The sequence below is a fragment of the Streptomyces sp. A012304 genome (assembly GCF_026008495.1).
GTDB lineage: Bacteria > Actinomycetota > Actinomycetes > Streptomycetales > Streptomycetaceae > Streptomyces.
Window position 1 is genome coordinate 22583 of record NZ_BQUN01000095.1, and the last position, 57671, is coordinate 80253.

The window sequence follows — 57671 nt, forward strand, 5'->3', positions numbered from 1 at the left end:
GGCGCCCGGACACAAGGACCCGCCGCCGAGCGCCGCAGCCGCGGCGACACCCGTCCGCCCCGTGGCCACCGCCGAGGTCGGCGGACGTGCGCCACCCCACCGCCCGCCGCAGGCCTGAGCGCCCCACCTGCGTCACGGGCCCGGGCGGCGAGCCGCGCCGAGCCCGGCGGCGTCCGGGCCGAATCCCTTCGCCCAGCCCGGCGGCATCCGGCCCGAACCCCTTCGCCGAGGGCGGCGGGCGTGTGCCGGCCGCCCCACGCGCGCGGGACCGAGGGCCGCCCCCCGCCCGTCGGAAGGCCGTATTCGCGCGGCGGCTGTGAAGGAACGCCCCTCCGGCGCACGAACGCCCTGCCGGCTTCGGCCCGTGGCCTCGCTGGAAGGTTGTGCCGCGTGGACATCGGCATCACGACGCCCACATCCCATCGCGATGTACAGCGCGGTGGTCCGCAAGCCGTGATCCCCGGCGCGCGCCGGACGACGCCGAACGGATTCCGCGGAAATTGACGATCCTTCAATCCACCTGCGTAGACGTCCCTTTTCCAGGCCTGTCGGCAGGGTTCCGCATCACAATGCGGCAGCAGCACCTCACCCCAAGTGGTTGTTCACTTGACTACCGGCGGTCACTCACGGTTGGCTCCGAGCCAGCGACAGCCTCCCGCCGGTGCACACCCTCGTCGTTCCGGCGGCGCTCGCCCCGTCCTCCTGCTCTGCCGCACAGCGAGGTGCAGCCCCCCATGAACACTCCCCTCCCCGCTTCCCGGTCGCGCGGTTCCTCCAGATCCGTGCCGCTCGCCGCGCTGACCGCGGTCTGCTGTCTGCTGCTCGCCGGCTGCTCCGGCGCCGCCGCGTCCGGCTCGGACGCGGACACGGCGGGCCGCTCGGGCGACCGGATGAAGGTCGCCCTGGTCACGCACGGCGGGAAGGGCGACACCTTCTGGGAGCTGGTGCGCAAGGGCGCCGACGCGGCGGCCGCCAAGGACGGTGTCGAGCTGACCTACGCGAGCGACGCCGACGCCGCCGGGCAGGCCCAGCTGGTGCGGGACGCGATCCGCGACCAGGTCGACGGGATCGCGGTGACCCTGGCCAAGCCGCAGGCGATGAAGAGCGCGGTGGCCGAGGCCAGGGCGGCCGGCATACCCGTGGTCGGCCTCAACTCCGGTATCGACGCCTGGCGCCCGCTCGGCGTCATGGAGTACTTCGGCCAGGACGACAGCGTCGCCGGCCGTGCCGTCGGCGACCGGCTCGACGGCCTCGGCGCGCGGCACGCCCTGTGTGTCATCCACGAGCGGGGCAACGTCGCCCTGGAGGCGCGCTGCGCGGGCGTGAAGAAGTCGTTCGCCGGCGACACCGACATGCTCTACGTCGATGGAACCGACATGGACGCGACGACCACCGCCGTGACGGACCGCCTCCGGCAGGACCCCGACATCGACGAGGTCGTCACCAACGGCGCCCAGTACGCGCTCGCCGCGGTGCGGGCCGTCGACACGGCGGGCAGCAAGGCCGAGGTCGCCACCTTCGACCTCAGCGCGGACCTGGTCGACGCGGTCCGCGACGGCCGCGTGCAGTTCGCGGTGGACCAGCAGCCGTATCTCCAGGGCTACCTCGCCGTGGACGGGCTCTGGCTGCACCGGACCAACGGCAATATCAGCGGCGGTGGTGTGGCCCCCGTCCTCACGGGCCCGGCCTTCGTCACGAAGGCCAACGTCGCCGAGGTGGCGCGTTTCGCCGCCGACGGAACCCGCTGAACGGGCGGCCGACCGCTCTCCGTTCCTCCCCCGATCCCTCCGCTCCCCCGCCCCCACTCCCCGCTGATCGCCCTAGGACGACCATGTCTCCACGGACAGGTGGCCGGCGCCGCCGTCTCGGCTCCATACGTCTCTCCCTGATCCTCCTGGCGCTGGTGCCCGGCGTCACCCTCACCGCCATGTGGGGCGTGACGACGATCCAGATGTTCTCGGAGGGGCTGCGGCTGCGCGAGCAGACCGAACTGAGCCGCTCGACCGGCGCCATGGGGACCGAGGCGACACTCGCGTTGCAGCAGGAGCGCAGCCTGTCGGCCGTATGGCTGGCCGACCCCCGCGGTTCCCGGGCCCCGCTGGAGGCGCAGCGGAAGGTGACGGACGCGGCCGTCGCCCGGCTGGTCTCCCGGGCGGACGACATCCAGCAGGCGCCCGCCCGCGTCCGCGACCGGCTGTACTCGGTCGTGGCCTCCGTGGGCAGCCTGGAGTACTACCGGGGCCAGGTGGACGACCCCGTGCACATCACCGCCGCGCAGGCGCTGGACCAGTACACCTCGATCATCGACGACCAGATCCACGCCTTCCACGAGCTGTCCCAGGTCGACGACGGCGACCTCACCTCGCAGGCCGGCCCGCTCGTCGGCCTGGAGCACACCGCCGAACTGGTCTCCGAGGAGGACCTGCACCTCACCCTGGCCGGGCCCGAGGGGCGGATGGACCAGAAGGAGTGGGCCGAGTTCGCGCAGACGGTGAACACCCGCCGCTGGCTCGTGCAGGACCAGGTCCTCCCCTCGCTCACCGGCGACGCGAGGACACAGACGGAAGAGATCCTGAACAGCCGGGAGTGGCATGCCCTGGAGGCCGTGGAGGACAAGGTGCTCGCGGCCCGGGCGAACCAGCGGGAGAACGGCGACATCCCGCTGCCGGACGTGCAGAAGGAGTGGCGGGCCGCGCTCATCGAGGTCTCCGACCAGTACTCGGTCCTCATCCGCGAGCAGACCGCGGGGCTCCTCCAGCGCAGCGCGGACGAGGCGCGCGACCTGCTGGTCAAGGCCGGGGCGCTGAGCGCCGGCGGGCTGGTCGCCCTGCTGCTGTGCGTCGGCATGTCCTGGCGGATCACCCGCTCGCTCTCCCGGCGGCTGCGCGGGTTGCGGATGGCGACGCTGAGCCTCGCGCACGAACGGCTCCCGGACGTGGTCGCCCGGCTCGACCGGGGCGAGACCGTCGACGTGGACTCGGCGACCCCGCCGCTGGACTACGGCGGCGACGAACTCGGCCAGGTGGCGCAGGCGTTCAACACGGCACAGCGCACCGCCGTGCACACCGCGGTGGAACTCGCCGACACCCGGCGCGGCTTCCAGAAGGTCATCCTGGGCATCGCCCGGCAGAGCCAGAACCTGGTCAACCTCCAGCTGAGCAAGCTCGACGCGCTGGAGCGCCGGCACCAGGACCCGGAGGTCCTCAAGGGCCTGTACGAACTGGACTCCGCCGCCAGTCAGTTGCGCCGGTACGAGGAGAACCTCGTCATCATCAGCGGCGGCCGGCCCGGACGCCGGTGGTCGGAGCCGGTGTCGCTGATCGACATCCTGCGCAGCGCCGTCGGTGAGGTCGCCGAGTACCAGCGGGTGGAGGTGCACGCCGACGAGGAGGTGGCGATCGCGCCGCCCGCCGTGGCGGACGTGATCCATCTGCTGGCCGAGCTGATCGACAACGCGACCTCCTACTCGCCGGCGCCGAACCCGGTCGGGGTGCGGGCCGCGATGGTGGCCAAGGGCCTGGCGATCGAGGTCGAGGACCGGGGCCTGGGCATGTCCGAGGAGGACTACGCCTCGTTCAACGCGCAGTTGGCGGTGGAGCCGAAGTTCGACGTGGTGGCGCTCGCCGACGACCTGCGGCTGGGCATGTTCGTGATCGCCCGGCTGGCCACCCGGCACGGCATCGCCGTGACGCTGCGCTCCTCGCCGTACGGCGGGACCACGGCGATCGTGCTGGTCCCGCACGACGTCGTGGTCCGCGAAACATCCGACGCAGCGCTCGCGGCGCTCCCGGCGGTCCCGCAGGAGGGCCCGCCGGACGACACGGCCGTCCCGCCGCAGCCCTCGTCGGCCGCGGAGGGCGGCGGCACGTCCGGCGCCGAGGCCGATGGCACATCCCTCGCGGAGGCCGGCGGTCCTTCCCTCGCGAAGGCCCGAGGTATGTCCCTCGCGGCCCCGGAGCACAGCAGGCCGGACGAGGCGCGGCACGCGGGCGTCGGCGACGACACCTGCGGGGCCGGGCCGGGAGCGCCGGCCGGCGCGGGTGTCCGGGCGCGCGGGGCGACGGCGGCGACGGCCACGGCGGCACCCGCCCGCCCCGACGGCCTCGCCCCGCTGCCCCGCCGGATCCCGCAGACCAGCCTCGCCGACGAGCTGCGCGAGGAGCCCGCGCCGACCGAGGAGGACGGTTTCCCCGACGACTTCACTGCGGAGCGCGCGGCCTCTTCCCTCGCCGGTTTCCAGCGCGGCACGCTGCGGGCACGCGACGACGACGCCGACGAGCCGCCGTCCGCCCCCGAGGAGACGGCCGCCGCGCCCGCCCCCGGCCCGCGGGTCACCGCCGCGGGCTCCGCCCAGACCCCGACACCGCCCGCCGACCGCTCATGAAGGACACCGCCATGACACACTCCGTCCCCGCCACGAACACCCAGCTCGACCAGTTGCTCACCGGTCTGGTGGACCGGGTCGCCGACGTGCACCAGGCCGTCGTGCTCTCCGAGGACGGGCTGGTGGTGAGCAAGTCCACCGGGTTCCCGCGCGAGGACGCCGAACGGCTCGCGGCGACCGCGTCCGGGCTGATGAGCCTCAGCAAGGGCGTCAGCATGGACTTCCGCGGCGGCCCGGTGCGCCAGGCGCTCATCGAGATGGCGCGCAGCTACCTGATCCTCACCTCGGCCGGACCCGGCGCCCATCTCGTCGTGCTGACCGGCTCCAACGCGGACGTCGGCGTGGTGGCGTACCAGATGAACATGCTGGTGAAGAAGATCGGTGAGCACCTCAGCGCGGCGCCGCGGACCGGTGGCGGTCCCGCCGTGCGCACCCACGGCGGGTGAGGTGACCGGAGACGACGAAGCCGGCCGGCTCGTCCGGCCCTTCACCCTCACCGGCGGGCGGACCCGGCCCAGCCGCGCCGACTTCACGCTCATCACGACGGTGACCGCGGTGGACCCGCCGCCCGAGCGGGCCGCGCGGCCGCAGCCGGAGCACATCCGGATCCTGCGGCTGTGCGCCCGGCCGGTCGCCGTGGCGGAGGTCGCGGCCCGGCTGGACCTACCGGTGAGCGTGGTCGTCATCATGCTCTGCGACCTGCTGGAGGCGGGCCTGATCACGGCCCGGCCGCCGCGTTCCGTCGCCGGGGCCCCGGATCTGGAGCTGCTGCAGAAAGTGAGGGACGGCCTTGGCCGCATCTGATGCCACCGCCGCCGGGACGCTCGCGGCGCCCGACGCGGTGAAGATCCTCGTCGCCGGCGGCTTCGGGGTCGGCAAGACCACCATGGTCGGATCGGTCAGTGAGATCCCGCCGCTGCGCACGGAGGAGCCGCTGACCGTGGCCGGGCTGGGCGTCGACGACCTGAGGGGCATCGAGGAGAAGCGGTCCACGACCGTGGCCCTCGACTTCGGGCGGATCACCATCGGCGACGATCTGGTGCTGTACCTCTTCGGCACCCCGGGGCAGCAGCGGTTCTGGTTCATGTGGAACGACCTGGCCGTCGGCGCGCTGGGGGCGGTGGTGCTGATCGACGTGCGCAGGCCGGAGTCGAGTTTCGCCGCGATCGACTTCTTCGAGCGGCGGGGCATCCCCTTCGTCGTCGCCGTCAACGGCTTCCACGGGCGACACCCCTATCCGGCGGAGGAGATCAGGGAGTCGCTGGCGCTGCCGACGGACGTTCCCGTGCTGCTGTGCGACGCGCGGGAGCGGGAGTCGTGCCGGGACGTGCTGATCGCGCTGATCGACCGGCTGATCGCGGACGTCGTGGCCTGAGTCCGGTCAGCGGGCCCCCGCGGCGCGCAGGACGGCGGCCGTGCCCGGGTGCGGTCCGGCCAGCGCCCACTCCAGCGGCGTGCGGCCACTGCCGTGGTCCTCGCGGAGGTTGGGGTCGGCGCCGTGGTCGAGGAGGGCGCGGACGGTCTCGGTGTGGCCCCAGCAGGCGGCCGCGCACAGGGGTGTGCCCTCGGCGCCGGGGCCGGCGCTCTCGGCGTCGGGCGGGGCCCCGGCGGCGAGCAGCCTGCGGGCCAGGGCGGCCGAGCCGTTGACACTGGCCGTGTACAGCGGGGTGGTGCCGTCGCGGTCGGCCGCCGCGGGGTCGGCGCCGGTGCGCAGCAGCGCGTCGACGCGGGGCGCGTCGTCGCACAGCACCGCGCCGATCAGGCCCTGGGTGAGTTTCTTCTGCCGGCGTCTGTTCACAGGGCGGGACTCCGACCGGGCCGCCGGCGCGGCTCGTTCACCATTGCGCGAGCGCCGGCAGCAGTTCGGCCGCCGCGGTCACGTCCCCGGTCAGGGGGCGGTCGTCGAGTCCGGCGGGCAGTGCGGCGTCGGCCAGGGTGTAGGCGGGGGTCGGCGGCGGCGCCGGGTGCAGGCGCAACGCCCTCACGGCGGTGACGAGTTCGCAGGCGAGGACGGTGACGTAGGCGTCCGTCGCGCGCAGGGTCTGCCGGGCGGCCTGCCCGGCGAAGCTGGCGGCCTCCTCCAGGCCGTGGGAGAGGACGGCGTGGCCGGTGGAGGCGGGCGCGGCGCACGCGCGCAGCTCCGCGAGCGCCGAGTTGGCGGTGTACTCCAGGATCATCGTGCCCGAGCTGCTCGCCGGGCCCGCGGCGAGGAACGCGGGCAGGCCGGTCAGCGCGGGGTCGCCGAGCGCCGTCAGCCGGGCGACGGACAGCTGGGCGGTCTGCAGCAGGGCGAGGTTAGCGGCCTCCAGGGCGAGCCCGAGGGGTGCGGCGAAGAAGCCGCCGTGGTGGTAGGCCGCGGTGCCGTCGGGGGCGACGAGGGGGTTCTCCGAGGGACAGTTGATCTCGACCTCGACGACCTCGCGCAGCCGTTCGGAGGCGTCGAGGGCACAGCCGTGGACCTGGGGGAAGGCACGGAAGCCGTAGGGGTCCTGGATCCGGCGGCCGGGCCCGGACGGCCGGTCCGGCAGCCCGAGCAGCCGCCGCACCTCACCGGCCGCGCGGGCGGCTCCCGGGTAGGGCCGCAGGGCGTGCACGTCGGCGGCGTAGGCCTCCGACGAACCGGAGACCCCGGCCAGCGACAGCGCGGCCACCACGTGCGTGGCCCGCAGGAGCCCGTCGAGCCGCTCCCGGCCGATCGCGGCCTGCGCGAGCACCAGAGCGTTGCTGCTGAGCAGCGCGAGCGCGTCACCGGGGAGGAGGGTGACGGGGGCGGGAAGACGCCCGGAGGAGACGTCGGGGCGCGGCCTCGACACCGGTGCGGGCTCCATCCGCCGACGGCGAGGACCGCTCCCCCGGGCGCCGGCCGGCGGCTCCACCGGGGTGACGGCCCCGTGCCCGGGCTCCTCGTCCGCCCGGTGCGGGCAGGAGGCGTCCCACGGCGGAACCGACCGCCCGTCGGTGGGGTCATCCGGGTGCGGCCCGCGCGAGGCGCCCGCCGGCCGCCCCTGCCGCAGGCCCGCCCACTGCTCGGGCGAGGCGTGCGTCGGCTCCCCGGGCCGTGGCTCGGTGCGCGGCCCGGCCGCGGCGTCCGTGAACCGCCCCGCCCCGGCACCGTCGGGCTCCTCGGAGGAGACGCCGTCCGGAGGGACTGACGGCACGTCGGTGGGCGGCCCGGGTGAGGTGTCCGGCGAGGGGACGGCGTCCCGCTGACCCGGTACGGCGTCCGGCAGGTGCCCGGCCGCAGGGGCGGCCCGCGGTCCGGGCCCGGCCTCGTTCTCCGGTGCGGGTGGGGACAGCCAGGGGCGTTCGCCGATCAGGGTCAGGCCGGTCTGGGCCAGGGCCGTCAGGTCGCCGGTGCCTATCCCGCCGTACTCGTGGACGGCCGGGTGGACGCCGAGGCGGAGGGCCTCGGCGAGGGCGTCGATGAAGGCGGGCTGGATGCCGGAGCCGCCGGCGAGGAGCTGGTTGGCGCGGATCGCGAGCATCGCGCGGATCTGACGGGCGGGCAGCGGGGCGCCCGCGCCGCCCGCGTGGCTGCGCAGCAGCCGCAGGCCGTGGCCGGTCTCGTCGTCCTCGTCGACGGTGACCGAGCGGTGTGCGCCGACGCCGGTGCCACGGCCGTAGAGCCGGCCGGCGGCGGCCAGCCGCTGGGCGGCGTGCCAGGAACGTAGGGCCCGCTCCCGGGCCCCGGGGTCCACGGCGGGCACGGCCGCGCCGTCGGCGAGCGCGATCAGCTCGCCGACGGTGAGGGTCGTTCCGTCCAGGACGACCCGGCCGGCCTCCGGGACGGGAGGCACCTGGGCCGCTCCCGGTGCTGTGGTGTCCAAGCCGCGAACGTCAGCCCAGGCCGACCGACTTCAGCCAGGCCTTGGCCACGTCCAGCGGGTCCTTGCTCTCCAGCTGCACCTGGTAGTCCAGGTCGAGCAGCGTCTTGGTGTCGAGCTTGGCGGAGACGGCGTTGAGCGCGGCGACGCCCTCCTGGGAGAGGCCGCTCTTGTAGACCAGCGGCGTCACGTTGGCGAAGCCGAAGAGGTTCTTCGGGTCCTGGAGGACGACGAACTTCTCCTTGGTGATGGTCGGGTCCGTGGTGAAGATGTCCGCTGCCTGCACGGTGTTCTTCTTCAGCGCGGCCTGGGTCAGCGGACCGCCCGCGTCCAGCGCCTTGAAGGTCTTGAACTTCAGCCCGTAGACCTCCTCCAGGCCGACCATGCCCTGGTGACGGGTCTGGAATTCGGGCGAGCCGCCGAGGACCAGCTCGGGCGCGATGTCCTTGAGGTCGGCGAGGGTGGACTCCCCGGTCAGGTTGTACTTCTTCGCGGTCTCCGCGTTGACCGTGACGGAGTCCTTGTCCTCGGCCGGCGACGACTCCAGCAGCGTCAGCTTGGAGTCGAGCTTGGTCTTCACGGCGGCGTTCACGGCCGCGAGCGAGGTCTGCGCGGCCTTCGGGTCCAGGTAGGCCAGCAGCGAGCCGTTGTACTCCGGCAGAACGGTGATGGAACCGTTCTTGAGCAGGCCGTACGTGGTCTCGCGGCTGCCGATGTTGGGCTTGTAGGACACCTTGATGCCCTTGGCCTTGAGGGCCTCGCCGTAGATGTCGGCGAGCAGAATGCTCTCGGCGAAGTTGTTGGATCCGACCACGACGGTCCCGCTGTCCGCCTTGTCCTCGGCGAGCGGGTCGGTGGTGTCGTCGGACGAGGAACATCCCGCCAGCAGGACCGTCATCGCGGCGAGCACGACGGCCGTCGCGCCGGGGTGGTTCCTGAAGGGCCTGCTGCGGTGGGCGTTGGAAGTCACGTTTCCCGTTCCGGGCTCTGGGGGGTCAACGGCGGAAACCTCTGGCCTGATCCAATCCACCCGCTTCTTGATCAGTCAAGTATCACCGGGTTACCGATTGGCTTCGATTGCTGGCCAGTTGTGGTCCAGATCGGACTGCGCTTCGTAATGGATTCTTGACTTGGGGCCACGCCTCGCCCGCAGGAAGAAGCGATACTGTCACCGCAGTTGACGTCGGCCACAGCGGCGCGCATGTGTGCAATACCCCCATGAAGGAGGCCCGGTGTCCACGAAACCTGTGGACGCGCCCCGCTCGGCATCCCCGTCCGCACGCCGGGGGCTGCGGGGTTTCGCCGACCGGTGGCCCTTCCAGCGCAAGCTCAACGTCCTGGTCGGCATCCCGCTGACGGTGATCGCGCTGCTGCTGAGCTACCTCATCGTCGACCTGGTGAACGAGTCGAACCGCGCCGAGTCGGCGGCCCGGCTGGTGCGTGACAGCACGCAGGTCGCCCAGTTGGTGGCCGCGGTGCAGACCGAGCACCAGCAGGCGATCCTGCTCTCCGTGCGCCACGAGGCGTCCTTCGACGGGGGCACGCCCTCCAGCACCGCCTACCGGGTGGCCCAGCTCGACGTGGACGCGCAACTGCGCAAGGTGCGCGAGATCTTCGGCGACCGGCTGCCGGCCACCGAGGCGCAGGCCCTGAGGGAGATCGAGGGTCTCGCCGGTCTGCGGGACACCATCGAGGCGGGCTACCTGCCCGCCGACAACATCGACCCGGCGTACGCGGGAGCCGCCGACGGCCTCATCGACGGGCTGGGCCTCGACCGCAACTCCGCCCTCGCCACCACCTTCACCGGCAACCTGCTCGACTCGCTGCTGCGCGCCGACGCCGCGCACGGCGCCTTCGAGACCGGCGTCTTCTCGGCGCGCACGGGTGACAGCAACGCCCTCATCGAGTTCACCGGCGCGGTCGGCTCCTACGATGTGTACACCTACCAGACCGAACGTTTCGCCCGGTTCGCCACCGAGGCACAGACCGACGAGCTCAACGGCATCGAGCACAACCCCGCGATGGCGACGATCGGCCAGCACTACGCCGAACTGGCCGTCGACCCCAGCGCGTTGCAGGTCGAGTCCACCGCCGAGCTCCGCACCACCTTCCGGCAGGCGCTCGACTCGTACCACCACTACAACGAACAGGCCGAGACCCGGCTGCAGATCACCGCCTCACTCATCGGCCAGATCGCGGACCGGGCCGACGACGCCGCCACCAGCGCCCGCTGGCGCGCCTGGCTGCTGCTCAGCCTGGCACTGCTCGGCTTCGCCGCCTGGATCACCTTCGCCGTGCTGGTGCGCCGCTCCGTGATCCGCCCGGTGCTGGCGCTGACCGGTGCCGCGCAGGAGGTCGCGGACGTCGCCGGACGCGAGCTGGCCCGGGTGGCGGACGACGACGCCGAGGAGAGCGGTCCGCCACGGCTGCGCGAGCTGCCGGTCACCGCGGACGACGAGATCGGTGAACTCGCCGACGCCTTCAACAACGTGCAGACGACCGCTGCCGCGCTGCTGGAGCGCCAGGTGCTCAGCCGCCGCAACGTCGCCGAGATGTTCGGCAACGTCGGACGCCGCGTCAGCAACCTGACGACACGCCAGCTCGCCCTGATCGACGCGGTGGAGCGCGGCGAGACCGACCCGGAGCTGCTCGAGCGCCTCTACTCCATCGACCACATCGCGGTCCGTCTGCGGCGCAACGCCGACAGCCTGATGCTGCTGGCCGGGATCCGCGAGACCGTCCTGGACGCCGATCCGGCCGCGCTCACCAACGTGGTCCGTGCCGCGCTCGGCCAGATCGAGGGCTTCCAGCGGGTACGGCTGCACGCCGGGACCGAGGCCATGGTCGAGCCCGACATCATCGGCGACCTCACGCTGATGGTCGCCGAACTCGTGGAGAACGCCGTGTCGTTCTCGCCCGAGGGCAGTCCCGTCGAGGTGGCGGTCGACTCCGATGACGGCGGAGCGACGATCACCATCGCCGACCACGGCCTCGGCATGAGCGCCGAGCGCCTCGCGGAGGAGAACGCCCGTCTGGTGCGCCGCGAACGCCTCGACCTCGTCCCGACGAAGGTGCTCGGCCTGTTCGTGGTCGGTGCGCTGGCGCGCCGCTGGGACATCGCCGTCACCCTCTCCCGCACTCCGGGCGGCGGTGTGACGGCGGAGGTGTCGATCCCGTCCGCGCTGCTGCTGACGCTCGGCGCGGTGGGCGTACCGGCGGCCGTCCCGTCCTCGTCGGCGGCCGAGGCGCCGTCGTCGGCGGGCAGCCCGACCGGTCCCTCCGCGTCGACCTCCACCCCCTCCTGGGCGTTGGACGACGACCGGAGGCCGAGCCCCCTGCCGCGCCGTGTCCCCCGCCGCGACACGGCCCCGGCCGAGGACACGGCGCCTTCGTCCACCGACGGAGCGAAGGACGCCGTGCCCGCGCCGCAGGACGCCTCAGCCGCCGGGCAGGACCGCGTGCCCGCGACGCCGGAGCACGCGCACGCGCGGCAGAACGGCGCGCACCCGCGGCAGGACGCCGTGGCCGCCGCTCGGGGCGCCGCACACGCGGCGCAGGACGCCCCGCGCGCGTCCACCGCCCTCAGCCGTACGGCCGAGGGCGGGGCGGACGACCGTACGACGGAGCCCGCGGCCCACGGCGACACGGCGGAACGCCCCGCACCCGGCGGTCCGGCAGGGTCCTCGGCGCACGCCCGTGCGACCGGGTCCGACGCCCGGCACGAGCACCGCGGGGCGCGCGCCGAGGAGCCCACGGACCACGCCGAACGGGCGCGGCACACGGCGCCGGCACGCACCGGCGACGTCGCGGGACACCCGGCCGACGGCACGGCGCCCACGGCCGACGCCCCGCCCCCGGAGCGCGCCCGCGGCACCGACGCCGTCCGCCCGGCCGGCTCGGTGGAGCCGGCCGCCGGACAGGTCACCGCCGGTGGTGCGCGGCCGTTGCGGCGGCGGGTGCGGGGGGCGACCCTGCGCACGACCGCCGACGCCGCCCAGCACACGGCGCGCCAGGCCGTGCGGCCCGCAGACGCGGACGCCGTGCGCAGCGCGCTGGAGGAGTTCGAGGCGGCCGTGGAACGCGCCCACCGCGACACCGGCGGCGGTACCGGGGAGCACCCCCGCCCCGTCGTCCCGCACGCCGCCGACGACAATGACCCCGAGAACGACGACCACCGGAATCCCACGCACCACCAGAACCACCTTCCGGAAGGAGCCGAGCAGTGAGCACGTCGACAGGTGGGACTCCCACCGGAGACGCCACGCCGACCGACCTGCGGGCCGCGGCAGCCGACTTCACCTGGCTGCTCAACCGTTTCGCCACCGAGACCGCGGGGGTGGTGGACGCCATCGCGGTGTCCTCCGACGGCCTGCTGATCGCCGTGTCGGAACTGCGTGAGCACGCCGACTCCGAGCGGTTGGCCGCGATCGTCTCCGGCATCACGAGCCTCGCCGCGGGTGCCTCCGGCAACTACGGACTGGGCGGCCTGAACAAGGTCATCATCGATCTGGAGGGCGGCCATGTGCTGGTCTCCGCGATCGGCAGCGGCGCCGTGCTCGGCGTGGTCACCGACAAGGAGGCCAAGCTGGGCAACATCGCCTACGAGATGACCGTGTTCGCCAACCGCGCCGGTGCCGCGCTCAGCCCGCAGCTCGTGCTGGAGCTGAAGAACAGCGTCGGCGCCGGCAGGTCGCGCTGACCGGCTGTCACCGCACAGACCGCCGGTCCAGAGAGGAAGCGAACCAGCGATGGCGGACGGCCGTACTCCGCGCGGCGCCGGTGAGGACGGCGTCGTACCGGTCGGTCCCGCGCCCGCCGTACGGCCCTTCCTGGTCACCGCCGGCCGGGTGGCGGGCGCGGGCGAGGCCGCGTCCGGCCGGCCGATGCCCGTCGAGACCCAGCTGGTGGCCACGGCCGCCGGGCTCGACGCGCTCGACCGGCTCTCCTTCGAGCAGCACGACATCGTCGCCGCCTGCCGGGTTCCGCAGTCGATCGCGGAGATCGCGGCCCGGCTGCGGCTGCACCTGAACGTCGTGCGGGTCCTCGCCGAGGACCTGCGCGCGGCGGGGCAGCTGTCGGTGCACGTGCCCGACTCGGGCGCCACCCATGACGCGTCCGTCCTGCGCCGGCTCATCGATGGCCTCCGCGCCATCCCCGACTCCCGGGGGGTACTCCGTGACTCCGACTGAACCGCTCGCCCGGCACTCCGGCGGGCAGGCCCTGGTACGGCCGCCGCTGCCGGTGAAGCTGGTGATCGCGGGCGGCTTCGGCGTGGGCAAGACCACCGCCGTCGGCGCGATCTCCGAGATCGAGCCGCTGACCACCGAGGCGGCGATCACCGAGGTCGCGGCCGGGGTGGACGACCTGACCCACACCCCGCGCAAGACCACGACCACGGTGGCGATGGACTTCGGGTGCATCACCATCGACCCGACGCTGAAGCTGTACCTGTTCGGCACGCCCGGGCAGGAGCGGTTCGGGTTCATGTGGGACGACATCGTGGAGGGCGCGGTCGGCGGGCTCGTCATCGTCGACACCCGGCGTCTCGACGACTGCTACGCCGCCGTCGACTACTTCGAGCACAGGCGGATCCCGTTCGCGGTCGCCGTCAACGCCTTCGACGGCCACGTCGAGCACACGCTGGACGAGGTCCGCTGGGCCCTCGACGTGGCCGAGGGCGTCCCGGTGCTGGTCTTCGACGCCCGCGAGCGCGGTTCGGTACGGGACGCGCTGCTGGTGGTCCTGGAACAGGCGCTGGCCCGGTCGGAGCGGTGAGGGACGGGGAACACCCCGCCCGCGTCACGTCGTGCGGCATCGACGCCGTCGCCGTACGCCCGACCGCCGCGGAGCGCCTGACGGCGCCGGCGCGATCCGCCCGGCGGTCCGGTCATACAAGTGCGCGCCTTCTCCCGTCGTACGGCTGAACAGGAAAGCCTTACGGCGAAGGGGACACGATGGCAAAGCGATCCGCGAAGCTGGCGGCCACCGGGCTGGCGCTCGGCGCGGCCCTCTCCCTGCTCGGGACGGCGCAGAGCGCGCCCGCCGCCGCGCAGGGCGTGAGCACCACCGCACAGGCGATCCCGGCCGCACCGGGCGGCGCCCAGGCCGCGCCCGCCGCCACCGCCGACTACGCGGCGACCGTGCAGGTGAACAGCAACCTGCGCGCGGCCCCGTACACCAACAGCCGCATCTGGGGCACCACGACGGAGGAGTCCGAGGCCGGCATCGCGTGCTACACCCGCGCCCAGCGCGTCACCGCGGGCGGGTACACCACGGACGTCTGGTACTTCGGGCAGGTCATCGACTACCGCGCGGGCCACACCTACAACCACGTGTGGGTATGGGGCGGCAACGTCAACGTCGGCGCCGACCCGGCCCCCGGCATCCCCGCCTGCTGACCGCCGCTAGCCGCCGCTCCTGCGCACCCCGGGTGACACCGTCACCCGGGCGACCGCCCAGAAAAGCCCCAGCGTCGCCAGGGCCATCGCGGCGGTCAGGGTGGCGCCGCCCACGACCTTCTCGTAGTCGCGCTGGTAGAGGCCGTCGATGATGTAGCGGCCGACGCCGCCGAGGCTGACGTACGCGGCGATGGTGGCGGTGGAGACGATCTGGATGGCCGCCGAGCGCAGACCGCCGAGGATCAGCGGGAGCGCCACGGGCAGTTCGACCCGCAGCAGGATGCCGGCCTCGCGCATGCCCATGCCGCGGGCGGCGTCCACGGGTGAGGGGTCGACGGAGCGGACGGCCTCGTAGGTCGTCACCAGGATCGGCGGGACGGCCAGGACGACCAGCGGGATCATCACCGGCACGAGCCCGAAGCCCAGCAGGACGAACATCAGCACCAGCAGACCGAAGCTGGGCAGCGCCCGCGCCGCCGTGGCGATCAGCGCGAGCGTGTTGCCGCCGCGTCCGGTGTGGCCGGTCAGCAGGCCCACGGGCAGGCCGATGACGGCGGCGATGGCGAGCGCGGTCAGCGAGTACTGGGCGTGTTCGAGCAGCCGGGTGGGGATGCCGTCGTAGCCGTGCCAGCGGGCGCTGTCGCTGAAGAAGGCGCTGACGAAGCGGAGCACGTTCATCGGACGGCGTCCTCCAGGGCGACCGCGGTCGGTTCGGGCCGGGCCTGGGCGCCGGCCGTGCGGCCACCGCGCGGCATCCAGGGCGTCAGCAGCACGCGCAGGCCGATGAGCAGGGCGTCCACGACGATGGCCAGGACGGCCGTGCCGATCACGGACAGCCACACCAGACGCGGCTGGTTGTAGATCATGCCGTCGTGGAGCAGATTGCCGAGCGCGCCCTGGTTGCCGATGAGCGTGCCGACGCTGACGAGGGAGATGCTCGACGCCGTCGCCACCCGCAACCCGGCGATGATCGCGGGCGCCGCGATCGGCAGCTGCACCTGGACGTAGCGCCGCAGCGGCCCGAAGCCCATGGCGGTGGCGGCGTCGAGGGTCTCCTGCGGCACCGAGCGCACGCCGTCCACGATCGCCGGGACGAACACCACCAGGCTGTAGACGGCCAGCGGGATCATCACGGTGATCTCGCTCTGGCCGGTGTAGTCGATGAGGACGACGAAGAAGGCGAGCGAGGGGATCGCGTACAGCACGGTCGTCACCCACAGCACGGGCGGGTACAGCCAGCGCAGCCGCACGCACAGCTGGGCGACGGGCAGCGCGACGACCAGACCGGCCAGCACCGGGAGCAGGGCCTCGCGCACATGCAGTCCGACCAGGCCGAGATAGCTGTGCTGGAGGTCGCTGGGGAGGTCGAACAGGCCGTTCACCGCACGGTCTTCCGGGTCTTGCCGTCCGCCGCGTCCCGCGGGCCCGTCGGGGCCGGGCGGGCCCTGTCGTCCGCGCCGGCGCGTCCGCGCGCGTGGGCGCCGCGGATCGCCTCGCCGATGGCCTGCTGGGAGACGACGCCGCTCACCCGGCCCTCGCCGTCCACCGCGACGGCCCAGCCGGTGGGCGAGAGCACGGCGCAGTCGAGCGCGGCCCGCAGCGAGCCGGTACCGGCGACGAACGGCCGTCCGTACGGCAGCAGTCGCTCCACGTCGACCTTGCCGGCGGTCAGCTCACCCGGTTCGCTCCAGCCGAGCGGCTTGCCGTCCAGGCCGGTGACGAGGAGGTAGGGCACGTCGGCCGTGGCGCGGTCGGCGATCTGCTCGGCGGTGGCGTCGATCGCGACCACCGGACCGGTCAGCAGCTCCAGTTCCCCGGCGGAGAAGAAGGACAGCCGCCGGATGCCGCGGTCGGTGCCGAGGAAGTCCTCGACGAACGCGTCGGCGGGGTCGGACAGCAGCTCGGCGGGCGGCGCGTACTGGGCGAGGCGGCCGCCGGTGCGCAGCACGGCGACCATCGTGCCGAGCTTGACGGCCTCGTCGATGTCATGGGTGACGAAGACGATCGTCTTGCCCAACTCGTCCTGGATGCGCAGGAGTTCGTCCTGGAGGCCCTTGCGTACGACGGGGTCGACGGCGGAGAACGGCTCGTCCATCAACAGCACGGGCGGGTCGGCGGCCAGCGCCCGGGCCACGCCGACGCGCTGCTGCTGTCCGCCGGAGAGCTGGTAGGGGTAGCGCTTGGCGAGCGAGGCGTCGAGTCCCACCCGGTCCATCAGCTCCCGGGCCCGCGCGCGGGCCCGGTCCTTGCTCCAGCCGAGCAGCCGGGGCACGGTGGCGATGTTGTCGACGATCGTGCGGTGCTGGAAGAGTCCGGCGTTCTGGATGACGTAACCCATGGAGCGGCGCAGGGTGTCGACCGGCTGCTGCCGGCTGTCGACGCCGTCGATGAGGATCGTGCCCTCGCTGGGTTCGACCATCCGGTTGATCATGCGCAGGGTCGTCGTCTTGCCGCATCCCGAGGGGCCGACGAGGACGGTGATCGCGCGGTCCGGTATCTCCAGGGAGAGCCGGTCGACCGCCACCGTGCCGTCCGGGTATCGCTTGGTGACTGAATCTATCCGTATCAAAACGCCGAATACCCTTCGGGTCTGGCCGTTTCCGCCCGCTCTCGACCGTCTGAGGCCGGGCCGTTGCGGGGAGAGTCTAAACCTCTTGTGTTGCGGGGGGTTTGACGGCCGAGGGCGGGTTCACCGGATCAACAGGCCGCCACCGCCCCGCCGCGCGTGGCGCGCGCTCGCCTCGATGGCGCGCTGATTCCCGCTTTCCCCACAGGCGTGGCTCGGGGATCCCCCGGAGACGGGCCCGACGCTGTCCGACTACAGCGGCCCGTACCGCCCGGACGCCTCCGACGTCGGCTGGGCGACCCGGGCAGGGCGGGCCGCCGGCTCCACCGGTGGCCCGCCCTGCGCGTACCCGAAGCGCCAGGCCAGCACGATCGCCGTCCATCCCAGCGTCCACAGGCCCACCGCGAGGGCCCCCACCGTGAGGCTCATGCCGCCGCGGCCCCCGCTCCCGTCGCCGTGGGGAACCCCGGGGTGCGCAGCACGCGCCGTTCCGCGTCCACCGCGTACACCTCGCAGCCCTCCTGCCCGGCCGCCCACTCGACGCCCTCCGCGCCCATCGCGAAGGCGGCCGTCGCCACGGCGTCCGCGACGGTCAGCGTCGGGGCGACGACGCTCACGCTGAGCAGCCCGGTCGCCGGCGCCCCGGTGCGGCCGTCGACGATGTGGTCACCGCGCTCGTAGCGCGCCGAGGTCGCCACCGCCCCCTCGGTCAGCTCCAGGACGGCGCACAGCTTGTCGGCGAACTCCGGGTGCCGTACGCCGACCCGCCACGGGCCGCCGCCGACGACCACGTCACCGCCGGCGTTGAGGCAGAACCGGCGGGCCCCGGCGGCCGTCAGCAGTCCGGCCGCCCGCTGCACCGACCAGCCCTTCACGATCGCGCAGGGGTCGAAGTCCCGGCCGGGTGGGCGGGCGTCGAAGGCGCCGCCGGTGGCGAGCCGGTACCGCTCGCACAGGTCGAGGACCTCCACGAGGTCGGCGCTCAGGTCGCCGGCCGGCAGCTCGCCACGGCCGTACCGGGACACCTCGCTGCCGGCCTTGAACGGGCTGAACCGCTCGTCGACCTCCCGCAGCCAGGCGAACACGGCGTCCGCGGTCTCCTCACCCACGTGCTCGTCGTCGACGCGCAGGGAGACGGGGAAGCCCATGACGTGTTCGACGCGGTGCACGTCAGGCGCCCCGCGCGTCGATCGCGGCCTGGAGGGACTCCTTGTAGCCGTCGCTGGTGATGGTCGCGCCGGAGACGGTGTCGATGTCCGCGCTCTGCGCCTGGAGCGTCTGAGCGATCAGCTTCGGCACCGCCGCAGTCGTCTGCGGATGATTCGGCTGCTTCAGCATCCGCACCGCCGAGATCCCGTCACCCGCGAAGGTGACCTCGACCTGCACGTCACCCTTGTCGGTGTTCACGGTGGGGCCCGCGACGACCCGGGAGGCGGCCGAGGCCGACGCGGACGCGGCCTGCGCGTCGATCGCGGCCTGGAGGGACTCCTTGTAGCCGTCGCTGGTGATGGTCGCGCCGGAAACGGTGTCGATGTCCGCGCTCTGCGCCTGGAGCGTCTGAGCGATCAGCTTCGGCACCGCCGCAGTCGTCTGCGGATGATTCGGCTGCTTCAGCATCCGCACCGCCGAGATCCCCTCACCCGCGAAGGTGACCTCGACCTGCACGTCGCCCTTGTCGGTGGTGACGACGGTGCCCTTGACGACGGTGGCCCCGGACGCGGAGCCCGTCGAGGCGGCGGACGGCGTCGACACGGGCGCCGCGGCCTCCGTGGTCGACGCGCCCGTGGACGGCTCGTACCGCCAGACCGGGACGAGGCCCGCGATGGACAGGATCAGGACAGGTATGGCTCGCTTCACGATGTCTCTCTCATCCCGCCAGGCTGAAGCGTTCGAAGTGGATCTGCTGCTTGGGCACGTCCAGCTCCCGCAGGCTGCCCAGGACCGCGTTCATCATCGGCGGCGGCCCGCACAGGAAGACGTCCCGGTCCGCGATGTCCGGCACGAGCCGGATCAGCTCGCCCGCGGCCAGCAGATCGGGCACCGGCGGCCCGGTGACCAGGTGCAGCTCGGCACCCTTGGCGTGGGCGAGGTCGCGCAGCTCGTCGTAGAGGACGGCGTCGCGGTCGGTGCCCACCCGGTAGATGACGACGGCGTGGCCGTGCAGCTCCTCCAACAGGGCCCGGATGGGGGTGACTCCGACGCCGCCGGCGACCAGGACGGCCTCCGGCCGGGTGCGGTGCATCGCGGTGAACGCGCCGTAGGGGCCCTCCGCGAAGACGCGGGTGCCGGGCGCGATGTGGCGCAGCCCGGCCGAGCCGTCACCGGCGGCCTTGGCGGTCAGGCGCAGGGTGCGGCCGTCGGGCGCGGCCGACAGGGAGAACGGGTTCGCCTGCCACCAGCGGTCCTTGGTCAGGAACCGCCACAGGAAGAACTGGCCCGCGCGGGCCGGCAGCCGGTCCAGGTCGCGGCCGGTGATGTACACGGAGACGACGTTGTCGGACTCGGGGACGACCCGCTCGACGCGCAGCTGGTGGCGCCAGTTCCGCCACAGCGGCAGCACCAGCCGGCCCACGAACACCGAGCCGAGGGCGACGGTCCACAGGCCGTACCAGTAGGACGTGGCGGCCGAGTTCGACGTGAACGTCGTCCCGACGGCGACCTGGTGGGTGAAGGCCAGCACCACGGCGACGTAGGTGTACAGGTGGATGAAGTGCCACGTCTCGTAGGCCAGCCGGCGTCGCGCCCAGCGGGCGGAGACGGCGCCGACGACCAGGATCAGCCCCGTCGCGACGACCGCGCGGAACACGCCCTCGACGGTCTCGGCGAGGTCGACGAGCTGGCTGACCGGGTCCAGCGAGGAGGACTCGGCGTAGCCGAAGGCGATGAACACCACATGCCCGACCAGCGTCCACAGCAGGCCGAAGCCGGTCCAGCGGTGCCAGTTGGTCAGCCGGTCCATGCCGATACGGCGGTCCAGCCAGGGCAGCCGGGCGACCAGCAGCAGCTGGAACGCCATCAGCAGGGCGGCGTACAGGCCGATGAACCGGCCGAGCACCACCAGGGCGTTGGACGCGAAGCCCGCCTGGACGGCGAACACGGTCACGGCGGCCGCGTTGGCGGCCAGCACGGCGTACAGGCCGGTGCGGGCCACCACTTTGGGCCGTATCGCCGTGGTGGGGGCGGGAGGCGACTGGACTGTCGTCACGGACGGAAACTCCTTGATCGGGTCCTCAGGACACTGAGCTTCGCAATCCCGAGCTGTCGATATCCTGTCGTACAACTTTCAAGAGCTTATCGATCTGTGCGCACGGGAGACCGGGGCCTGGTGGAGGGGGACGCGTGCCGCACTATGAGCGGGTGGAAAAAGTGCGACTCCTCGTGGTGGACGACGCCCCGCCGATCGCCGATCTCGTGGCGACGGTCGCCCGGTACGAGGGCTGGGAAGCGGTCACCGCGAACACGGGCGAGGAGGCGCTGCGCCGCGCCGCGGAGTTCCGCCCGGACATCGTGGTGCTCGACCTCATGCTGCCCGACCTGGACGGCTTCGGCGTCCTCGACCGGCTGCGCCGCTCCGGGACGATGGTGCCGGTGGTGTTCCTCACCGCCCGCGACGGGGTCGCCGACCGGGTCGCTGGACTGACCCGGGGCGGCGACGACTACCTGGTCAAGCCGTTCGCGGTGGAGGAGCTGATGGCGCGGCTGCGGACCGTGCTGCGGCGCAGCGCGGGCCCCGCCTTCCAGCGGTCGGTCCTCAGCGTCGGTGACCTGACGATGGACGAGGACACCCGTGAGGTGCGGCGCGGCGAGCGGACGCTGACGCTCACGCCGACCGAGTACGAGGTGCTGCGCTACCTGATGCGCAAGTCGCCGACCGTGCTGACCAAGGCGCAGATCCTCGACCATGTGTGGGAGTACGGCTTCGGCGGCCGCTCCAACGTCGTCGAGCTGGTCGTCAGCCGGCTGCGCCGCAAGCTCGACGCGACGGGCGCGCCGCTGATCCACACCGTGCGCGGCTTCGGGTACGTGATCCGGCGGGCGGCGGAGTGATCGGCCGGTTCGTGCGGGCCTACCGGGGCCTGCGGCTCGGCACCCGGCTGGCGCTGGGGCTCGGCGCGCTGTCGCTGGTGGTGTTCGCGGTGGTCGGGACGGCCCTGACGACGTACATGCGGGACTATCTGTCGGCGCAGCTCAACGAGCAGCTGAAACTCGCCCAGCTCGCCCAGTCCAAGAGCATCGCCGAGCACGGCACCCTCCAGGGCAAGAAGTACTACCGCTGGTACTACGCCGTGTACGACGTGTCCGCCGGCACGCCCGTGCTGCGCACGCCGGAGGAGCCCACCGACGTGCCCGACGACGTCGAGGAACTGACCTCCCTGGCGAAGGCGCAGAGCGCGGCGCACACCGAGCTGGTGCGCACCGAGCACCTCGCCGGCAAGGGGCTGTACCGGCTGCGTGCCTGCGAGGTCGAGCCCGGTGTGGTGCTGGTCAGCGCCGCGCCGATGGACGACATGGAGGACACTGTCGGGCGGCTGGTCAAGATCCAGGTGGTGGCGTTCGGCGTCGCTCTGCTGGCACTGGTGGTGCTCGGCCGGAAGATGCTGCGGCGCGGGCTGAAACCGCTCAGCGACATGGCGCACACGGCCCACGGCATCACCTCGCACGATCTGACGGAGTCGGCGGCCCGGCTGCCGCTGCGCGCGGACCGGCCGGGCGGCGGTGCGGAGGTGGAGGAGCTGCGCACGGCGTTCAACACGATGCTGGAGCACATCGACCGCTCCCTCGCCGTGCGCGCGCAGGCCGAGCAGCGGCTGCGGCGCTTCGTCGCGGACGCCTCGCACGAACTGCGCACCCCGCTGATGTCGGTGCGCGGCTACGCGGACCTCTTCCAGTACGCCGCCGCCAACGCGCCCGAGGAGCGCGACAGGCATCTGGCGCGGCTGCGGGCCGAGGCCGCCCGCATGGGCGTCCTCCTGGACGACCTGCTGCTGCTGGCCCGCTTGGACGCGGCGGAGATCGAGACGCCCCTGCGGATGGAGGACGCCGACCTGACGGAGCTGGTCGAGCAGGCGGCCGACGCGTTCCGCGCGAGCCACCCCGGCCATCCGCTGACGGTCGCGCCGGGCCCGAAGGCGGTACGGCTGCGGCTGGACCCGCAGCGGGTCCGGCAGGTCCTGGACAACCTGCTGACGAACGCGGCCGTGCATACCCCGGCCGGCACACCGGTGTCGGTGGAGGTGGCGCTCGGCGCGGACGCGGCGCTGGTGCGGGTCACCGACGCGGGCCCCGGCATCCCGCCCGAGGACCGCGAGCGGATCTTCGACCGCTTCTACCGCGTCGACAAGGCCCGCAGCCGGGACCGCGGCGGCAGCGGCCTCGGCCTGGCGGTGGCCCGTTCCCTGATCACCGCCCACGGCGGCACCCTCACCCTCGCCGACACCCCCGGCCGCACGGCCTTCACGGTCGCCCTGCCCCTGACGGCGCCGACGCCGCCCGGTGACGGAGGTCCTGGGGCGGGCCCGGCCGTGGACGGCGCCGCACCGGGCGCGGCCGGGCTCCGGCGCATCGGACCTTTGAGCCGGTGAGCACGCGGGTACGGTCCCGTCCGTGGCTTATGTACTGGAGAACGCGGCCGCGGCGAACGACCCCTGGGAGGGCGTGGACGCCGACGCGCTGACGCGGGCCGTGCGGGCCCAGGAGGCACGTCCGGTGCCGGGGATCGAGGACATGGCGGCCTACCTGTACGCCCAGGTGGCCGACACCTCCCACCGTGACGTCGTCGGGCCGCTGCTCGACGGCGGCGGCGCGAGCGGTGTCGTCGTGCGGCGCGGCACGGTCCTCGCGGCCTGGGGCGATCCGACGCGCGTGGAGATGGCGTACAGCGCGACGAAGAGCGTGCTGTCCCTGGTCGCCGGCGTCGCCCACGACGACGGTCTGCTGCGCCTCGACGAGCCGGTGTCCGCCTCGCTGACCCTGCCGCAGTTCGCCGACGGCCACGGGCGGTCGGTCACCTGGAGGCATCTGCTGGAGCAGACGAGCCAGTGGGAGGGCACCCTGTGGTCCAAGCCCACCGCGGCCGACGCGCAGAGCGCCCACCGGTACGCCGGGTCCGTGGGCGGCCCGCCCGGCACGGGCTGGGCCTACAACGACGTCCGGGTCAACCTCACCGCCCTCGCGCTGACGGCCCTGACCGCCCGCTCCCTGCCCGACCTGCTCCGCGAGCGCGTGATGTCCGAGGTCGACGCGTCCGCCTCCTGGTCCTGGCACGGCTACGACACCTCCTACGTCGAGGTCGACGGCAGCCTGCTGCCGGTGGTGTCGGGCGGTGCGCACTGGGGCGGCGGCCTGTGGATCAGCGCCCTCGACCTGGCGCGGATCGGCCAGCTGTGCCTGCGCGGCGGCTCCTGGAACGGCAAGGAGGTGCTGTCCGCCCGCTGGATCGAGGAGCTGTGGACGCCGTGCCGGGTGAAACCGGACTACGGCCTGTCCTGGTGGCTCAACGACCTCCGCACCGTGTGGCCCGCCGCCCCCGCCACCGGCCGCTGCGCCCGGGGCAACGGCGGCGGCCACCTCCTGTGGGTCGACCCGGCCCGCGACCTGGTGATCAGCTCACGGTGGGGGGCGCGGGTGGAGCGGCTGCTGGCGCAGGTGTCGGCGGCGGTGCCGGAGTGCGGAACGCGTCCGTCGTCCCACGGTGACGCGGGCGGCGGCGCGCCGGGGCGGGGAGCGTCCGTCGTCCCACGGTGACGCGGGCAGCCGACGCCGACCGGGGTGGCCGTCCACGGGCGGCCACGGGCGGACGAACGGTTGTGCGGTGGGCGGGATGAGCGGCGGGCGGCACGGGCAGACATCTCCCAGCCCCACCCCGCATCTCTCCGCCGCACCGCACCCCGGTCGCCCCTCCGCCCGCACACCGTCGGTTTCCGGACACCGCGTCGTCACACCGGAGGGGAACCTTTCTCCCGTCCCCTGCCCTGCCTCGCCCCCCGATCCGTCACCCGCCGAGCGCGGGGTGACGCGGAAGGACGACGTGCGCCGTGTCCCTGCTGCCGCTCGACGGTCCCGCCTCCCCGACGCCCCACGCGGACGACCGCCCCCTGCCGACCCCCGCTCCCCGCCCCGCCCTGACCTCCGCCGCCGTCCGCCGCGCCCTGAGCCTGCTTCCGCTGCTGCTGCTCGGGATCTGGGCCGCGATCGACTGGCGGGCCGTGCGGGACGGCGCCGCCCACCTCGCCACCGCCGACCCCTGGTGGCTGCTGGCCGGGCTGCTCTTCACCTGCCTGGGCTGGGTCGCCGCCGCCTGCGTCCGCCAGGGCGCGATCCCCGACCGGCTGCCCAAGGGACTGCTGCTCGCCTCCCAGGTCGCCGCGGGCGCCGCGAACCATGTGCTGCCGGCGAGCATCGGCGCCCACGCCGTCACCGTCCGCTTCCTGCGACGCCAGGGCGTCCCGCTCCCCCGCGCCACCGCATCCATCGCCCTGTATTCACTGGTCAGGGCCCTGGCGAAGACACCGCTGGTGCTGGTGTTCCTGCTGGCGGCGCCCGCCGCCGTACCGCCCGCCGCGCTGCTGCCCGACGGGCGCACCCTGCTGCTGGCCGGCGCGGGCCTGCTGCTGGTCCCCGCCACGGCCACCGCCGTCCTGGCCCTGGTCCCCGCCTGGCGGCGCCCCGCGCTGTCCTTCGTCCGTACGGCGCTCACCGACGCCCGTCGTCTGCACACCCGGCCCGCCCGCTGGCTGCCCCTGTGGGGCGGCGCGCTGGCGGCCCCGCTGCTCCAGGCGTGCGTGGTCGCCTCGGTCGGCACGGCGCTCGGCGTGCCCCTGTCCTGGACCCAGCTGGTCTTCGCGTTCCTCGCCGCGAGCACGGTGGGCGGCGCGGTCCCCGCCCCGGGCGGCATCGGCCCGATCGACGCCGCCCTGGTCCTCGCCCTGGCCGGCTACGGCACCCCGCTCGCCCTGGCCACGGCGACGGTCATCGGCTATCGCGTGCTGACCGTCTGGCTGCCGCTGCTGCCGGGCATGCTGGTGCTGTCCGCCCTGGTGCACCGCGAGGCGCTCTGAGCGGCCGTCACTCCTCGGCCGGCGTCAGGCGCAGCGAGACGCTGTTGATGCAGTACCGCTGGTCGGTGGGGGTCGGGTAGCCCTCGCCCGCGAAGACGTGCCCGAGGTGCGAGCCGCAGCGCGCGCACCGGACCTCGGTGCGCACCATCCCGTGCGAACGGTCCTCGATCAGCTCCACCGCGTCGCTGTCCTTCGGGTCGAAGAAGGACGGCCAGCCGCAGTGGGAGTCGAACTTGGTGTCGGAGGTGAACAGCTCGGCACCGCAGGCCCGGCAGGAGTACACGCCGCGCGTCCTGGTGTCGGTGTACTCACCGGTGAACGCGGGCTCCGTCGCGGACTGGCGCAGCACGGCGTATTCCGCCGGGGTCAGCTCCGCCCGCCACTGCTCGTCGGGCTTTTCGACGTCGTACGACATGAGGGCCAACCCCTTGCTTCCGTTAGTTGCCTGCGAGACGGTCCAGGATCCGCGGGCCCAGGTCGGTCACGTCGCCCGCGCCCATGGTGAGAACGAGATCACCGGGCCGGGCCATTCCCGCGATCACGGAGGACACCGCGTCCTTGTCGTGGACCGCGGTGACGTCCGCGCCCGCCGCGCGGGCCGCGTCGATGATCAGCTCGCTGGTGACGCCCGGGACCGGGTCCTCGCGGGCCGGGTAGATGTCGAGGACGACGGAGGCGTCCGCCAGGGCCAGCGACCGCCCCATCTCCTTGCCCAGCTCCTGGGTGCGGGAGAACAGGTGCGGCTGGAAGACGACCAGGATGCGGGCCTCGCCCGCCGCCGCGCGCATCGCCTCCAGGTCGGCCGTCATCTCCGTCGGGTGGTGCGCGTAGGAGTCGATGACCTGCACGCCGGCCTCCTCGCCCTTGAGCTGGAGGCGCCGCTTGACCCCGGTGTACGCGGCCAGCGCGGGGGCCAGTTCGTCCGCCGGCACCCCGAGGGCCGCGCCCGCCGCCAGCGCGGCGACGGCGTTGTGCGCGTAGTGCCGGCCGGGCACGGAGACCGTGAAGGTCAGCTCCCGCCCGTCCAGCAGCACGGTCACCCGGCTCTTCAGCCCCTGCGCCTCGACGGCCAGCACCCGCACGTCGGCGTCCTCGGCCTCGCCGTACGTCACCACGCGCACGCCCTCGACGCGCCGGGTCAGCTCGCGGGCGCCCTCGTGGTCGGCGGAGATCACCAGCGTGCCGCCGGGCACGATCTTCCCGGCGAACGTCTCGAAGGACTCGTAGATCTCGTCCATCGACGCGTAGTTGGCGTGGTGGTCCAGCTCCACGTTGAGGACGATCGCGACCTCGGGGGCGTACTTGTGGAAGCTGCGGTCGGACTCGTCGGCCTCGGCGACGAAGATCTCGCCCTCGCCGTGCAGCGCGTTGGAGCCGGGTGCGTCCAGGTCGCCGCCGATCGCGTAGGACGGGTTCAGCCCCAGCTCGCTCAGCGAGACCGCCAGCATGGACGTCGTGGTGGTCTTGCCGTGGGTGCCGGCGACCGCGATCGGGCGCAGCCCGTCCATCAGCCGGGCCAGCGCGTCCGACCGGTGGACCACCGGGATGCCCAGCTCGGCCGCGCGGGCCAGTTCGGGGTTGTCCGCGCGGATCGCGGACGACACGACGACACAGCTCGCGTCGTCCGCCAGGTGCTCGGCCGCGTGCCCGATGTGGACGGTCGCCCCGAGCGCCCGCAGCGCCTCCGCGGTCGCCGACTCCTTGGCGTCGCTCCCGGCCACCTTGGCCCCACGCTGAGCGAGGATCTTGGCGATCCCGGACATCCCGGCCCCACCGATCCCGATGAAGTGCGGTCGGTCCATGGCGGTAGGAAGGCCGGGTGCCATGCGAGTTCTCCCAAGATGCGGTGCGTAGGACAGTGCGAGGGGCCCCAGCCTATTGCGTACGGGAGCGCGCCCGGCCCGTGGCCCGCCCCCTAGGCCTTGCTGTGCGAGAAGAGCTTCAGCACCGGCACGCCCACCTTGTGCCGGGCCCTCGACGCCCAGTCCCGGTGGAAGAACTCCTCCACGTAGTGCGGATCGGTGAGAACGATCACCTCGTCCGCCCCCACCTCCTGGACGACGGCCTTCAGCGCGTCCAGGGGATGGTCCTCGACCAGCCGCCCCTCCGCCGCGCTGCCCGCGGTGCGCAGCGCCGTGAGGGACACCTCAAGCGCTCTCTCCCCGACGCTCAGCGCCTCCTCCCCCTCGGGGGTCTGCCCCTCGCGCACCGCCTCGTCGAGCTCGCCGAGGGCGATGTCGTCGATGGCTCTCAGCAGCCGGTCGGCCTGTTCGCCGCGCGGCTGGAGCAGCACGTGGAAGGAGACCGGCTCGTCCCCGTGCAAGGTGGTGACGAACTCCACGTCCGCGGACGTCAGGGCCTTCTCGATCATCAAAACGCTTGTGAACACCAGCGCCCCATTCTCCTGAGAGGACCCCCGTGGCCCTCAGCCTGCGTGGGCCGGCGCGGCCCTGCGGAAACCACCTTCCCCGCGCTCGCACGGGGCTGCGAGTCCTAGTCTGCCCACCCGAACTTAACCGGAACGGCATATTCCGCTGAATTCGGGACTCCGGTGGCGCTGAGCCCGAATGCCCCGGATTTCGCGTCTCACACCAGTCTTTTTCGGCAACGTCAGGCCCGGTCGCTCCGCGCGTACCGCCCATACAGGAAGCCGCCCTCCTCCAGGAGGGACATCAGCGCGAAGCGCTGCGGGACCGGCACGGACGGCCCGCCCGCGATCCGCTGCGCGTCGCCCGCGGTGAGCAGCGGCGAGACGGTCAGGCAGAGCTCGTCGAGCACCCCGGCGGCCACGAGTTGGCCCAGCAGCCGCGGACCGCCCTCGGTCAGCAGCCGGGTGTGCCCCAGTTCGGCGAGGGCCTGGACGGCCCGCGCGGGCTCCACGCCCATGCCGTCGCCGGCGATCACCACCCGGGCGCCGGCCCTCTCCGCGGTCGCGACGCGGTCCGGGGCCGCCGCCGCTCCGGTCAGGACCAGGGTGGGCACGAGCGGGGAGGTGAACAGCGGGAGCGAGAAGTCCAGGTCCAGGCTCGCGGTGACCACGGCGATCGCCGGGGCCGGGCCCTGTCCGGCCGCCTCCCGCCGCGCGGCGAACTCGGCACGCGCGCGGGCCGGGCGGTACCCCTCCTGCCGTACCGTTTCCGCACCCACGACGACCACATCGGCGAGGGCCCGCAGGGTGCCGAAGATCCGCATGTCGGTGGCGTTGGAGATGGGCTGGGACCGGCCGTCGTGCTGGGCGGCCCCGTCCAGCGTGGAGACCATGTTGCCCCGCAGCCAGGGCCGCGGCTCCCCCGGCTCGGGCTCGGGGTAGGCGTAGGCGTCGGCGATCTCGTCGAGGCTCCACTCGCGGTCCGGTGCCGTGTGGTTCGTTGCCGTGTGGTCCGGTGCCGAGCGATCCGGTGCCGAGCGATCCGGTGTCGCGTGGTCCGGTGTCGCGTGGTCCGGTGTCGCCCCCTCGCCGTAAACCGTGGCTGTCTGGTCGGTCACAGGGAACAGGCGTCGCATACGGTGCAGTCTGGCACGAGCCTTACCATGGGGAACCGTGTCCTCCTCCAGCTCCGCCACCGGCCTCGACCCGATAGCCGAGGCGACCCCGCTGTCCCTGTGCGCCCGTGAGCCGCACGTCCCCGCGGACCGGCTGGTCGCCGAGATGGTGCCGCCGCCGCGCTTCGACTCGGTCCGCTTCAGCACGTACATCCCGGACCCGAACCAGCCCAGCCAGACCGAGGCGGTGGGGGTCCTGGAGAGCTTCGCGGCGGGACTCGGCGGGGCACCCGCGGCCGGCACCGCCAAACGGGGCTTCCTGGGTTTCGGCAGGGCGAAGGCGCCCAAGGCCCCGGCCGGCCCGCGCGGCGTCTACCTCGACGGCGGGTACGGCGTCGGCAAGACCCACCTGCTGGCCTCGCTGTGGCACGCGACCCCGGCCGAGCCCGCGCTGAAGGCGTTCGGCACCTTCGTGGAGCTGACCAATCTCGTCGGCGCCCTCGGCTTCCAGCAGACCGTGAAGACCCTCTCCGGGCACCGGCTGCTGTGCATCGACGAGTTCGAGCTGGACGACCCCGGCGACACCGTCCTGGTCTCCACGCTGCTCGGCAAGCTGGTCGACGCAGGCGTGGCGCTCGCCGCGACTTCCAACACCCTGCCGGGCAAGCTCGGCGAGGGCCGGTTCGCGGCCGCCGACTTCCTGCGCGAGATCCAGGGTCTGTCCGCGCACTTCCGCACCCTGCGCATCGACGGCGAGGACTACCGCCACCGCGGCCTGCCCGAGGCTCCGGCGCCGTACTCCGAGGAACAGGTGACGAAGGCGGCGTACGCCACCGAGGGCGCCTCGCTCGACGACTTCCCGCGTCTGCTGGAGCACCTCGCCAGGGTCCACCCGAGCCGGTACGGCGCCCTGACCGACGGCCTGAAAGCGGTGTGTCTCACGGACGTGCGGCCGATTCCCGACCAGTCGACGGCCCTGCGCCTGGTGGTCCTCGCCGACCGGCTCTACGACCGCGAGGTCCCCGTCCTCGCCTCCGGGCTGCCCTTCGACGGGCTGTTCAGCGAGGAGATGCTGAACGGCGGGTACCGCAAGAAGTACTTCCGGGCCATCTCCCGGCTCACCGCCCTGGCCCGCGACGCCAAGCGGCTCGTCGAGCCCGCCTAGTCGATCACAGCGCTCGGATCAAGGTTCGGTTCAAGCCACTCGACCCACGCTTTTGAGGCGCACTTCCGCGCGAAACGCTGAGTTAACCCTGCAAACAACTTTGCAGGGTTAACGTGTTTCTTGACCAGCCGTTGACCAACCGTTGGTCCGGACTAGAGGTGTGGAGTGCCCGGAGGGAGGCGCATGTTCCGAGGTACGACGGTACGGACCGTGGTTTCGATCCTCGCCGCCGTCCTGCTGGCCCTCCCGTTCTTCACACCAGCGTCTCCCTTCGCACACGCGCACACCAATCGTCACACCCAGGCCAAGGATCAGCCCGGAATCAAACCCTCCGGCACCTCCGCGCGCGACGAGTCCGTCACGTCCAGCGCCTGCGACCGGTCCCGGGGACCGCTCGACCCCTTGCGCACCCGCGACCGCCTCCGCGCCGGCACCACGGCCGACTCGGCCTCCCAGGAGTCCGAGCGCGCCCCGCTGGCGCAGGATCGCGCGGCCACACGCCGGCACACCGGCCCGGCCGCGCCGTATCACCGTCCGTCGAGATCCTCGGCGGACCGCTCTCCGGCGGCACTCCAGGTCTTCCGCTGCTGAGAGAGCAGCAGAACAGCAGTTCCCCATCTGTCCTGCCCGTCCGACGCGTCCCCCACGACGCGCCAGGAGGAGTCACCACATCATGCAGCCCCTCATCGACAACGCCCGTACGTTCGGACAGCGCCCTGAGGAGTTCGCCAGGCTCGCCGAAGGCCAGTCCCCGCAGGTCCTCTTCATCACCTGCTCCGACTCGCGGGTCGTTCCCGCCCTGATCACGGGCGCCCGCCCCGGCGAGCTCTTCGAGCTGCGCACCGCGGGCAACATCGTGCCCCCCTACGGTTCCCAGCCCCCCACCGGCGAGGCCGCGACCATCGAGTACGCCGTGGAGGTGCTCGGCGTCCAGGACGTCGTCGTCTGCGGTCACTCGCACTGCGGTGCCGTCGGCGCGCTGGTGCGCGGCGACGACCTCGACGCCGTTCCGACCGTACGCGACTGGCTCGCGCACGCCGCCGGCGCGCCGTCGGCCGCCGACCCCGACGACCCGGCCGTCGCCCGGGACGTGCAGCACCATGTGCTCGCCCAGCTGCTGCGACTGCGGTCCTACCCGTGCGTCGAGAAGCGGCTGGCGGACGGCCGGCTGCGGCTGCGCGGCTGGTACTACGAGGTGCACACCGGTGCCGTGCGCGAACACCGCGTCGACACCGACGCCTTCGAGGCCCTGTGAGCGCCGCGATGACCCAGCAGACGAACCCGCGCATATCCAAGTACCCCCACCTCAAGCAGGACTTCGCCGCCTCGCTCGTCGTCTTCCTGGTCGCGCTGCCGCTGTGCGTGGGCGTGGCCGTGGCCTCCGGCGTGCCGGCCGAGCTGGGCCTGGTCACCGGCATCATCGGCGGCATCGTCACCGGCATGATGCGGGGCTCCAGCCTCCAGGTGTCCGGTCCGGCGGCCGGTCTGACCGTGCTGGTCTTCGAGGCGGTGCAGGAGTTCGGGCTGCCCGCGCTCGGAGTGATCGTGCTGGCCGCCGGGCTGCTCCAGCTCGCGATGGGCGCCCTGAAGCTGGGGCGCTACTTCCGGGCGATATCCATATCCGTCGTCGAGGGCATGCTGGCCGGAATCGGTCTGGTGATCATCGCCGGCCAGCTGTACGCGGCGGCCGGGCTGAAGGCCCCCGCCTCCGGCCTCGACAAGATCCTCGGGCTTCCCGGTGCCGCCGTCGACGCGGTGGGCAGCACCGAGGCGCTCGCCTCGCTCGCGGTCGGCGCCGGCACCATCGCCGTCATGCTGCTGTGGAAGCGGCTGCCGAAGGGCGCGCAGTCCGTGCCGGGCGCGCTCGCCGCGGTCGTCCTGGCGACCCTGGCCACCCTGGCGTTCAGCCTGCCCGTGGCGACCGTCGAGGTGAACGGCCTGCTGGACTCCGTCCAGCCGCCGGGCTCGGACGCCTTCGCCGAGCTGGCCAACCCGGCCCTCCTCGGCACGATCCTCGCCTTCACCCTGATCGCCTCCGCGGAGAGCCTGTTCAGCGCCGCCGCCGTGGACCGGCTGCACGACGGTCCGCGCACCGAGTACGACAAGGAGCTGATGGCCCAGGGCGCGGGCAACGCGGTGTGCGGCGCGCTCGGCGCGCTGCCGATGACCGCGGTGATCGTGCGCAGCTCGGCCAATGTCCAGGCCGGGGCGAAGACCAAGGCCTCCCGGGTGCTGCACGGGGTGTGGCTGCTGCTGTTCGCGGCGCTGCTGCCGTCGGCCCTGGCCCTGATCCCGCTGCCCGCGCTGGCCGGCATCCTCGTGCACGCGGGCTGGAAGCTGATCCCCTTCCGCGCCGTCGCGTCGCTGTGGCGGGGCCACCGCGGTGAGGCGCTGATCCTGGTGGTCACCGCCGTGTCCATCGTCGCGGTCAACATGTTCGAGGGCGTGCTGATCGGTCTGGCGCTGTCCGTGGCCAAGACCGCCTGGGAGGCCTCGCACATCAAGCTGGAGGTCATAGACAAGGGCGCCGGGCCCGTCCAGGTGTACCTGTCGGGCAACGCGACCTTCCTCAGGCTGCCGAAGATCCTCGACAGTCTGGAGGGGCTCCCGCAGGACCGCCCGGTCGAGCTGGACCTGTCCGGTCTGCACCACCTCGACCACGCCTGCCGTACGGCGCTGGAGAACTGGGCCGAGCGGCACAGCGCGGTCGGTACGGAACCGGTGAAGGTGACGACAGAGGTCTGACCTCAGCGCTTCCTCCGGCTTCTTCCCGTGGCCGGGTCCAGGGCATGGCCTCGGACCCGGCCACGGACATATCGTTGCATAAGCGGTCTTTCCAGGCCTCTGAGGCGGAGGAGGTCGTCATGCTCGAGGAGCTGCTGACGGCGGCCGTGGCGGTCGGCGCCGGAGCGGTCGCGTACGTCGCGGCGGCCGCGCGGATCGTCAAGCAGTACGAGCGCGGAGTGGTCTTCCGGCTCGGCCGGGTCATCGGTGCCGTCCGCACGCCCGGCTTCACGATGGTGGTGCCGGTCGTCGACCGGCTGCGCAAGGTCAACATGCAGATCGTGACGATGCCGGTGCCCGCGCAGGAGGGCATCACCCACGACAACGTGACCGTCCGGGTCGACGCGGTCGTCTACTTCCGGGTCGTCGATCCGACGGCGGCGATCGTCAACGTCGAGGACTACCGCTTCGCCGTCTCGCAGATGGCCCAGACCTCGCTGCGGTCGATCATCGGCAAGAGCGAACTGGACGACCTGCTGTCCAACCGGGAGAAGCTCAACGAGGGTCTGGAGCTGATGATCGACAGCCCCGCGGTGGGCTGGGGCGTGCAGATCGACCGGGTGGAGATCAAGGACGTGTCGCTGCCGGACACGATGAAGCGGTCCATGGCCCGCCAGGCCGAGGCCGACCGTGAGCGGCGGGCCCGGATCATCAACGCGGACGCCGAGCTCCAGGCCTCGAAGAAGCTGGCCGAGGCGGCCCAGCAGATGTCCGACACGCCGGCCGCGCTCCAGCTGCGGCTGCTGCAGACGGTGGTGGCGGTGGCCGCCGAGAAGAACTCCACGCTCGTGCTGCCCTTCCCGGTGGAGCTGCTGCGCTTCCTGGAGAAGGCCCAGCAGCAGCCCCTCGCGCCGGGGCCGGACCGGTGACACCAGGGGCACGCGTGGTTCCCGGGGCGCACGCGGGGTGATAGACACGGCGGCGTCACCGTCCCTGTCCGCCAGCAGGAAGGTCACCCCATGTCGGAACCCCGTCGCACCCCGACCCGCCGTCAGATGCTCGCCGGCACCGGTGCCCTGGGAGTGGGCATCGCGTTCGCCGGGGCGCTGCCCGAGCTGTTCCCGCAGAGCGCCGCCGCACAGAACCTCGGCCACGACGGCTACGGCCCCCTCGTCCCCGATCCGGACGGCCTGCTCGATCTGCCGGAAGGTTTCCGCTACCGGGTGCTCTCCCGTGAGGGCGACCCGCTGCGCTCCGGCGAGGGCCCCGTCCCCTCGCGCCACGACGGCATGACGGCGCTGCCCGGCCGCGGCGGGCGGGTCCATCTGGTGCGCAACCACGAGAACCGCGCCGACGCGAAGATCCCCGTCCCCGCCGTCAAGGGCCTCACCTACGACCCGGCCGCCAAGGGCGGCTGTACGGCGCTGACGCTGGACGCGCGGGGCGAGGTGGTCGCGGAGCGCGTCGCGATCGCCGGGACGGCCGTCAACTGCGCCGGCGGGCCGACCCCCTGGCACACCTGGCTGACCTGCGAGGAGACCGAGGACCGGGCGGGCACCAACGGCTACGCCAAGGACCACGGCTTCGTCTTCGAGGTCGACCCCGCCGACCCGCACCGCACGGGGGCCGTCCCGCTGACCGCGATGGGCCGCTTCCAGCACGAGGCGGTCGCCGTCGACCCGTACAGCGGCGTCGTCTACGAGACGGAGGACGCGTTCGACAAGCCGTTCGGCCTGTTCTACCGCTTCCTGCCGAAGAAGCCGCTCGGCGGCCCCGGTTCGCTGCGCGCGGGCGGCCGGCTCCAGGCGATGCGGGTGCCCGGCGTACCGGACCTGTCGTCGATCCAGGAGCCGGGCACGGCCTTCGACCGGATCGAGTGGGTCGACGTACCGGACCCCCTCGCGGCCGGGACACCCATCCGCCTCCAGGACTTCGGTCCGAAGGGCATCACCCACGCCCAGAAGCTGGAGGGCTGCTACTGGGGCCGGCGGTACGTGTACTTCGTGTCGTCGTTCGCGCGCGGCGCGGAGGGCTCGGCCGCCGACCACTTCGGCCAGGTCTGGCGCTACGACCCGCAGCGCCGGCGGCTGACCCTGGTGATCGCCTTCGGCCCCGACACGGACATCCAGCTGCCCGGCGAGTCCCCCGACAACATCTGCCTCGCCCCCGGCGGCGGCCTGATGGTCTGCGAGGACGGCAGCGGCGCCCAGCACGTCTACGGCGTCACCCGCGCCGGCGAGGTGTACGCCCTGGCCCGCGGGCGCCAGAACATCGGCACCCCCGAGGAACCGGAGTGGGGCGAGTTCGCCGGCGTCGCCTTCTCCCCCGACGGCCGCACGATGTACGTCAACTGCTACGCCCCGGGGACGACGTTCGCGGTGACGGGGCCCTGGCGGCGCTAGGGCGTGCGAGGGGCGCGTCGCCCGGGCCAGGGCCCACCCGGGTGACTCGGCCCAGGACGCGCCCCCGCTTCCTCGTACTATCCGCTTTCCCGCTCATACCTTCGTACGGTGATCCCTTCCGTACGCCGTCTCGTCGCCCTCTGTGCCCTGGGGGCCGCGCTCACCGCCTGCGGCACGGACCGGGCCCCGCAGGTGACGCGCCCGGCGCCCGCGAGGCCCTCGCCCGTCCCGTCCGGGCCGCCCACGCTGGCCCCGGGGCCGGCCGGGCTCACCCCCGTCTTCCGGCACGCCCCCCGCACCCGCGACAAGGCCGTCGCCCTCACCTTCGACGCCGACATGACCGCCGGGCAGGGGGCGCGGGCGGCGGCCGGGGAGCGGTTCGACAACCCCGGGCTGATCGGGGCGCTGCGCGCGCTGAGGGTGCCCGCCACCGTGTTCATGACCGGCCGCTGGGCCGAGGAGTACCCGGACCAGGCACGTTCCATCGGCCGCGACGCCCTGTTCGAGGTCGCCAACCACTCCTACAGCCACTTCGCGTTCACCGACGACTGCTACGGCCTGCCGACCGTCCCGGAGCACCGGATGCGGGCGGACGTCGAACGGGCGTACGCGGCGTTCCGCACGGCCGGGGTGCCGGACGCGAAGCCGTACTTCCGCTTTCCCGGCGGCTGTTACGACCGGCGGGCGCTGCGCGCGGTGGCCGGGGCCGGGGTCACCGCTGTGCAGTGGGACGTGGTGAGCGGCGACGCGTTCGCGACGGACGCGGACGCCGTGGCCCGGCAGGTGCTGGACGGGGTGCGGCCGGGGTCGGTGGTGGTGATGCACTGCACCCGCAGCGCCGCCCCGGCCACCGAGCGGGCGGTGCGCGCGATCGTGCCGGAGCTGCGCGGGCGGGGCTACCGGTTCGTGAAGGTGTCCGAGCTGATCGGGGCCGCCGGCGGCCGGGGGTGAGGCCGGTGCGCGCTCGTACGCTGGAGACATGAGCGAGGACAGCGACAACGCCTACTGCCTGATCGACGCGACCAGGCCGCCCAGGGCCGACGGCCCGCCGTACGCGGAGTGCGTGCTGTGCCGGGAGCCGACGGAGTACCCGGAGTCGTACAAGGGGATCACGCTGTGCCCGGTCTGCGAGTGGCAGGAGGCGCAGCGCACGGCCTGCTCAGGCTGACGACCGGCGCGCGGTGAGCGCGCAGGCGGCGGCCGTCGCCGCGGCGGTGACGAGCGCCGCCGCGAGCAGGGGCAGCAGGGGCGGGCTGACGGTCGCCGAGCGCGACCCGGTGACCAGGTTCTGGACCGCGGCCTGCGCCGGGGAGCCCGTCACCACCAGCGCCAGCAGGGCCGCGAGCAGCAGCGTGGGGACCGCCCGGCCGGGTGAGCGCAGCACCGGCCAGGCGGTGAGCGCTCCGACGGCCGCGCCGAGCAGGGCGCAGGTCAGGGCCGCGAGGAGGCCGGCCGCGCAGGCCTCGGGGAGCGGCACGCGCCGCTGGTGGTCGGCGCTGACCGGGTCGCTGATCAGGGTCACCACGGCCGTGGCCGCCAGCCCGAGCGCGGCGGCGGCGCCCAGGGCGACCAGCAGGGCGGCGAGGTGGGCCCGTGCGGGTCCGGCCGCCGCGGCGACGACGGCGCGGGCCGCCGGGGGCTCGTTGGTCACGCAGATCCGCACCAGCCAGGCGGCGACCGGCAGCAGGGCGGCGGCCGTGTAGCCGAGCGAGTCCAGCACCGGCTGGCCGCTCTGCACCCCGACGCCCAGGAAGGCGGCGTACAGCAGGAACGGCGGCAGCCAGCGGCGGGAGTGGACGAGCAGGGCGGACTGGTAGCGCAGGAGGGCGGTCATCGGCTGCCTTCGGTTTCGCGGTCGTGCGGGAGGGGGGCCGGGCCGACGCTCACCACGTGCCGGGGCGGGCGGGCCGTCAGCAGGGCGCGCAGCAGGAGGTCGGAGCGGGACGCGGGCGCGGTGAGGCGGTGGGTGCCCGGGGTGATCTCCTCCACCGCGGTGGCGAGCCGGTGCGCCTCGGCCGGCGGCGACCCGCCGGGCGGGCCCTGCGCCACGACGACCACGTGCGGCCCCTCGGACGCGGCGGGGGCGTGCGTACGGCGGTGCAGGGTGCCGTCGCGGACCGTGTACACGGCGTCGGCCGTCCCGGCGAGCCGGCGGGGGTCGTGGTCGACGAAGACGACGGCCGCGCCGGCGGCCGTGCGCTCGGCGACCGCCCGCTCCAGCTCGGCCCGGGCGTCGGCGTCCAGGCCGGTCCAGGCCTCGTCCAGGACGAGCAGCTCCGGCTCGGCGAGGAGCGCCTGGGCGACGGCGACCTTCTGGCTGCTGCCCTTCGACAGCCGGGCCATCGGGGTGCGGGCGTAGGCGGTGGCGCCGAAGCGGTCCAGCCACTCGTCCGCGGCGCGGCGCGCGGCCGTGCGGCCGAGGCCGTGGACGGTGCCGAGGTGGGTGAGGTAGCCGGCCGCCGTGAAGGGCAGGGCGGCGGGGAAGCGTTCGGGGACGTAGGCGGTGCGGGGCCGGCCGCTGAGGTGGCCCTCCGTCGGGGCGTCGATGCGGGCGAGGAGGCGGAGGAGGGTGGATTTGCCGGTGCCGTTCGCGCCGTCGACGCGGGTGAGGCTGCCGTGGGGCAGCTCCAGACGCACGGCGCGCAGGATCCAGGGGCCGCGTACGCCGTAGCGGCGGCCCACCCCGTCCAGATGTAATACGCGGTCCATGGGAGGCATCTTCTCGTAGGGGCGTCCAGGTACCCTGCGCCACGTGAGTGAGAGCCCCTTCCGGACCGAGCCGAACCCCCGTGACCACGCGCCGCAGTTCGTGCTGCCCCTCGTCGTACGGATCGAGAAGGCCGACCCCCCGGCCCGTACCGACGCCCTGGAGACCGCCGCGCGGGCCGTGCTGGTGCTGCTGAGCGACGAGCGGTCGCTCGGGGACGGGGAGTGGGCGGGTGTCGTGCGGGACTGGCAGGACGCCCGGATCCGGAAGGTCGTGCGGCGGGCCCGGGGGGCCGAGTGGCGGCGGGCCGGGGCGCTGCCGGGGATCACGGTGACCGGGAAGGAGGCGGAGGTGCGGGTGTTCCCGCCCGTGCCGCTGGACGGCTGGCCGAAGGAGCTGGCGAAGCTCCAGGTGTCCGGCACGGACCTCGACGATCCGCAACCGCCGCCGGCGGCCGACCCGGGGGCGGTGACGCTGTGGATGAGCCCCGAGGTGGAGATGTCGGCGGGCAAGGCGATGGCCCAGGCCGGGCACGGGGCGCAGCTGGCCTGGTGGGAGCTGTCGGACGGGGAGCGGACGGCCTGGCGGGACGCCGGGTTTCCGCTCGCCGTGCGCACGGCCGACCCGCGGCGGTGGCGCGAACTGACCGCGAGCGGACTGCCCCTGGTCCGGGACGCCGGCTTCACCGAGATCGCGCCCGGCAGCTGCACGGTGATCGCCGACCACCCGGCCCTGCGGTGACGCCGGGGCCCGTCGAACCTCAAATGTTGCTCTGAAGGAGGGCGGTGGGCGGTTCGGGCCCGGGCGGCGGGGTGATATCCCCGTCACCACGGAGGGGGCCTGGACATCGGGAGGGGACCATGGCGCGACTCGGGACGGGAATCGGCTGGCGGCCGGAGATCGCGGACGCCGTGGAGCGGATGCCGGGCATCGACTGGGTCGAGGTCGTCGCGGAGAACGTGTGCCCCGGCCACCTCCCCGACTCCCTGCTGCGGCTGCGCGAGCGCGGGGTCACCGTGGTCCCGCACGGCGTCTCGCTCGGGCTCGGCGGCGCGGAACGGCCCGACGAGGGGCGGCTCACGGCACTCGCCGAGCGGGCCGAGGCGCTGGGCGCGCCGCTGGTCACCGAGCACATCGCGTTCGTCCGGGCGGGCGGCCCGCTGACCGCCTCCCCGCACCTGGAGGCCGGCCACCTGCTGCCCGTGCCCCGCACCCGTGACGCGCTCGACGTGTTGTGCGAGAACGTGCGCGTCGCGCAGGAGGCGCTGCCGGTGCCGCTGGCCGTGGAGAACATCGCCGCGCTCCTCGCCTGGCCCGGCGAGGAGTTGACGGAGGGTCAGTTCCTGTACGAGCTGGCGGACCGCACCGGCGTGCGTCTGCTCATCGACGTCGCCAACCTGCACACCAACCACGTCAACCGCGGCGAGGACCCCGCCAAGGCGCTCGCCGAACTACCGTTGGAGGCCATCGCGTACGTCCATGTCGCGGGCGGCTTCGAGCGGGACGGGGTCTGGCACGACAGCCACGCCCACCCGGTGCCCCGCCCGGTCCTCGACGTCCTGACCGACCTCGCCTCCCGGGTGGCGCCGCCCGGTGTGCTCCTGGAGCGCGACGAGAACTTCCCCGAACCGGCCGAGCTGGAGCGGGAGTTGGCCTCCATCCGGGAGGCCGTCGAGATCGGGGGGCGTACCCGGGGCGCGGCGGCGGGCGAGGCGGTCCGGTCGGCCGGCGTGACGGACGCGCCCGTCGCCGAATCCACCCGTCAGCGTCTCGGCCTCGCCCAGGCCTCGCTGCTGTCCGCGCTGGTCGCCGGGACGCCCGTCCCGGAGGGCTTCGACCGGGTGCGGGTGGGGGTGCAGGCCCGGGCGCTGGCGGCCAAGCGGGCGGACGTGGTGGCGAAGGTGGCCCCGGAGCTGCCGGTCATCCTCGGCCGCGCCTACCGCCCCGCGTTCCTCGCCTACGCCCAGACCCGCCCGATGCGCGCGGGTTACCGCCGGGACGCCCTGGACTTCGCGGAGCACCTCCTCCTGGGCGACACCCTCACGGAGGGCCGGGGCAGGCGCGAGCTGCGGCACTGGTGGCTGGACCGCTCCGGCCCGGCGCCGAGGCAGCGGTCGCGGTGGGGACGGGTCGGGCAGATGGGGCGGGCGCTGATCCGCCGCTGAGGGCGACGCCGTCCGCGGGAGCGGCGGCACCCGGGGTGCGGGACCGATGCGACGCGGCAGTAATATTCCAGTCCCGCACCCGGAAGCGAACTGGCGTGCGGTGCCGTGAGCAGGAGGCACCATGCGACCGCGACCCCCGATCCAGGGCAGAGGCATTTTCAGCGGCACCGGCATCATCATCGCGTGCCTGGCGGCGACCCTCGTGGCGCTGGTCCTGCCGTTCTGGTCGTACGAGGACCGGTCCGGGACGGACGCGGACGTACTGAACGCGGAGACGGTGGCGACGCTGTACGGGCCGCTGTCCGGGCTCGACCGGGAGTTCCTCACCAAGGTCCGGCTGGCCGGGCTGTGGGAGCTGCCGGCCGGTCAGCAGGCGCAGGCGAAGGGCACGACCGAGGCCGTACGGACGGCGGGCCGACACCTCGTCGAGGGGCACACCTTCCTGGACGAGCGGGTGCGCACGGTCGCCGCGCAGCTCGGGCTGGCGCTGCCGAACGAGCCGGACGACCAGCAGAAGGCCTGGCTGGAGCAGCTGGACGCGGCGCGGGACGTGGACTACGACCGGAAGTTCGCCAACATCCTGCGCCTCGCGCACGGCCGGGTCTTCTCCGTCGTGGCGCAGGTGCGGGCGAGCACCCGCAACGCGCTGGTGCGCGGCCTCGCCGACGACGCCAACGCCACCGTGCTGGACCACATCCGGATCCTGGAGGCCACCGGGTACGTCGACTTCGACGCCCTGGCCCGGGACATGGCGGCCACGGGCGCCGCCCCCACCGCCGCCCCGCCGGGCCCGGCGGCCGACCCGGGACAGGTGGTTCCGCTCACGCCGTCACCGGAGCGGAGCCACCCGCTGCCGCCGGCCCGCGACCGGCCCGCCGACCCCGTTGTGTCAGCAGACACCGTGTCCCCGGCAGGTCGTGTCGCTTTACACGAGGCCGGAGCCCTTCGTGCTGGTGTGTTGCGGCGATCCATTGTGTCCTTTTCCCGCACGACCACATGATCGAGATCACACCTGTTCGTGCTGGGTGGGCGAGGAGTCGCAGCAGCCGATGTGGCCGCAGTTCGCACAGCGCCGCAGGGGGCCAGACTGTCTGTCGAAGTGTTGGCCCGGGATGCATGGACTCCATCAACGCCGAACACGACGCCCCAGAACCTTTCCGCGTTAGGCGCCGGCATGGAGGTGGGCCGCCCACAGGAACGGGACCTGGGTCCGGTTGAGCTTCCCGGGCAGGTCGTCGCCGTCGCGTATGCCGCGCACGGCTTGGTGCAGGGCCCACGCCGCCCCACTGGTGTCGATGACTCCGTCCTTGTTGCGTAGGTGGGTGTAGAAGGCGTCGGCGATGGTGACGGCGATCTGGTCGTCGATCTCCCAGAGGGTGCCGATGACGTGGGGGAATCCGGCGAGCTGGAAGGCGGAGGTCAGATGGATGGCTTCGTCGAGGAGGTCTGGGGTGTCGATGGCCGCGGTGCGGCAGGCCGAGAGGTAGGCCAGCTGGGCGCCGTCGAGGCGGACGGGGGCGAGGCTGGCGACGGTGAACGGGTCGCTGTCGTGGTCGTGGAGCAGCAGGTGGCTTCGGGAGGGGTCGGTGGGGTGGCTGGCGCCGTGGCAGGCAAAGTGCACGATCGGGTTGGTGGGTAGGTGGCGCAGGACGGCGGGCTTGGTCGGCGCGTCGGGTGAAAGCGTGGCGGCGTGGCTGGCCGGGTCGGGTTCGCTCAGCATCAGCGTGCGGGGCAGGTGGCGGCGTAACACCTCGGCTTCGGCGCTGACGTAGTTCAGTCGGCCGTGGCCGGGCAGACCGGGAGTGGTGGGCATCGCCACAACCAGCCCCTGTTCAGGTACGTCCTGGGCCGAGGTGCGCTGGCGGGCGTAGCGCAGGGCACGAACCGTGGGGGTGTAGGAAGAGACAACCCGGTCCATGACGGTACGCCGGTGCGGGTCGCCCGCCGGGTCGGCCTGGTAGCCGGCGGCGTGCAGGGGCAGGAGCCCCAGCAAGCCGCCTGGCACCCACCACACCCGAGGCCAGTCGGCTTCCGCCGGGGGTTGGCCGTGGTAGCCCAAGGCTTCGAGGACAGGTCCGGCGGCGGCATCCCACAGCCACTCCAGAGTCCGGACCATGACGGCCTGCGCCTGGCGCCGCTCGGCCCTGTCCGCGCCCGAGGCCGCGGTGTGCAGAGCCTGTTGGAAAGAGGTGACCGTCGCTGCCAGGACGCTGCCGCTGAGTTCGGGGAGTTCTTGGTGGGTGATGCCATCCTTGGTCAGGAGCAGGGCGTCGCTTCGCTCCTGGGTGATGTTGAAAACCACGACGGGGCCGTACCGGGCCTCGGTGAGGAGTTCCTCTGTGGTGGGCGGCAGCCCGAAAGACGCGAAGCCATCCAGGCCGCGAATTGTGTCCAAGACCGCAGCAAAGTCGCGGACCAGCTGGTGCCGGTCCTGCACAGCACGTATCCCTCGCGGCGCGGATGCGATGCCTTCCGTGTTCGTGCTGGCGATGGTGGAGGTATCCGCTGATTGGTCGAGTCGATCGCGAAGCTCGACGAACCGCCTGGCCAAGTCGGGGTGCTGTTGCTGCAGGTCGGTCAGGTCACTGCGGACATCCAGCGCCTGGCTGAGCAGCACTGCTCGGCCCGCCTCCAGCAGCCGCAGCGCCCGTGTCGCACGCTCCTGCGGCGTCCCCCGGGGGTCGTCGAGAGCCAGAGCGGCCGCAACTGCGGCCAATCCGGCTAAGCCACCGAGTACATGTTGTTGATCGCTACGCTGAAGTTGCCGGGGAGTTACTTCCGGTAGCAGCAGCACTGCGGCTTCCGCCATATCCGACGCCATCCTGACATCAGACTCGACGATCAGCGAAGCCACCGCCCAAGCCGCCCGAATACGGAGCGCGGGCGCAGCCGAGACAACCGCCCACGCCTCGGCGAACGCGGACGTCGCCTCCCCCAGCTCGGCAGCATCTTCCGTGCGCTCGAACCTGAGCAGCAGCGCGGTCCCCAGGTTGGACAGGTATGCAGCTTGGTCGGGGTGGCCAGCGGGGGTGGCCTCCACTGCCTCCCGTAGTGCGGTGATGGCGGCGTTGAGGTCCACCAGATCGCCCGTGCGTTCGTACCGGGCCCGCAGCGTAGCCCCTAGGTTGTGCAGAGGCGTTTGGTCGGGGTGCTTGGTGGGGGTGGCCTCGACTGCCTCCCGCAGTGCGGTGATGGCCGCGTTGAGGTCCGCCAGATCACCGATACGTTCATACCGGGCCCGCAGCGTGGTGCCCAGGTTGGACAGGGCCGCGGTCCGGTGGGGGTGGCCAACGGGGATGGCCTGCACGGCGTCCCGTAGCGCGGTGATCGCCGCGTCCAGGTCGGTCGCATCTCTCGTGCGCTCGAACCTGAGCAGCAGCGTGGTCCCCAGGTTGGACAGGGGTGCGGTCCGGTGGGGGTGGCCAATGGGGGTGGCCTCGACTGCCTCCCGCAGTGCGGTGATGGCCGCGTCGAGGTCCGCCAGATCACCGATACGTTCATACCGGGCCCGCAGCGTGGCGCCCAGGTTGGACAGGGGCGCGGTCCGCTGGGGGGGGCCAACGGGGGTGGCCTGCACGGCGTCCCGTAGTGCGGTGATCGCCGTATCCAGGTCCGCCGGATCACCGAACCGCTCGAACCGTCGCGACAAAGTACTTCCCAGGTTGGACAGGCGGCCAGCCCGGTCAGGGTGGCCAACGGGAGTGGCCTGTGCCGCCTCCTGCCCGGCGGTGATGGCGGCGTTGAGGTCCGCCAGATCACCGGTACGTTCGTACCGGGCCCGCAGCGCGGTCCCTAGGCCGGACAGATCGTGTGCCCGCTCGGGGCGGTCGACGGGGGTGGCCTGCACAGCCTCCCGCAGAGCTGTGATGGCCGCGTCGAGGTCCGCGGGATCACCCGTGCGTTCGTACTGGGCCCCCAGCGCGGCTCCTAGGTCGGACAGGGGCGCGGTCCGGTGGGGGTGGCCAACGGGGATGGCCTGCACGGCGTCCCGTAGCGCGGTGATGGCGGCGTTGAGGTCCGCCGGATCGCCCGTGCGTTCGTACCGGGCCCGCAGCGTGATCCCTAGGCCGGACAGATAGTGTGCCCGGTCGGGGTGGTCGATGGGCGTGGCCTGCACAGCCTCCCGCAGAGCTGTGATGGCCGCGTTGAGATCTGCCAGATCGCCCGTGCACTCGAACCGGGCCAGCAGCACGGTCCCTAGTTGGGACCGGCGTTCTGCCCAATTGGGGTGGCCGACGGGGGTGGCCAGCACAATGCGTTCCCACAGGTCCACGTCCGAGTCGAGCAGGCCAGGGTCAGTGGAGACGGGTTCCTGACTGAACAGGACGGTGGCGTACGGCTCCGCGGCGTCAGCGAGCTGTGGTAATAGGGGTTCCGGAAGATCATCGACACCGACCAGAAAGCAAGGGATGAGTACTGTGACCGCCGCTGCCTGCATCACTCGGCCAAGCTCATTGGGCATAGATAAGGACTCGAAGTACCACATCCAGCCGACCGCATGCCGGACCGGAAGATCTAGTGGGGCGCTGCTCTGGAGGAGCTCAAGGAGTTGCCCCATCTCGGCGCCCGCTTGCGGTTGCAGCGCCAGGGAGACATCGCCAGTGTCGCGGATCCGCTGAAGCCGGGCCTCAACCGCAGCAAGCGCTTCTTCACGCATCCTGTTCTTCCCTCCATCTCGATGCGATGCTTACCTCATCATCCTTTGATGCAGAGCAAGTTGACCCGAGCTGCCTGCTACTGGTGCTGATACACCATGCAGCCCGGACAACTCTCGGCAACGCGAGAAGTTCGATGGGAATGGAGCGAGTAATCCGTTGGCAGCGCGCATCAGCGCAGAGACCCGCGCCTGCAACGAGAACGCCATCCGGGCCGCGATGGGCCCACCGGTTGATCACAGTCGTGACCCGAGGGCCAGCCGAGTCTTCGAGGAGAAGATCGTCGTCTGTCAAGAGCGGCATGAGGTCCGGGATGACTGGCTGACTCGACAGGCCCCCAGGATTCCCAACCGGTCGATGAGAAGTAGGTCATGAGCACGCCGGTGACCGTACGTATGGGACGCGATCATCTGCAAAGCGCAAACTACGAGGTCCCGGCCCTGCGCATCCTCGATGAGACACGACAGTTCTGCCTACAGAAGTCACGGGGAACAGCTCCTGAGGGCCGACGGCCCGGGCAAACGGAACGTCACATACCCACAACGCTCGGTCCGGATCGTGAACAAGGCATGGCGTTCGCGCGTGTGTCTGGCATAGAAACGCGGCATGTTCTGGGTCCTTCTCCTGCTGCTGGCCTGGGCCGTCGCCGGTGCCGCGTGCACACGGCTGTGCCTGGCCGCCGTCCGTGCCGCGGCCGTCGACCCGGACCAGGGCCGGGAACATGATCTGACGCTGTACGAGGCGGCGTTCCTGTCCGGCGGCCCGGGCCGGGTCGCCGACCTGACCCTGGTGTCCATGGCCCGCCAGCGGCGGCTGCTGCTCGCCCACACCGGCTGGGCGACGGTGGTGGACCCGCGCGGGCGGGACGAGATGGAACGGTCGGTCATAGGGGCCATCGGGCCGGAGGGTCAGTCCCCCATCGCGCCGGTGCGGACCGCCGCGGCGACCGCGGACGCGGTGCGCGGTCTCGCCGACCGGCTGGTCCGCGCGGGCCTGGCGGTGCCCGACGGAGCCCGTACGACGGTGGCGGCGGGGGTACGGCAGGTGCGGGCGGCCGCCGTGGCGGTCCTGGTGCTCGGGTGCGTCGCGCTGAGCATGCCCGTGCCGTCGGACATGCCGCGCACCCTGGTCGCCCTCTGGTTCGCGCTGCCCCTCGCGCTCACCCTGAGCTGTCTGGCCATCGCCCGGGTCGAGGTCCACCCGTACTCCCCGTGGGCCTCCCCGGCCGGCCAGCGCCTCCTGGGCGCTCTGACCCACCGCGCCGACCCCGACGGCGACGACCGCACCTTCCTGACCACCGTCGCCGTCCGCGGCGTCCGCGCGATCACCGAGCCGGACCTGCGAGCGGCCTTCACCCACCGGGAGCCGTACCGGCGGGGCTGAGGGTCCCTCAGCAGGGGCACACGGGGGCATTGGGGCCGACACCCGCGGACGGTGCTTGCCTTCGACCGGAGGCGCACCAAACATCCCTTTTGTCGCCGCCGCGCACCGAAGGGACACGCGATGAGAGCTGCCGCCCTCTACCCGGCCGCCGGAGCCCTGCTCCTGACCACCCTCTCCGCCGTCCCCGCCGACGGGGCCCCGAGGGCCACCGCCGCGTCCGGGGTCGCGGTGGCCGCCGCCCGCGCCGCGGCGGAAGGCATCGACTTCGGCCACTGCTCCGACGCACGGAAGCTGCCCGGCAGCATGGAGTGCGGCACGGTCAGCGTCCCGCTCGACTACGCGCGGCCCCACGGCCGGCAGATCGAGCTGACCGTCAGCCGGGTGAAGGCCACCCACCGCGACCCGCGCAACAGCAAGCGCCTCGTGCCCCGGCAGGGCGCGCTGGTCTTCAACCCGGGCGGACCGGGCGCCTCCGGTCTGCACTTCCCGCTGATCGGGCTGATGCCGCAGTGGCAGCGCATCGGCGCCGCCTACGACCTCGTCGGCTACGACCCGCGCGGCGTCGGCCGCTCGGCGCCGCTGTCCTGCCAGGACCCCAAGGAGTTCTTCAAGGGCCCCTCCCCGGCGCCGACCCATCCCTCGGAGTCGTACAAGCGCGAGCGCGTCGCGCAGGCGAAGGCGTACGCGCGGGGCTGCGCGCAGCGGGCGGGCAGCGCCCTGCGGCACTACAACTCCCTGAACAACGCCCGCGACCTGGACGTCCTGCGGGCCGCGCTCGGCGAGAAGCAGCTGACGTTCATGGGCGCGTCGTACGGAACCTACTTCGGGGCGCTGTACGCGACGCTGTTCCCGGCGCATGTGCGGCGGATGGTGTTCGACGCGGCGGTCAACCCGGACCCCGCGCAGATCTGGTACCGCAACAACCTCGCCCAGTCGGCGGCGTTCGAGAGCCGCTGGGCGGACTTCCGGGAGTGGGTCGCCAAGCACCACGCGGTGTACGGGCTGGGCCGGACGGCTCAGGCGGTGCTGAGCCGCTACGAGCGGGCGCAGGCCCGGCTGGCCGCCGAGCCGGCGGGCGGCAGCGTGGGACCCGCGCAGTTGAAGAGCGCGTTCCTCCAGGCCGGGTACTACGACGACTACTGGCCGTCCCGGGCCGAAGCGCTGTCGGCGTATCTGAAGGGCGACCCGAAGCCGCTCATCGCGCTGGCCGCGCCGGTACGGGAGGCCGCGGCCGAGGCGGAGAACTCCAGCGCCGTCTACACGGCCGTCGAGTGCAACGACGCGCCCTGGCCGACGGACTTCACGGTGTGGGACCGGGACAACACGCGCCTCGCGCGCGTGGCGCCGTTCGAGACGTGGGACAACGTGTGGACGAACCTGCCGTGCGCCTACTGGCCGGCGCCCCGGCAGCAGCCGCTGGACGTGCGGACCGGGCCGGGCGAGCTGCCGCCGACGCTGATCCTGGCCGCCGAGCGGGACGCCGCCGCGCCGTACGACGGGGCGCTGGAGATGCACCGGCGGCTGTCGGGCTCGGTGCTGGTGACCGAGCGGGACGCCGGCACCCACGGCATCGCGGGCGGGCCGAACGGCTGCGTCAACGGCCATCTGGAGGCGTACCTGCTGGAAGGGCGGCTGCCGGTGCGGCGCGCCGCCTGCGCACCGCACGCGGAGCCCGTGCCGGGCGCCCAGCGGGAGGCGGCCGGGACACCGCGGGCCGTGCGCCGCTGACCCCGCACCACCGACCGGCGCCGCCCCGCTCCCTGAGGGAGCGGGGCGGCGCCGGTACGTCTTAGGCCAGGCCGGCGACCAGCTCGGCCACCGACTTGCGGCGGCCGGTGAAGAACGGGATCTCCTCGCGGACGTGCCTGCGGGCCTCGGAGGCGCGCAGATGACGCATGAGGTCCACGATGCGGTACAGCTCGTCGGCCTCGAAGGCCAGGATCCACTCGTAGTCGCCGAGGGAGAACGAGGCGACCGTGTTGGCGCGCACGTCGGGGTAGCCACGGGCCATCTTGCCGTGGTCGGCGAGCATGCGACGGCGGTCCTCGTCGGGCAGCAGGTACCAGTCGTAGGAGCGCACGAACGGGTAGACGCTGACGTAGTCGCGGGGCGTCTCGTCGGCCAGGAACGCGGGGATGTGCGAGCGGTTGAACTCGGCGGGGCGGTGCAACGCCATGTTCGACCAGACCGGCGTCAGCGCCCGGCCCAGCCGGGTGCGGCGGAAGAGGTTGTACGCCTCCTGGAGCTGGTCGCTGGTCTCGGCGTGCCACCAGATCATGAGGTCGGCGTCGGCGCGCAGACCGGACACGTCGTAGGTGCCGCGGATGGTCACGTCCTTGGCGGCGAGCTGGTCGAACAGCTCCTGGACCTCGTCGGCGTAGCCGGAGCGGTCCTCGGGCAGCACGTCCTTCAGCTTGAAGACCGACCACAGCGTGTAGCGGATGACCTCGTTGAGGTCCTTGGCCAGCTTGCCCTTGTTCGGGATCCTGCGGGGCTCGGTGGTGGGGGCGTCGTCACTCATGGTCCTCATTCTCCCGCTCCGCCGTGCAGACTCTGCACCGGGTGGGCGGTGAGTTCCCGCACGGCGCGCAGGTCACCGCCGATCTGGTCGACCGCCGCGTACGCGCTCGCGACGCACGCGGGGATGCCGACGCCGTCGTACGGGGCGCCGCAGACTGCGAGCCCGGGGAGCTTCGCGACGTGGTCGCGGACGCGGGCCACGCGCGCGTGGTGGCCGACCGGGTACTGGGGCAGTCCGTCGGTCCAGCGGGTGACCTCCGTGCGCAGCGGCATGGCCTCCAGACCGGTCGCCGCCTTCAGGTCCCGCCGGGAGACCTCGACCAGGTGGGCGTCGTCGCGCTGGAGGATCTCCGTCTCGCCGTACCGCCCCACGGAGGTGCGCACGACGACCACGTCCGGGTTCTCGGCGGCGATCCAGCCCCACTTCTGGGAGGCGAACGTCGACGCCTTGATGGTGCGGCCGTCGACGGGCGGGACGAGGAAGCCGCTGCCGTCGGGCAGCGAGACCTCGCCGCGGCGGTAGGCGAGGGTGACCAGCGCCATGGAGGCGTACTCGACGGCGCGCAGCTCGGCGGCCGCGGCCGGGCACTCGGCGGACAGCAGCCCGGCGGCGGCGGGCGCGGGAACCGCGACGATCACCGCGTCGGCGTGCAGTACCCGGTCGCCGGCCGTCACCCGCCAGCCGCCGTCGGCGGTCCGGCGCAGCTCCGTCGCGGGGGTCGCGGTGAGGATCTCGCCGCCGCGCGCGGTGACGGACCCGGCGACCGCCAGGGGCAGGGTGCCGACGCCGCCTTCGAGGCCCATGAACACCGGCCCGGTCTGCCGGTTCGCCTCGGCCTTCGCCTGGATGTCGCGCACGGCCTCGGTCAGAGAAGGGTGCGCCCGGGCCGCCTGGAACAGCTGCGGCACGGCCGAGCGCATCGACAGCCGGTAGGCGTCACCTGCGTAGACACCGCCGAGGAGCGGCTCGACGAGGCGGTCGACGACCTCGCGGCCGAGGCGCTGCGCCACGTACTCCCCGACCGCCACGTCGTCCCCGATCTCGGTGGGCGGCAGGTCGGCGTCGCGCTCGATGCGGGCGAGGCCCTCCTCGGACAGGACGCCGGCCAGGGCGGAGGCGCTGCCGGGGACGCCCATGACATGGCCCTTGGGCATGGGGCGCAGGGCGCCTCGGGTCCAGATCGAGGCGGTGGCGGTGGCGGGCGGCTGGAGGCGGTCGGCGAGACCCACCTCGCGCGCGAGGGCGACGGCCTCGGGGCGGCGGGCCAGCATCGACTCGGCGCCCAGGTCGACGCGGACGCCTTCGAGCTGCCCGGGCCGCAGCTTGCCGCCGAGCCTGCGGTCCGCCTCCAGTACGGTCACGCGCGCGCCGCGCTCCAGCAGCCGGTGCGCGGCGGCCAGACCCGCGATACCGGCTCCGATGACGACGACATGCCCGGTGCTCGGCCTCATGGACGGCGCCGACCCGGCGGTACCCGTTGCGCTCATGTCCCCCACTCTCTCAGACCCCACCGACACCCCGGCCGGGCCACGGTGTCCGGTCCGCGTCCCGACCGTGACCTCTTCGGAACCGTTCCCCGCCAACGTCCCGGCCCGCCCGGGCGTCGAAGGAGCGACAGTCGTCCGACGACCCTCGGGGGTACGCCCGCATGCGCACACGACACACCGCACGCACACGCCGTTCCGTACGGCCGGTCCACGCCCTGGCCGGGATCTGGCTGGCCGCGGCCCTCGCGCTGACCGGATGCAGCGGCGCGAACGACATGGACAGCGCCTCCGGGGCGAACGACAAGGCGGCCGCCGCCGACGAGGCCGGTGCCGCTGCCGCCGCGCCCGCCGAACAGGGCACGGGCGCGAGCGGCTCCAAGGCCACCGCCGCCCCGAAGCTCCCGGTGAACCGCATCATCCGCACGGCCTCCCTGACCGTGCAGGTCAAGGACGTGCCGAAGGCCCTCGACGACGCCCGCACCACCACCGAGAACGCGGGCGGATACGTCGGCGACGAGACCACCACCCGCGACGAGGAAGGCGCCGAGCACACCCGGGTCGTCCTGCGGGTGCCGGTCGAGAGGTACGACACCGTCCTCGACGGCCTCCAGGGCTCCGGCAAGCTCCTGGAGCGCACGGCGAAGGCGCAGGACGTCACCGACCAGGTCGTCGACGTGGAGAGCCGGATCACCTCGCAGCGCGCCAGCGTCGCCCGGATCCGTGCGCTGATGGACCGGGCGACCCAGCTCAGCGACGTGGTCACGCTGGAGGGCGAGTTGAGCCGCCGGCAGGCCGACCTGGAGGCGCTGCTCGCCCAGCAGGCGTCCCTGAAGGACCGCACCAGCATGGCCACCATCACGCTGACGCTGTCCCGGACACCGGTGGAGGTCGAGGCCCAGGACGACGACCCCGGGTTCGTGGACGCGCTGGCCGGCGGCTGGGACGCGTTCGTGACGGTGCTGCGCTGGATCGCCGTGGCGTTCGGCGCGGTGCTGCCGTTCGCCGCGGCGGCCCTCGTGCTCCTGCTGGTGTGGCTGCGGCTGCTCAAGGGCCGGCGCCGGGTTCGGCCGAGCGAGCCCGGGCAGGACTGAAGTCCCGCCGGGCCGTAGCGTGTTCGCATGAGCATGAGCGAGAAGGCGCGTGGTACGGGCCCGGGGCGGGAGCGGCTGGTGGTGATCGGCGGGGACGCGGCGGGCATGTCCGCGGCGTCCCAGGCCCGCCGGCTCAAGGGGCCCGAGGAGCTGGAGATCGTGGCCTTCGAGCGCGGCCACTTCACGTCCTTCTCCGCGTGCGGCATCCCGTACTGGGTGGGCGGTGACGTCACCGAGCGGGACGATCTGATCGCCCGCACGCCCGAGGAGCACCGCGCGCGGGGGATCGACCTGCGCCTGCGCACCGAGGTCACGGAGATCGACGTGGCCCGGCAGAGGGTACGCGCGCGTGACGTCGATTCCGGCGCGGAGTCCTGGACGTCGTACGACAAGCTCGTCATCGCGACGGGGGCGCGTCCGATCCGGCCGGACATGCCGGGGGCCGACGCCGAGGGCGTGCACGGGGTGCAGACGCTGGACGACGGGCAGGAGCTGCTCGACACGCTCACACGCGCGCGTGGGCGGCGCGCCGTGGTGGTCGGCGCCGGCTACATCGGCGTGGAGATGGCCGAGGCGCTCATCAAGCGCGGCTTCCTGGTGACGGTGGTGAACCGGGGCAGCGAGCCGATGTCGACCCTGGACCCGGACATGGGGCGGCTGGTGCACGAGGCCATGGAGGGGCTGGGCATCACCATGGTCGACGACGCGGAGGTGACGAAGCTGCTCACCGGCGAGGACGGCCGCGTCCGGGCCGTGGTCACGCAGGACGCCGAGTACCCGGCGGACGTGGTCGTGCTCGGCATCGGCGTCCGCCCGCAGACCGCGCTCGCCCGGGCCGCCGGTCTCCCGCTGGGCGCCCACGGGGGCCTGCTCACCGACCTGTCGATGCGGGTGCGCGGCCACGAGAACATCTGGGCGGGCGGCGACTGCGTCGAGGTCCTGGACCTGGTCTCCGGCCAGGAGCGCCACATCCCGCTCGGCACCCACGCCAACAAGCACGGCCAGGTCATCGGCACCAACGTCGGCGGCGGCTACGCCACCTTCCCCGGTGTCGTGGGCACGGCCGTCAGCAAGGTCTGCGACCTGGAGATCGCCCGCACGGGCCTCCGCGAGAAGGACGCCCGCCGGGTCGGCCTGCGGTTCGAGACGGTGACCGTCGAGTCCACCAGCCGCGCCGGCTACTACCCCGGCGCCTCCCCCATGACGGTCAAGATGCTCGCCGAACGCCGCACCGGACGGCTGCTGGGCGTCCAGATCGTCGGCAGGGAGGGCGCGGGAAAGCGCGTGGACATCGCGGCGGTCGCGCTCACGGCGGGCATGACGGTGGAACAGATGACGGCCCTGGACCTCGGTTACGCCCCGCCGTTCAGCCCGGTGTGGGATCCGGTGCTGGTCGCGGCGAGAAAGGCGGCAGCCAAGGTGCGGGACGCGGGCGGGGGGCGATGAGCCGCGTTCCCGGCCCGGGCGGGGCGGCGATCCACGCCTCCGGCCCGGGCGCGGGGCGGTGAGCCTCGTTCCCGGCCCGGGCGGGAGGGTGGTGAGCCTCGTTCCCGGCCCGGGCGGGAGGGCGGTGCGCCGCGGGCGCTCCCGCGCCGTGCGTGGGGGCGGTGAGCCGCGGCGCTCCCGCGCCGGGCGGGGGCTAGGCCGTGCCGCTGATCCTCGGCAGGGTCGACACCGCGGCGGGCTGCTCCGCCGGCTTCGCGTGCGCGGCCGTCGCCGGCCGGGACCGCAGCCGGTGGCTGACCGCCTCGTCGAGCGTCACCGGCCGCTGCATCTGGGAAGCGAGCCTGCCCGCCTCCTGGCCGAGCCGCGCCACGTCCTCCCAGGGGAGGCGGATCACGAGTGCCAGCTCCGCCTCACCGTCGGGCGTCGCGTGCATGGCAGGGGTAACCCGGTCGTTCATCGCCTGTTCCTCACGTCGTCCCCGCGGTCCGCCTTCCCCGGACCGCGGGCGGTTGCCGAGACATACGCACGCCCCGGGCGGGACGTTCACCGATTCGCCGAACGGATCGGGGGCAGTACTTCCTTGTGGTCATCCCCGTCCATGACGTGAACCCCGCGCGGCGCACCCCGGTGGTGACGTACGGGCTGATCGCCGTGAACGTCTTCGTGTTCGTCTTCATGCCGGGTCTGTCCGGGTCGGTGGCGGGCGACAGCGCACTGGCGCAGACCTGCCATCTGCACGCGTTCCTGGATCAGTACGCCGCCGTGCCGCGCGAGCTGATCCACGATCAGCTGCCCCGGCTGGTCCCCACGGGCGAGGTGCGGGACGGCGGGTGTGTGCTGGGCCCACCGGACTACGACAAGTCCCCGCCGCTGAGCGTCCTCACCGCGATGTTCCTGCACGGCGGCTGGCTGCACCTGCTGGGCAACATGCTGTTCCTGCTGATCTTCGGCAACAACATCGAGGACCGCATGGGCCACGTCCGCTTCGCGCTGTTCTACGGCGCCTGCGGCTACGCGGCGTCGTACGGCTTCGCGCTGCTGAACGCCGACTCGGCCGACCCGCTGATCGGCGCGTCGGGAGCCATCGCCGGGGTTCTGGGCGCCTACCTGGTGCTGTTCCCGAAGGCCAGGGTGTGGGTGCTGGTCCCGTTCCTGATCTTCCTGCCGCTGCGGCTGCCGGCCTGGCTGGTGCTGGGCTTCTGGTTCGTGCTCCAGGCCTTCTATTCCTCCGGCGAGGGCGTCGCCGACGCGGGCACGGTGGCGTACGCGGCGCACATCGTGGGCTTCCTCGCGGGCATGCTGCTCGCCTGGCCGCTCAAGGCGGGCACTCCGCCGCCGCCGGAGCCACGGGGGCTGCTGTTCGGCAGGCGGGCGCGGCCAGGATGGTGAGAGCGACCGCACTCGGGGCACGTCCGGGCGCCAAGGTGATCACGACCAGGGGATCATCGGTGCTGATCCGGACTGCACAGGCAGCGTCACGCCCTGTCCGGTGCGACGTCTCAGGAAGGACAGCCACACAGGCCGGGCAGCGCCGCGTACCACCGCGATCGCGGCACTGCCCGCACTATGCGGCTCACCCGCCGGGGCCGACCTGCCGCGGTGGCTGAGCCGGTGCCGGAATGCTCCCCGTATCCATGCCTCCGGGGTCCGGGCCGCCGCCCACCCCCGGCCAAGGCCGTTCGTCTGCGCCGGGCAGCCAGACGGCATCCGCTTCGCAGCGGCGGACGGCGACGGCTCGCGCCGTGCGCAGCGCTGCGACCACAGCCCTCGCGGGACCAAAGGTCCTGGACCCGGGAACGGCCGCATCTAACACATGCGTGCACCTGCTGACAGGGCCGTTCGGGCATGATGGGCGAGGTGCCGGCGGCACCGATTCCGGAGGGAGCGGGGATGGCGGAGAATCCAGCGACGGAGCGCAGGGGCCGCCCGGCGACACCCCAATTGCGACTGGATGAGCTGCTGGAGGGCCTTCAGGCACAGGTGGAGCAGGTTCGCTCGGCCCGGGACCGGGTGCACACGCTGTTGGACGCGGTCCTCGCCATCGGCACCGATCTGGATCTCGATGTCGTGCTGCGGCGGATCACCGAGTCCGCAGTCACCCTGGTGGACGCCCAGTACGGGGCCCTGGGCGTGCTGGGCGAGGAAGGGAAGATCCGGCAGTTCATCACGGTCGGCATGGACGAGGACACCATCCGCACCATCGGTCACTATCCCGAGGGCCAGGGCATCCTGGGGCTGCTGATCAAGGAGCCGGAGCCGCTGCGGCTGGCCGACCTGGGCCGACACCCCGACTCGGTGGGCTTTCCCGCGGGCCATCCGCCGATGACGACGTTCCTGGGCGTGCCGGTGCGGGTGCGCGACCAGGTCTTCGGAAATCTGTACCTGACCGACAAGCGCGGCGGGGCGGAGTTCGACGACGATGACGAGGCGGTGCTGCGCATGCTGGCGGCCGCGGCGGGCGTCGCGATCGACAACGCGCGCCTGTACGAGGACACGCGCCGCAGGGAGCGGTGGCTGGCGGCGAGCAGTGAACTGACCCGCAGTCTGTTGTCCGGCACCGACCCGGACCAGGTGCTGCACCAGGTCGCCGCGACCGTCAGGGCTCTGTCGGACGCTGATCTGGTGACGCTGGCGGTGCCGTTCGACGGCGGCGACGAGCTGGTGATCGAGGCGGCCGACGGCGAAGGCGCCGAGCGGGTTCAGGGGCTGGTGCTGGCTGCCACCACACTGGCCGCGAAGGTCTACCAGTCCAACGAGCGGATCACCAGCGGTGCGCTGTCCGACGAGCCGCAGGCGGGAGGCGGCTCCGCGGCACGGATCGACCTGGGGCCCGGTTTCCTGCTCCCGCTGGGAGGTGGCGAGCATGTCCGAGGCGTCCTGCAGGTCGCCAACCGGGTCGGCGGAGCCGAGTTCTCGGACGCCACCACCATGATCAGCAGTTTCGCCGACCAGGCCGCACTCGCGCTGGAGATCGCCGAGCACCGGCGCGAAGCGGAACACCTGGTGGTGCTGAGCGACCGCGATCGCATCGCCCGCGACCTGCACGACCTGGCCATCCAGCGGCTGTTCGCCTCCGGGCTGACCCTGAACTCGGTACTGGGCCGCGTCTCCGACCGGCCCCAGGTGGCCGAGCGTGTCCAGCGGGTCGTCGACGACCTCGACGACACCATCAAGACGGTACGGGGCACGATCTACGCGCTGCGCGAGCGCGACCGCTCCGACGGCCGCGGCGGACTGCGCGCAAAGCTCCTGGCCGAGACCGACCAGGCCGCCGCCGTGCTGGGATTCAGTCCCGCCCTGCGTATGACTGGTCTGCTGGACACCGACGTGCCCTCCGACTATGCCGAGCACCTCGTCGCCGTGCTGAGTGAGACGCTGTCGAACACCGCCCGGCACGCGCACGCCACCGCCGTCGAGGTCACCACCGAGACGGATGGCAGCCGGCTGCGGCTGCGCGTCGCCGACAACGGAACCGGCATCGACCCGGCCGTCACCCGGCGCAGCGGCCTGGACAACCTCCGCCGGCGCGCCGCCGACCTCGGCGGCAGCTTCGCCCTCACCCCGAACCAGCCCACCGGCACCATCGCGGAATGGACGGTGCCGCTGCCCGCACAGGCCCAAGCCTGAACCCGCGTTCCAACGCGTCAGGAGAACGCCCGCGATGCCGCACGTGTCCTGAAGGGACAAGCAACGCCCGGCCCATGAAACATGGCCGTCGGGCCGCGTCGCCGTCACGCAGCCGCCTCGGGCCCACCCGCGTCCCGTGGGTGGGAGCACGCTCGCCGTTGAACAGCCCGCGGATCCCGGAGAGTTGTCCCTCCGGGACATCGAAGGAACACCAGCCAGGTCGGCCCGACCCCTCTGACGGTGAACTGCCGCTCTTCGACTTCATCGGCTGGACCATGTTGTCCGTCCCTTTCCTCTTCAGGGGGGTACTGCTCCACCGGGATCGCACGCGCACCACAGTCCCCTTGCCGGCGATACGGCATCCCGGAACCACTGTCCGCACCAAGAGCCACCGGCGGCATGGACCATCAGTCCCTACCGGCGGACAGACGGTCCCCGAGTCCGGACCCGGACGTCCCTCCACACCGCCCCCTGCACCGCGTTGCCCGCGCGGCTCCGGCGGAACAGCGGCAGCGATCGGCAGGCCCCCATCCCGCCCAAGGGGTAGGGCCGGTCGGCCCTACCCCCTCCCCGCGACCGCGGGGACTATGGACTGATGTTCCATGACAACGCCTTTCGCGCACTCGACCGGCAGGAGTGCCTGCGCCTGCTTGCCAAGGTGCCGGTCGGCCGCGTCGTCTACACCCGGCAGGCACTGCCCGCGGTGCTCCCCGTCAACTTCTCCCTGGGCACGGACACTTCCGTCCTGCTGTGCACCTCGCCGGACTCGGACCTCGTCCGCGCCATCGACGGCGTTGTGGTCGCCTTCGAGGCGGACGAGCTCGACGCGGCGACCCGGTCCGGCTGGAGCGTGGTCGTCACCGGCCGGGCCACCGTGGTGACCGATCCCGCCGAGCAGGAACGGCTGTCGCAGGCCGGCCCCATCTCCTGGATGCCCCTGCGGGACGCGGTGTTCGTACGGATCGAGACCGAGATGGTCACCGGACGCGAACTCAGGGGGCTCGGCACGTAGTGAGGCGCAGCCCGCCGCGGCCGTGCCCGCCGGGCGTCTGGCGCCTGCGGCGTGGAATGGGCGTGGGCCGACGGTGCGGAGTCAGCCTAATCCAGGGTGTAGGCGGCTCGGTCCGGTCCCCACAAGGGGCCGACGGGCGGCTTGCGACGGACGGCGGAATGCCTTCGGCCCTCACGGTCCTTGAGACCCGCTCTGCCTGGTCTGCAAGACCTTCCCATAGAGCGGCGTCCCGGCGTCTCCGCACCACGACGAGACCGCGCCTGCCGTGAGCGTCGCGGTGATGACGTGGACACCGGGCTGATGCCTCCGTTTCCCCGGGCCCTTCGAGGCCTCTGTCACCCTCGCGGCAGGTTGCGCAACCGCCCATGACGGCGCTGGTGTCGGCGTCCGCGGACGCCGACCCGCTGGTCATCGGATCCCGGGGCCTCGGCGGCACCCCACCCGGCGGGCCGATTCCAGTGTCTGCCCGACGGCAGCGCCGAGCACCCGGAATCAGCGCGCCGACGTGGCCAAGGCGGAACGCGATGGATCAGGCCCGTGGGAGCGTGCGGGCGACGTACTCGGTGAGGTCGAG

53 protein-coding genes (1 of these 53 cut by a window edge) are annotated in these 57671 nt (G+C 73.0%); 32 read left to right on the plus strand and 21 right to left on the minus strand.

All coding sequences use genetic code 11. From position 1 onward, the window contains the following. The first annotated feature begins 734 nt into the window (after nt 1-734). The 5 genes from ALMP_RS20125 to ALMP_RS20145 all read left to right on the plus strand — a co-directional run bounded on the left by ALMP_RS20125 (nt 735) and on the right by ALMP_RS20145 (nt 5759). Nucleotides 735-1748 (plus strand): substrate-binding domain-containing protein, encoded by a 1014-nt coding sequence (locus ALMP_RS20125; RefSeq protein WP_264930243.1) that lies wholly within the window; start codon nt 735-737, stop codon nt 1746-1748. A gap of 83 nt (nt 1749-1831) precedes the next feature. Further along, the gene (locus tag ALMP_RS20130) at nt 1832-4384 is read left to right on the plus strand and encodes a nitrate- and nitrite sensing domain-containing protein (protein ID WP_264930245.1); all 2553 of its coding nucleotides are present in this window, start codon (nt 1832-1834) and stop codon (nt 4382-4384) included. An 11-nt stretch (nt 4385-4395) separates the two neighbouring features. Further along, on the plus strand, nt 4396-4830 hold the full coding sequence (locus ALMP_RS20135) for a roadblock/LC7 domain-containing protein (RefSeq protein WP_264930247.1): 435 nt from the start codon (nt 4396-4398) through the stop codon (nt 4828-4830). A 1-nt stretch (nt 4831) separates the two neighbouring features. Continuing rightward, nucleotides 4832-5188 (plus strand): DUF742 domain-containing protein, encoded by a 357-nt coding sequence (locus tag ALMP_RS20140; protein ID WP_264930248.1) that lies wholly within the window; start codon nt 4832-4834, stop codon nt 5186-5188. Further along, nucleotides 5175-5759: an ATP/GTP-binding protein gene (locus ALMP_RS20145; protein WP_264930250.1), complete on the plus strand. Its 585-nt coding sequence runs from the start codon at nt 5175-5177 to the stop codon at nt 5757-5759. Before ALMP_RS20140 ends, ALMP_RS20145 begins: the two co-directional genes overlap by 14 nt. A gap of 6 nt (nt 5760-5765) precedes the next feature. On the opposite strand, the gene ALMP_RS20150 is transcribed toward ALMP_RS20145, so the two are convergent. From ALMP_RS20150 to ALMP_RS20160, 3 genes are read right to left on the minus strand one after another with little or no spacing between them, the layout of a single operon-like run. After that, nucleotides 5766-6182 (minus strand): ankyrin repeat domain-containing protein, encoded by a 417-nt coding sequence (locus tag ALMP_RS20150; RefSeq protein WP_264930252.1) that lies wholly within the window; start codon nt 6180-6182, stop codon nt 5766-5768. 37 nt (nt 6183-6219) lie between these two features. Next, nucleotides 6220-8211: an aromatic amino acid lyase gene (locus ALMP_RS20155; RefSeq protein WP_264930254.1), complete on the minus strand. Its 1992-nt coding sequence runs from the start codon at nt 8209-8211 to the stop codon at nt 6220-6222. Between the two features lie 10 nt (nt 8212-8221). After that, complete coding sequence (locus ALMP_RS20160) at nt 8222-9178, minus strand: ABC transporter substrate-binding protein (RefSeq protein WP_264930256.1); 957 nt, start codon at nt 9176-9178, stop codon at nt 8222-8224. Between the two features lie 262 nt (nt 9179-9440). Here ALMP_RS20160 and ALMP_RS20165 point away from each other — a divergent pair, with 262 nt between their 5' ends. The 5 genes from ALMP_RS20165 (at nt 9441) to ALMP_RS20185 (ending at nt 14606) form a co-directional block, all read left to right on the plus strand. After that, nucleotides 9441-12434 (plus strand): ATP-binding protein, encoded by a 2994-nt coding sequence (locus ALMP_RS20165; RefSeq protein WP_264930257.1) that lies wholly within the window; start codon nt 9441-9443, stop codon nt 12432-12434. Then, nucleotides 12431-12907: a roadblock/LC7 domain-containing protein gene (locus tag ALMP_RS20170; protein WP_264930258.1), complete on the plus strand. Its 477-nt coding sequence runs from the start codon at nt 12431-12433 to the stop codon at nt 12905-12907. The genes ALMP_RS20165 and ALMP_RS20170 overlap by 4 nt, the downstream gene beginning before the upstream one ends. 49 nt (nt 12908-12956) lie before the next feature. Beyond that, on the plus strand, nt 12957-13397 hold the full coding sequence (locus ALMP_RS20175) for a DUF742 domain-containing protein (protein WP_264930260.1): 441 nt from the start codon (nt 12957-12959) through the stop codon (nt 13395-13397). Next, complete coding sequence (locus ALMP_RS20180) at nt 13384-13983, plus strand: ATP/GTP-binding protein (RefSeq protein ID WP_264930262.1); 600 nt, start codon at nt 13384-13386, stop codon at nt 13981-13983. Before ALMP_RS20175 ends, ALMP_RS20180 begins: the two co-directional genes overlap by 14 nt. Nucleotides 13984-14162: 179 nt before the next feature. Continuing rightward, nucleotides 14163-14606, plus strand: a complete 444-nt coding sequence (locus tag ALMP_RS20185) for a hypothetical protein (RefSeq protein WP_264930264.1) — start codon at nt 14163-14165, stop codon at nt 14604-14606. A gap of 6 nt (nt 14607-14612) precedes the next feature. Here ALMP_RS20185 and ALMP_RS20190 read toward each other — a convergent pair whose 3' ends face one another. From ALMP_RS20190 to ALMP_RS20220, 7 genes are all read right to left on the minus strand, one after another. Further along, complete coding sequence (locus ALMP_RS20190) at nt 14613-15284, minus strand: ABC transporter permease (RefSeq protein ID WP_264930266.1); 672 nt, start codon at nt 15282-15284, stop codon at nt 14613-14615. Next, nucleotides 15281-15988 carry an ABC transporter permease gene (locus ALMP_RS20195; RefSeq protein ID WP_264930267.1) on the minus strand — a complete coding sequence of 236 codons (708 nt, stop codon included), beginning with the start codon at nt 15986-15988 and terminating at the stop codon, nt 15281-15283. The genes ALMP_RS20190 and ALMP_RS20195 overlap by 4 nt, the downstream gene beginning before the upstream one ends. Then, a complete protein-coding gene (locus tag ALMP_RS20200) occupies nt 15985-17175 on the minus strand; it encodes an ABC transporter ATP-binding protein (protein WP_264930268.1) in 1191 nt (396 codons plus the stop codon). Before ALMP_RS20200 ends, ALMP_RS20195 begins: the two co-directional genes overlap by 4 nt. Nucleotides 17176-17424: 249 nt before the next feature. Further along, nucleotides 17425-17601, minus strand: a complete 177-nt coding sequence (locus ALMP_RS20205) for a hypothetical protein (protein WP_264930270.1) — start codon at nt 17599-17601, stop codon at nt 17425-17427. Beyond that, nucleotides 17598-18341, minus strand: coding sequence for an FAD:protein FMN transferase (locus ALMP_RS20210; protein WP_375803509.1), 744 nt, complete (start codon nt 18339-18341; stop codon nt 17598-17600). Before ALMP_RS20210 ends, ALMP_RS20205 begins: the two co-directional genes overlap by 4 nt. A 1-nt stretch (nt 18342) precedes the next feature. Next, entirely contained in the window at nt 18343-19029 is a 687-nt protein-coding gene (locus ALMP_RS20215) for an FMN-binding protein (RefSeq protein ID WP_264930272.1), read from the minus strand. Between the two features lie 10 nt (nt 19030-19039). Next, nucleotides 19040-20377 carry a ferredoxin reductase family protein gene (locus ALMP_RS20220; protein WP_264930274.1) on the minus strand — a complete coding sequence of 446 codons (1338 nt, stop codon included), beginning with the start codon at nt 20375-20377 and terminating at the stop codon, nt 19040-19042. 152 nt (nt 20378-20529) lie between these two features. Between ALMP_RS20220 and ALMP_RS20225 the strand changes: the two genes are divergently transcribed. The 4 genes from ALMP_RS20225 (at nt 20530) to ALMP_RS20240 (ending at nt 25229) form a co-directional block, all read left to right on the plus strand. Then, nucleotides 20530-21219, plus strand: coding sequence for a response regulator transcription factor (locus tag ALMP_RS20225; RefSeq protein ID WP_264930562.1), 690 nt, complete (start codon nt 20530-20532; stop codon nt 21217-21219). Beyond that, a complete protein-coding gene (locus ALMP_RS20230; RefSeq protein ID WP_264930277.1) occupies nt 21216-22754 on the plus strand; it encodes a cell wall metabolism sensor histidine kinase WalK in 1539 nt (512 codons plus the stop codon). Before ALMP_RS20225 ends, ALMP_RS20230 begins: the two co-directional genes overlap by 4 nt. A gap of 22 nt (nt 22755-22776) precedes the next feature. Further along, the gene (locus tag ALMP_RS20235; RefSeq protein WP_264930279.1) at nt 22777-23916 is read left to right on the plus strand and encodes a serine hydrolase; all 1140 of its coding nucleotides are present in this window, start codon (nt 22777-22779) and stop codon (nt 23914-23916) included. Nucleotides 23917-24206: 290 nt separating this feature from the next. After that, complete coding sequence (locus tag ALMP_RS20240; protein ID WP_264930281.1) at nt 24207-25229, plus strand: lysylphosphatidylglycerol synthase transmembrane domain-containing protein; 1023 nt, start codon at nt 24207-24209, stop codon at nt 25227-25229. A 7-nt stretch (nt 25230-25236) separates the two neighbouring features. On the opposite strand, the gene msrB is transcribed toward ALMP_RS20240, so the two are convergent. From msrB to ALMP_RS20260, 4 genes are all read right to left on the minus strand, one after another. After that, the gene (msrB, locus tag ALMP_RS20245) at nt 25237-25644 is read right to left on the minus strand and encodes a peptide-methionine (R)-S-oxide reductase MsrB (protein ID WP_264930283.1); all 408 of its coding nucleotides are present in this window, start codon (nt 25642-25644) and stop codon (nt 25237-25239) included. A gap of 22 nt (nt 25645-25666) precedes the next feature. Continuing rightward, nucleotides 25667-27055 (minus strand): UDP-N-acetylmuramate--L-alanine ligase, encoded by a 1389-nt coding sequence (gene murC, locus ALMP_RS20250; RefSeq protein WP_264930285.1) that lies wholly within the window; start codon nt 27053-27055, stop codon nt 25667-25669. Between the two features lie 89 nt (nt 27056-27144). Further along, nucleotides 27145-27600: an indole-3-glycerol phosphate synthase gene (locus tag ALMP_RS20255; RefSeq protein WP_264930286.1), complete on the minus strand. Its 456-nt coding sequence runs from the start codon at nt 27598-27600 to the stop codon at nt 27145-27147. A 239-nt stretch (nt 27601-27839) separates the two neighbouring features. Continuing rightward, nucleotides 27840-28733, minus strand: a complete 894-nt coding sequence (locus ALMP_RS20260) for a pyrimidine reductase family protein (protein ID WP_264930288.1) — start codon at nt 28731-28733, stop codon at nt 27840-27842. Between the two features lie 37 nt (nt 28734-28770). On the opposite strand from ALMP_RS20260, the gene zapE reads away from it, so the two are divergent. From zapE to ALMP_RS20300, 8 genes are all read left to right on the plus strand, one after another. Next, complete coding sequence (zapE, locus tag ALMP_RS20265; protein ID WP_264930291.1) at nt 28771-29877, plus strand: cell division protein ZapE; 1107 nt, start codon at nt 28771-28773, stop codon at nt 29875-29877. Between the two features lie 183 nt (nt 29878-30060). Beyond that, nucleotides 30061-30468 (plus strand): hypothetical protein, encoded by a 408-nt coding sequence (locus ALMP_RS20270; RefSeq protein ID WP_264930292.1) that lies wholly within the window; start codon nt 30061-30063, stop codon nt 30466-30468. 82 nt (nt 30469-30550) lie between these two features. Further along, complete coding sequence (locus tag ALMP_RS20275; RefSeq protein ID WP_264930294.1) at nt 30551-31132, plus strand: carbonic anhydrase; 582 nt, start codon at nt 30551-30553, stop codon at nt 31130-31132. Between the two features lie 8 nt (nt 31133-31140). Beyond that, entirely contained in the window at nt 31141-32622 is a 1482-nt protein-coding gene (locus tag ALMP_RS20280) for a SulP family inorganic anion transporter (RefSeq protein ID WP_264930296.1), read from the plus strand. 119 nt (nt 32623-32741) lie between these two features. After that, nucleotides 32742-33530, plus strand: coding sequence for a slipin family protein (locus ALMP_RS20285; RefSeq protein WP_264930297.1), 789 nt, complete (start codon nt 32742-32744; stop codon nt 33528-33530). A 90-nt stretch (nt 33531-33620) separates the two neighbouring features. Beyond that, nucleotides 33621-35003: a PhoX family protein gene (locus ALMP_RS20290; RefSeq protein WP_264930299.1), complete on the plus strand. Its 1383-nt coding sequence runs from the start codon at nt 33621-33623 to the stop codon at nt 35001-35003. 108 nt (nt 35004-35111) lie between these two features. Next, complete coding sequence (locus ALMP_RS20295; RefSeq protein WP_264930301.1) at nt 35112-35954, plus strand: polysaccharide deacetylase family protein; 843 nt, start codon at nt 35112-35114, stop codon at nt 35952-35954. A 28-nt stretch (nt 35955-35982) separates the two neighbouring features. Then, nucleotides 35983-36171: a hypothetical protein gene (locus tag ALMP_RS20300; RefSeq protein WP_264930302.1), complete on the plus strand. Its 189-nt coding sequence runs from the start codon at nt 35983-35985 to the stop codon at nt 36169-36171. Here the strand turns inward: ALMP_RS20300 and ALMP_RS20305 are convergent. Then, nucleotides 36163-36837 carry an ABC transporter gene (locus tag ALMP_RS20305; RefSeq protein WP_264930304.1) on the minus strand — a complete coding sequence of 225 codons (675 nt, stop codon included), beginning with the start codon at nt 36835-36837 and terminating at the stop codon, nt 36163-36165. The genes ALMP_RS20300 and ALMP_RS20305 overlap by 9 nt on opposite strands. Further along, nucleotides 36834-37712, minus strand: a complete 879-nt coding sequence (locus ALMP_RS20310) for an ATP-binding cassette domain-containing protein (protein ID WP_264930306.1) — start codon at nt 37710-37712, stop codon at nt 36834-36836. Before ALMP_RS20310 ends, ALMP_RS20305 begins: the two co-directional genes overlap by 4 nt. A 43-nt stretch (nt 37713-37755) precedes the next feature. Between ALMP_RS20310 and ALMP_RS20315 the strand changes: the two genes are divergently transcribed. The 3 genes from ALMP_RS20315 (at nt 37756) to ALMP_RS20325 (ending at nt 40875) form a co-directional block, all read left to right on the plus strand. Beyond that, nucleotides 37756-38451 (plus strand): peptidyl-tRNA hydrolase, encoded by a 696-nt coding sequence (locus ALMP_RS20315; protein ID WP_264930308.1) that lies wholly within the window; start codon nt 37756-37758, stop codon nt 38449-38451. 119 nt (nt 38452-38570) lie between these two features. Beyond that, on the plus strand, nt 38571-39875 hold the full coding sequence (locus ALMP_RS20320) for a DUF692 domain-containing protein (RefSeq protein WP_264930310.1): 1305 nt from the start codon (nt 38571-38573) through the stop codon (nt 39873-39875). Between the two features lie 121 nt (nt 39876-39996). Next, nucleotides 39997-40875 (plus strand): DUF4142 domain-containing protein, encoded by an 879-nt coding sequence (locus ALMP_RS20325; RefSeq protein WP_264930312.1) that lies wholly within the window; start codon nt 39997-39999, stop codon nt 40873-40875. Between the two features lie 162 nt (nt 40876-41037). On the opposite strand, the gene ALMP_RS20330 is transcribed toward ALMP_RS20325, so the two are convergent. After that, entirely contained in the window at nt 41038-44532 is a 3495-nt protein-coding gene (locus tag ALMP_RS20330) for a CHAT domain-containing protein (protein WP_264930314.1), read from the minus strand. 604 nt (nt 44533-45136) lie between these two features. Between ALMP_RS20330 and ALMP_RS20335 the strand changes: the two genes are divergently transcribed. Then, nucleotides 45137-45913 carry a TIGR04222 domain-containing membrane protein gene (locus ALMP_RS20335; protein WP_264930316.1) on the plus strand — a complete coding sequence of 259 codons (777 nt, stop codon included), beginning with the start codon at nt 45137-45139 and terminating at the stop codon, nt 45911-45913. A gap of 120 nt (nt 45914-46033) precedes the next feature. Further along, nucleotides 46034-47641: an alpha/beta hydrolase gene (locus ALMP_RS20340; RefSeq protein ID WP_264930318.1), complete on the plus strand. Its 1608-nt coding sequence runs from the start codon at nt 46034-46036 to the stop codon at nt 47639-47641. A 61-nt stretch (nt 47642-47702) separates the two neighbouring features. Here the strand turns inward: ALMP_RS20340 and hemQ are convergent, their stop codons facing one another. Together hemQ and hemG are read right to left on the minus strand one after the other, a co-directional pair. Then, the gene (hemQ, locus tag ALMP_RS20345; RefSeq protein WP_264930320.1) at nt 47703-48434 is read right to left on the minus strand and encodes a hydrogen peroxide-dependent heme synthase; all 732 of its coding nucleotides are present in this window, start codon (nt 48432-48434) and stop codon (nt 47703-47705) included. Nucleotides 48435-48439: 5 nt separating this feature from the next. Then, nucleotides 48440-49921: a protoporphyrinogen oxidase gene (hemG, locus tag ALMP_RS20350; RefSeq protein WP_264930322.1), complete on the minus strand. Its 1482-nt coding sequence runs from the start codon at nt 49919-49921 to the stop codon at nt 48440-48442. 161 nt (nt 49922-50082) lie between these two features. Here hemG and ALMP_RS20355 point away from each other — a divergent pair, with 161 nt between their 5' ends. After that, on the plus strand, nt 50083-51012 hold the full coding sequence (locus ALMP_RS20355; protein WP_264930324.1) for a DUF4349 domain-containing protein: 930 nt from the start codon (nt 50083-50085) through the stop codon (nt 51010-51012). A gap of 27 nt (nt 51013-51039) precedes the next feature. Further along, nucleotides 51040-52458, plus strand: coding sequence for an FAD-dependent oxidoreductase (locus tag ALMP_RS20360; protein ID WP_264930326.1), 1419 nt, complete (start codon nt 51040-51042; stop codon nt 52456-52458). A 193-nt stretch (nt 52459-52651) separates the two neighbouring features. Here ALMP_RS20360 and ALMP_RS20365 read toward each other — a convergent pair whose 3' ends face one another. After that, entirely contained in the window at nt 52652-52915 is a 264-nt protein-coding gene (locus tag ALMP_RS20365; RefSeq protein WP_264930328.1) for a hypothetical protein, read from the minus strand. Between the two features lie 125 nt (nt 52916-53040). On the opposite strand from ALMP_RS20365, the gene ALMP_RS20370 reads away from it, so the two are divergent. The 3 genes from ALMP_RS20370 (at nt 53041) to ALMP_RS20380 (ending at nt 57097) form a co-directional block, all read left to right on the plus strand. Further along, entirely contained in the window at nt 53041-53847 is an 807-nt protein-coding gene (locus ALMP_RS20370; protein ID WP_264930330.1) for a rhomboid family intramembrane serine protease, read from the plus strand. A 501-nt stretch (nt 53848-54348) separates the two neighbouring features. After that, entirely contained in the window at nt 54349-56085 is a 1737-nt protein-coding gene (locus ALMP_RS20375) for a GAF domain-containing protein (RefSeq protein ID WP_264930332.1), read from the plus strand. A 595-nt stretch (nt 56086-56680) separates the two neighbouring features. Continuing rightward, on the plus strand, nt 56681-57097 hold the full coding sequence (locus tag ALMP_RS20380; RefSeq protein WP_264930334.1) for a pyridoxamine 5'-phosphate oxidase family protein: 417 nt from the start codon (nt 56681-56683) through the stop codon (nt 57095-57097). Nucleotides 57098-57626: 529 nt separating this feature from the next. Here ALMP_RS20380 and gap read toward each other — a convergent pair. Continuing rightward, nucleotides 57627-57671, minus strand: partial view of a type I glyceraldehyde-3-phosphate dehydrogenase gene (gene gap / locus ALMP_RS20385; protein ID WP_264930336.1) — the end only. The gene runs 984 nt beyond the window's last position; only the last 45 of its 1029 coding nucleotides appear in the window; its start codon lies off the right edge, out of view — the gene reads right to left on this strand; the stop codon is at nt 57627-57629.

Coding starts and splice junctions, on each gene's coding strand:
- ALMP_RS20275 (WP_264930294.1), top strand. CDS start 30,551: ATGCAGCCCCTCATCGACAACGCCCGTACGTTCGGACAGCGCCCTGAG.
- ALMP_RS20290 (WP_264930299.1), top strand. CDS start 33,621: ATGTCGGAACCCCGTCGCACCCCGACCCGCCGTCAGATGCTCGCCGGC.
- ALMP_RS20255 (WP_264930286.1), bottom strand. CDS start 27,600: ATGATCGAGAAGGCCCTGACGTCCGCGGACGTGGAGTTCGTCACCACC.
- ALMP_RS20330 (WP_264930314.1), bottom strand. CDS start 44,532: ATGCGTGAAGAAGCGCTTGCTGCGGTTGAGGCCCGGCTTCAGCGGATC.
- ALMP_RS20355 (WP_264930324.1), top strand. CDS start 50,083: ATGCGCACACGACACACCGCACGCACACGCCGTTCCGTACGGCCGGTC.
- msrB (WP_264930283.1), bottom strand. CDS start 25,644: ATGTCGTACGACGTCGAAAAGCCCGACGAGCAGTGGCGGGCGGAGCTG.
- ALMP_RS20130 (WP_264930245.1), top strand. CDS start 1,832: ATGTCTCCACGGACAGGTGGCCGGCGCCGCCGTCTCGGCTCCATACGT.
- ALMP_RS20365 (WP_264930328.1), bottom strand. CDS start 52,915: ATGAACGACCGGGTTACCCCTGCCATGCACGCGACGCCCGACGGTGAG.
- murC (WP_264930285.1), bottom strand. CDS start 27,055: ATGGCACCCGGCCTTCCTACCGCCATGGACCGACCGCACTTCATCGGG.
- ALMP_RS20190 (WP_264930266.1), bottom strand. CDS start 15,284: ATGAACGTGCTCCGCTTCGTCAGCGCCTTCTTCAGCGACAGCGCCCGC.
- ALMP_RS20380 (WP_264930334.1), top strand. CDS start 56,681: ATGTTCCATGACAACGCCTTTCGCGCACTCGACCGGCAGGAGTGCCTG.
- ALMP_RS20360 (WP_264930326.1), top strand. CDS start 51,040: ATGAGCATGAGCGAGAAGGCGCGTGGTACGGGCCCGGGGCGGGAGCGG.
- ALMP_RS20270 (WP_264930292.1), top strand. CDS start 30,061: ATGTTCCGAGGTACGACGGTACGGACCGTGGTTTCGATCCTCGCCGCC.
- ALMP_RS20125 (WP_264930243.1), top strand. CDS start 735: ATGAACACTCCCCTCCCCGCTTCCCGGTCGCGCGGTTCCTCCAGATCC.
- ALMP_RS20135 (WP_264930247.1), top strand. CDS start 4,396: ATGACACACTCCGTCCCCGCCACGAACACCCAGCTCGACCAGTTGCTC.
- ALMP_RS20300 (WP_264930302.1), top strand. CDS start 35,983: ATGAGCGAGGACAGCGACAACGCCTACTGCCTGATCGACGCGACCAGG.
- ALMP_RS20310 (WP_264930306.1), bottom strand. CDS start 37,712: ATGGACCGCGTATTACATCTGGACGGGGTGGGCCGCCGCTACGGCGTA.
- hemQ (WP_264930320.1), bottom strand. CDS start 48,434: ATGAGTGACGACGCCCCCACCACCGAGCCCCGCAGGATCCCGAACAAG.
- ALMP_RS20375 (WP_264930332.1), top strand. CDS start 54,349: ATGGCGGAGAATCCAGCGACGGAGCGCAGGGGCCGCCCGGCGACACCC.
- ALMP_RS20325 (WP_264930312.1), top strand. CDS start 39,997: ATGCGACCGCGACCCCCGATCCAGGGCAGAGGCATTTTCAGCGGCACC.
- ALMP_RS20185 (WP_264930264.1), top strand. CDS start 14,163: ATGGCAAAGCGATCCGCGAAGCTGGCGGCCACCGGGCTGGCGCTCGGC.
- ALMP_RS20280 (WP_264930296.1), top strand. CDS start 31,141: ATGACCCAGCAGACGAACCCGCGCATATCCAAGTACCCCCACCTCAAG.
- ALMP_RS20285 (WP_264930297.1), top strand. CDS start 32,742: ATGCTCGAGGAGCTGCTGACGGCGGCCGTGGCGGTCGGCGCCGGAGCG.
- hemG (WP_264930322.1), bottom strand. CDS start 49,921: ATGAGCGCAACGGGTACCGCCGGGTCGGCGCCGTCCATGAGGCCGAGC.
- ALMP_RS20335 (WP_264930316.1), top strand. CDS start 45,137: ATGTTCTGGGTCCTTCTCCTGCTGCTGGCCTGGGCCGTCGCCGGTGCC.
- ALMP_RS20340 (WP_264930318.1), top strand. CDS start 46,034: ATGAGAGCTGCCGCCCTCTACCCGGCCGCCGGAGCCCTGCTCCTGACC.
- ALMP_RS20320 (WP_264930310.1), top strand. CDS start 38,571: ATGGCGCGACTCGGGACGGGAATCGGCTGGCGGCCGGAGATCGCGGAC.
- ALMP_RS20205 (WP_264930270.1), bottom strand. CDS start 17,601: ATGAGCCTCACGGTGGGGGCCCTCGCGGTGGGCCTGTGGACGCTGGGA.
- ALMP_RS20175 (WP_264930260.1), top strand. CDS start 12,957: ATGGCGGACGGCCGTACTCCGCGCGGCGCCGGTGAGGACGGCGTCGTA.
- ALMP_RS20305 (WP_264930304.1), bottom strand. CDS start 36,837: ATGACCGCCCTCCTGCGCTACCAGTCCGCCCTGCTCGTCCACTCCCGC.
- ALMP_RS20260 (WP_264930288.1), bottom strand. CDS start 28,733: ATGCGACGCCTGTTCCCTGTGACCGACCAGACAGCCACGGTTTACGGC.